46 protein-coding genes and 1 rRNA gene (1 of these 47 running past the window's edge) are annotated in these 57671 nt (G+C 70.9%); 17 read left to right on the plus strand and 30 right to left on the minus strand.

All coding sequences use genetic code 11. The features are described 5' to 3' along the window. The 3 genes from ITI46_RS01530 to ahcY form a co-directional block, all read right to left on the minus strand. Nucleotides 1–122 (minus strand): 16S ribosomal RNA (locus ITI46_RS01530); the annotation flags it as partial. 527 nt (nucleotides 123–649) lie between these two features. Continuing rightward, entirely contained in the window at nucleotides 650–1264 is a 615-nt protein-coding gene (locus tag ITI46_RS01535; protein ID WP_209237381.1) for a hypothetical protein, read from the minus strand. Between the two features lie 136 nt (nucleotides 1265–1400). Then, a complete protein-coding gene (gene ahcY / locus ITI46_RS01540) occupies nucleotides 1401–2861 on the minus strand; it encodes an adenosylhomocysteinase (protein ID WP_209237382.1) in 1461 nt (486 codons plus the stop codon). A 396-nt stretch (nucleotides 2862–3257) separates the two neighbouring features. On the opposite strand from ahcY, the gene ITI46_RS01545 reads away from it, so the two are divergent. Continuing rightward, entirely contained in the window at nucleotides 3258–5402 is a 2145-nt protein-coding gene (locus ITI46_RS01545; RefSeq protein ID WP_307808018.1) for a fructose-specific PTS transporter subunit EIIC, read from the plus strand. Nucleotides 5403–5489: 87 nt separating this feature from the next. Here the strand turns inward: ITI46_RS01545 and ITI46_RS01550 are convergent, their stop codons facing one another. The 6 genes from ITI46_RS01550 to ITI46_RS01575 all read right to left on the minus strand — a co-directional run bounded on the left by ITI46_RS01550 (nucleotide 5490) and on the right by ITI46_RS01575 (nucleotide 11442). Beyond that, nucleotides 5490–6452: a cation diffusion facilitator family transporter gene (locus tag ITI46_RS01550; RefSeq protein ID WP_209237384.1), complete on the minus strand. Its 963-nt coding sequence runs from the start codon at nucleotides 6450–6452 to the stop codon at nucleotides 5490–5492. A 38-nt stretch (nucleotides 6453–6490) separates the two neighbouring features. Further along, nucleotides 6491–7687, minus strand: a complete 1197-nt coding sequence (manA, locus tag ITI46_RS01555; protein WP_209237386.1) for a mannose-6-phosphate isomerase, class I — start codon at nucleotides 7685–7687, stop codon at nucleotides 6491–6493. Between the two features lie 94 nt (nucleotides 7688–7781). After that, entirely contained in the window at nucleotides 7782–9116 is a 1335-nt protein-coding gene (locus ITI46_RS01560) for an SIS domain-containing protein (protein WP_209237388.1), read from the minus strand. Between the two features lie 174 nt (nucleotides 9117–9290). After that, complete coding sequence (locus ITI46_RS01565) at nucleotides 9291–9464, minus strand: Trm112 family protein (protein ID WP_209237390.1); 174 nt, start codon at nucleotides 9462–9464, stop codon at nucleotides 9291–9293. Between the two features lie 109 nt (nucleotides 9465–9573). After that, nucleotides 9574–10959 (minus strand): phosphomannomutase/phosphoglucomutase, encoded by a 1386-nt coding sequence (locus ITI46_RS01570; RefSeq protein ID WP_209237391.1) that lies wholly within the window; start codon nucleotides 10957–10959, stop codon nucleotides 9574–9576. An 84-nt stretch (nucleotides 10960–11043) separates the two neighbouring features. Beyond that, entirely contained in the window at nucleotides 11044–11442 is a 399-nt protein-coding gene (locus ITI46_RS01575; RefSeq protein WP_209237393.1) for a DUF3499 domain-containing protein, read from the minus strand. A gap of 337 nt (nucleotides 11443–11779) precedes the next feature. Here ITI46_RS01575 and ITI46_RS01580 point away from each other — a divergent pair, with 337 nt between their 5' ends. Beyond that, nucleotides 11780–12229 carry a metallopeptidase family protein gene (locus ITI46_RS01580; RefSeq protein ID WP_209237395.1) on the plus strand — a complete coding sequence of 150 codons (450 nt, stop codon included), beginning with the start codon at nucleotides 11780–11782 and terminating at the stop codon, nucleotides 12227–12229. 152 nt (nucleotides 12230–12381) lie between these two features. Here the strand turns inward: ITI46_RS01580 and ITI46_RS01585 are convergent, their stop codons facing one another. The 3 genes from ITI46_RS01585 to ITI46_RS01595 form a co-directional block, all read right to left on the minus strand. After that, the gene (locus tag ITI46_RS01585; RefSeq protein ID WP_209237396.1) at nucleotides 12382–14025 is read right to left on the minus strand and encodes a DUF5719 family protein; all 1644 of its coding nucleotides are present in this window, start codon (nucleotides 14023–14025) and stop codon (nucleotides 12382–12384) included. Beyond that, on the minus strand, nucleotides 14022–17810 hold the full coding sequence (locus ITI46_RS01590) for a glycosyltransferase family 2 protein (protein WP_209237398.1): 3789 nt from the start codon (nucleotides 17808–17810) through the stop codon (nucleotides 14022–14024). Before ITI46_RS01590 ends, ITI46_RS01585 begins: the two co-directional genes overlap by 4 nt. A 283-nt stretch (nucleotides 17811–18093) precedes the next feature. Next, nucleotides 18094–18357, minus strand: coding sequence for a WhiB family transcriptional regulator (locus ITI46_RS01595; protein ID WP_004952403.1), 264 nt, complete (start codon nucleotides 18355–18357; stop codon nucleotides 18094–18096). An 834-nt stretch (nucleotides 18358–19191) separates the two neighbouring features. On the opposite strand from ITI46_RS01595, the gene ITI46_RS01600 reads away from it, so the two are divergent. The 3 genes from ITI46_RS01600 to ITI46_RS01610 are packed head-to-tail and all read left to right on the plus strand — an operon-like array spanning nucleotide 19192 to nucleotide 22209. Continuing rightward, the gene (locus ITI46_RS01600) at nucleotides 19192–19713 is read left to right on the plus strand and encodes a cysteine dioxygenase (protein WP_209237400.1); all 522 of its coding nucleotides are present in this window, start codon (nucleotides 19192–19194) and stop codon (nucleotides 19711–19713) included. 37 nt (nucleotides 19714–19750) lie between these two features. Then, the gene (cofD, locus tag ITI46_RS01605) at nucleotides 19751–20755 is read left to right on the plus strand and encodes a 2-phospho-L-lactate transferase (RefSeq protein WP_209237402.1); all 1005 of its coding nucleotides are present in this window, start codon (nucleotides 19751–19753) and stop codon (nucleotides 20753–20755) included. After that, complete coding sequence (locus ITI46_RS01610) at nucleotides 20755–22209, plus strand: coenzyme F420-0:L-glutamate ligase (protein WP_247745307.1); 1455 nt, start codon at nucleotides 20755–20757, stop codon at nucleotides 22207–22209. The genes cofD and ITI46_RS01610 overlap by 1 nt, the downstream gene beginning before the upstream one ends. 48 nt (nucleotides 22210–22257) lie before the next feature. Here the strand turns inward: ITI46_RS01610 and ITI46_RS01615 are convergent, their stop codons facing one another. From ITI46_RS01615 to ITI46_RS01625, 3 genes are all read right to left on the minus strand, one after another. Continuing rightward, nucleotides 22258–23175: a DNA-3-methyladenine glycosylase family protein gene (locus tag ITI46_RS01615; protein WP_372451825.1), complete on the minus strand. Its 918-nt coding sequence runs from the start codon at nucleotides 23173–23175 to the stop codon at nucleotides 22258–22260. A gap of 74 nt (nucleotides 23176–23249) precedes the next feature. Next, a complete protein-coding gene (gene manB / locus ITI46_RS01620; protein WP_209237405.1) occupies nucleotides 23250–24332 on the minus strand; it encodes a mannose-1-phosphate guanylyltransferase in 1083 nt (360 codons plus the stop codon). Nucleotides 24333–24528: 196 nt separating this feature from the next. Then, entirely contained in the window at nucleotides 24529–25986 is a 1458-nt protein-coding gene (locus ITI46_RS01625; RefSeq protein ID WP_209237407.1) for a peptidoglycan recognition protein family protein, read from the minus strand. A 78-nt stretch (nucleotides 25987–26064) separates the two neighbouring features. Here ITI46_RS01625 and ITI46_RS01630 point away from each other — a divergent pair, with 78 nt between their 5' ends. The 4 genes from ITI46_RS01630 to ITI46_RS01645 all read left to right on the plus strand — a co-directional run bounded on the left by ITI46_RS01630 (nucleotide 26065) and on the right by ITI46_RS01645 (nucleotide 31939). Further along, nucleotides 26065–26820 carry a TIGR03089 family protein gene (locus tag ITI46_RS01630; protein ID WP_209237409.1) on the plus strand — a complete coding sequence of 252 codons (756 nt, stop codon included), beginning with the start codon at nucleotides 26065–26067 and terminating at the stop codon, nucleotides 26818–26820. A 165-nt stretch (nucleotides 26821–26985) separates the two neighbouring features. Next, a complete protein-coding gene (locus tag ITI46_RS01635) occupies nucleotides 26986–28137 on the plus strand; it encodes an LCP family protein (RefSeq protein WP_209237411.1) in 1152 nt (383 codons plus the stop codon). A 147-nt stretch (nucleotides 28138–28284) separates the two neighbouring features. Beyond that, complete coding sequence (locus tag ITI46_RS01640) at nucleotides 28285–30102, plus strand: LCP family protein (protein ID WP_209237413.1); 1818 nt, start codon at nucleotides 28285–28287, stop codon at nucleotides 30100–30102. Between the two features lie 70 nt (nucleotides 30103–30172). Then, nucleotides 30173–31939: an LCP family protein gene (locus ITI46_RS01645; protein WP_209237414.1), complete on the plus strand. Its 1767-nt coding sequence runs from the start codon at nucleotides 30173–30175 to the stop codon at nucleotides 31937–31939. 118 nt (nucleotides 31940–32057) lie between these two features. Here ITI46_RS01645 and ITI46_RS01650 read toward each other — a convergent pair whose 3' ends face one another. Next, nucleotides 32058–33101: a glycosyltransferase family 2 protein gene (locus ITI46_RS01650; protein ID WP_209237416.1), complete on the minus strand. Its 1044-nt coding sequence runs from the start codon at nucleotides 33099–33101 to the stop codon at nucleotides 32058–32060. Nucleotides 33102–33290: 189 nt separating this feature from the next. On the opposite strand from ITI46_RS01650, the gene ITI46_RS01655 reads away from it, so the two are divergent. After that, on the plus strand, nucleotides 33291–34715 hold the full coding sequence (locus tag ITI46_RS01655; RefSeq protein ID WP_209237418.1) for an LCP family protein: 1425 nt from the start codon (nucleotides 33291–33293) through the stop codon (nucleotides 34713–34715). Nucleotides 34716–35021: 306 nt separating this feature from the next. Here the strand turns inward: ITI46_RS01655 and ITI46_RS01660 are convergent, their stop codons facing one another. Further along, nucleotides 35022–35558 carry an acyl-CoA thioesterase gene (locus ITI46_RS01660; protein WP_209237420.1) on the minus strand — a complete coding sequence of 179 codons (537 nt, stop codon included), beginning with the start codon at nucleotides 35556–35558 and terminating at the stop codon, nucleotides 35022–35024. A gap of 129 nt (nucleotides 35559–35687) precedes the next feature. On the opposite strand from ITI46_RS01660, the gene ITI46_RS01665 reads away from it, so the two are divergent. Beyond that, nucleotides 35688–36971, plus strand: coding sequence for an LCP family protein (locus ITI46_RS01665; protein ID WP_209237422.1), 1284 nt, complete (start codon nucleotides 35688–35690; stop codon nucleotides 36969–36971). Nucleotides 36972–37050: 79 nt separating this feature from the next. Here ITI46_RS01665 and ITI46_RS01670 read toward each other — a convergent pair whose 3' ends face one another. Continuing rightward, nucleotides 37051–37446, minus strand: a complete 396-nt coding sequence (locus tag ITI46_RS01670) for a VOC family protein (protein ID WP_209237423.1) — start codon at nucleotides 37444–37446, stop codon at nucleotides 37051–37053. Between the two features lie 64 nt (nucleotides 37447–37510). Between ITI46_RS01670 and ITI46_RS01675 the strand changes: the two genes are divergently transcribed. Continuing rightward, nucleotides 37511–38056: a CGNR zinc finger domain-containing protein gene (locus ITI46_RS01675; protein ID WP_209237425.1), complete on the plus strand. Its 546-nt coding sequence runs from the start codon at nucleotides 37511–37513 to the stop codon at nucleotides 38054–38056. A 132-nt stretch (nucleotides 38057–38188) separates the two neighbouring features. Here ITI46_RS01675 and ITI46_RS01680 read toward each other — a convergent pair whose 3' ends face one another. Continuing rightward, entirely contained in the window at nucleotides 38189–39532 is a 1344-nt protein-coding gene (locus ITI46_RS01680; RefSeq protein ID WP_209237427.1) for a UDP-glucose dehydrogenase family protein, read from the minus strand. A gap of 195 nt (nucleotides 39533–39727) precedes the next feature. Between ITI46_RS01680 and ITI46_RS01685 the strand changes: the two genes are divergently transcribed. Further along, nucleotides 39728–40894 (plus strand): acyl-CoA dehydrogenase, encoded by a 1167-nt coding sequence (locus tag ITI46_RS01685; protein ID WP_280634693.1) that lies wholly within the window; start codon nucleotides 39728–39730, stop codon nucleotides 40892–40894. Between the two features lie 70 nt (nucleotides 40895–40964). On the opposite strand, the gene ITI46_RS01690 is transcribed toward ITI46_RS01685, so the two are convergent. The 4 genes from ITI46_RS01690 to ITI46_RS01705 form a co-directional block, all read right to left on the minus strand. Beyond that, complete coding sequence (locus ITI46_RS01690; protein ID WP_209237429.1) at nucleotides 40965–44264, minus strand: amidohydrolase family protein; 3300 nt, start codon at nucleotides 44262–44264, stop codon at nucleotides 40965–40967. Between the two features lie 157 nt (nucleotides 44265–44421). Further along, nucleotides 44422–45642, minus strand: coding sequence for a dipeptidase (locus ITI46_RS01695; RefSeq protein WP_307808019.1), 1221 nt, complete (start codon nucleotides 45640–45642; stop codon nucleotides 44422–44424). Next, a complete protein-coding gene (gene purE / locus ITI46_RS01700) occupies nucleotides 45639–46193 on the minus strand; it encodes a 5-(carboxyamino)imidazole ribonucleotide mutase (protein ID WP_209237431.1) in 555 nt (184 codons plus the stop codon). Before purE ends, ITI46_RS01695 begins: the two co-directional genes overlap by 4 nt. Before the next feature lie 53 nt (nucleotides 46194–46246). Continuing rightward, nucleotides 46247–47434, minus strand: coding sequence for a 5-(carboxyamino)imidazole ribonucleotide synthase (locus tag ITI46_RS01705; RefSeq protein ID WP_209237432.1), 1188 nt, complete (start codon nucleotides 47432–47434; stop codon nucleotides 46247–46249). Between the two features lie 126 nt (nucleotides 47435–47560). Between ITI46_RS01705 and ITI46_RS01710 the strand changes: the two genes are divergently transcribed. Continuing rightward, the gene (locus tag ITI46_RS01710) at nucleotides 47561–48040 is read left to right on the plus strand and encodes a protease inhibitor I42 family protein (protein WP_209237433.1); all 480 of its coding nucleotides are present in this window, start codon (nucleotides 47561–47563) and stop codon (nucleotides 48038–48040) included. Between the two features lie 110 nt (nucleotides 48041–48150). Continuing rightward, entirely contained in the window at nucleotides 48151–48750 is a 600-nt protein-coding gene (locus ITI46_RS01715; RefSeq protein ID WP_247745308.1) for a GtrA family protein, read from the plus strand. On the opposite strand, the gene ITI46_RS01720 is transcribed toward ITI46_RS01715, so the two are convergent. Beyond that, the gene (locus tag ITI46_RS01720; RefSeq protein ID WP_209237435.1) at nucleotides 48670–49956 is read right to left on the minus strand and encodes a sensor histidine kinase; all 1287 of its coding nucleotides are present in this window, start codon (nucleotides 49954–49956) and stop codon (nucleotides 48670–48672) included. The genes ITI46_RS01715 and ITI46_RS01720 overlap by 81 nt on opposite strands. A gap of 42 nt (nucleotides 49957–49998) precedes the next feature. After that, complete coding sequence (locus ITI46_RS01725) at nucleotides 49999–50679, minus strand: response regulator transcription factor (RefSeq protein ID WP_209237437.1); 681 nt, start codon at nucleotides 50677–50679, stop codon at nucleotides 49999–50001. Nucleotides 50680–51000: 321 nt separating this feature from the next. Here ITI46_RS01725 and ITI46_RS01730 point away from each other — a divergent pair, with 321 nt between their 5' ends. Continuing rightward, the gene (locus ITI46_RS01730) at nucleotides 51001–52524 is read left to right on the plus strand and encodes a peptide MFS transporter (RefSeq protein ID WP_209237439.1); all 1524 of its coding nucleotides are present in this window, start codon (nucleotides 51001–51003) and stop codon (nucleotides 52522–52524) included. Here the strand turns inward: ITI46_RS01730 and ITI46_RS01735 are convergent. The 5 genes from ITI46_RS01735 to ITI46_RS01755 form a co-directional block, all read right to left on the minus strand. After that, on the minus strand, nucleotides 52496–53428 hold the full coding sequence (locus ITI46_RS01735; protein ID WP_209237441.1) for a neocarzinostatin apoprotein domain-containing protein: 933 nt from the start codon (nucleotides 53426–53428) through the stop codon (nucleotides 52496–52498). The two genes, ITI46_RS01730 and ITI46_RS01735, sit on opposite strands and share 29 nt — an antisense overlap. Continuing rightward, nucleotides 53425–54429, minus strand: a complete 1005-nt coding sequence (locus ITI46_RS01740; RefSeq protein ID WP_209237443.1) for a COG1470 family protein — start codon at nucleotides 54427–54429, stop codon at nucleotides 53425–53427. The genes ITI46_RS01735 and ITI46_RS01740 overlap by 4 nt, the downstream gene beginning before the upstream one ends. Nucleotides 54430–54519: 90 nt before the next feature. Further along, nucleotides 54520–55299 (minus strand): LPXTG cell wall anchor domain-containing protein, encoded by a 780-nt coding sequence (locus ITI46_RS01745; RefSeq protein ID WP_209237445.1) that lies wholly within the window; start codon nucleotides 55297–55299, stop codon nucleotides 54520–54522. A 262-nt stretch (nucleotides 55300–55561) separates the two neighbouring features. Continuing rightward, nucleotides 55562–56176, minus strand: coding sequence for an ATP-binding protein (locus tag ITI46_RS01750; RefSeq protein ID WP_209237447.1), 615 nt, complete (start codon nucleotides 56174–56176; stop codon nucleotides 55562–55564). 178 nt (nucleotides 56177–56354) lie between these two features. Then, a complete protein-coding gene (locus tag ITI46_RS01755) occupies nucleotides 56355–56753 on the minus strand; it encodes an STAS domain-containing protein (RefSeq protein ID WP_209237449.1) in 399 nt (132 codons plus the stop codon). Nucleotides 56754–57013: 260 nt separating this feature from the next. Between ITI46_RS01755 and ITI46_RS01760 the strand changes: the two genes are divergently transcribed. Then, nucleotides 57014–57671: the 5' portion of an RNA polymerase sigma factor SigF gene (locus tag ITI46_RS01760; RefSeq protein ID WP_209237451.1), read on the plus strand. 353 nt of this gene lie beyond the right edge of the window; only the first 658 of its 1011 coding nucleotides appear in the window; the start codon lies at nucleotides 57014–57016; its stop codon lies off the right edge, out of view.

The raw sequence follows: 57671 nt of genomic DNA on the forward strand, positions 1-57671 counted from the left end.
TGCCCACGTGTTACTCACCCGTTCGCCACTAATCCACCACCGAAGCGGCTTCATCGTTCGACTTGCATGTGTTAAGCACGCCGCCAGCGTTCGTCCTGAGCCAGGATCAAACTCTCCGTGAATGCTTCAAACAGCTTCACAAAAAGAGCGGAACCAGGAAGAGGAATAGTCCCCCCGGTTCACAGCATCCTCGCTGTTGTGTTTCAAAGGAACCTCGTCTCTCAGAGAGACGGGGTATCAACATATCTGGCGTTGACTTTTGGCACGCTGTTGAGTTCTCAAGGAACGGACGCTTCCTTCGAAACCGTCTCACCGGCTTCTCCGGACGTTTGCCCTTTCGGTGTTCCCGACTCTATCAGATCGAATCTGTTCGGAGTTCGGGGGCTTCTCGCGCAAGAATTCCGTCACCGGATTTCTTGGTTCGAAGCGGAGAAGAAACTAACTGCTGCTGCCGAGTTTGTCCAACTCTAGGCAACTGTTCGAATCTACTGCCCACGGTTCACCGCGTCAACGGATTTCCGGGGCGGAGAGGACAGTAGCAGGTTCCCTGCTGTCCGCGCACATCATGCGGCAGTCGGCGGCGTCGGTATGCGTCCGACACGGCGATGTCACCGGTTTCGCCCAGTCAGGCGGGGCACAGCGGTTTCCGTCAGGGGAAGGTCGAGGGTGGGGACTCGAGGTCTTCCAACTCGACGCCCGGGGCGGCGAGGACGACGTCGCCGGCAATGTGCACGGCGTGCTGCTCTCCCGTCTCCAGGTCGTTGACCTGGTAGTTCTGCACGACGAGGGGGCCGTTGTCAGTGGCGTGTGTTTCGCTGCTGAGCAGGGCCCAGGACTGGTCGAGAGTGCGGGGGGCGAGGACGGGGGGTGTGAACGCGACGAGGCGGACGCGTGTGGCGCGGTCACCGGGGGCCGGGCGCAGCAGCCGAGAGGTCGCGATGAGGAATGCGGGGGAGGCTCCGGTGAAGGAGTGGGCGGCGACGTTGCCCTCTTGGGCCTGCTCGCCTGCGGGGTCGGAGCGCACCCAGGTGACGCCGTCGAGTGCGGCTCCGCGAATCTGCCAGTTCGCGGCGTGCAGTTCGAGTCTGATCGGGCGGCCGAGTTCGTCGAGGGTGAGGTCCACGGAGCCTGTGTGGGCTCCTGAAGGGGCGGTGAGCTGGGAGACGTAGCGCCAGCCGGAGGGGCCGGTGGCGCAGTGGAAGTGCTCTTCACCGAGGAAGGTGTGGTCGTGCGGATCGTGAAGCGAATATCGGCCGCGGGGCATGGTCGGTGTCCGGGGTTGGTGCGGCGACGCCCAGGCCCCCGCCGGGGCGGGGGCCTGGGGCCGGGTTGGCCGTCCGCGGTCGGCCCGGCTGTTGTGGCCGGGCCGGCGCAGGGTCAGATGCGGATCGTCACCGGGATCAGTAGCGGTAGTGGTCCGGCTTGTAGGGGCCCTCGACCGGGACGCCGATGTAGGCGGCCTGCTCCGGGCGGAGCGTGGTCAGCTTGGCGCCGAGTGCCTCGAGGTGGAGGCGGGCGACCTTCTCGTCGAGGTGCTTGGGCAGGACGTAGACGTCGGTCGGGTACGACTCGGGCTTGGTGAACAGCTCGATCTGGGCGATCGTCTGGTTCGCGAAGCTGTTGGACATCACGAACGAGGGGTGGCCCGTGGCGTTGCCCAGGTTCAGCAGGCGGCCCTCGGACAGGACGATGATGGTCTTGCCCTCCGGGAAGGTCCAGGTGTGGACCTGCGGCTTGACCTCGTCCTTGACGATGCCGTCGATGGCGGCGAGGCCGGCCATGTCGATCTCGTTGTCGAAGTGGCCGATGTTGCCGACGATGGCCTGGTGCTTCATCTTGGCCATGTCCGAGGCCATGATGATGTCCTTGTTGCCCGTGGTGGTGATGAAGATGTCGGCGGTCTCGACCACGTCGTCCAGGGTCACCACCTGGTAGCCGTCCATCGCCGCCTGCAGGGCGCAGATCGGGTCGATCTCGGTGATCAGGACGCGGGCGCCCTGGCCTCGCAGGGACTCGGCGCAGCCCTTGCCGACGTCGCCGTAGCCGCAGACGACGGCGGTCTTGCCGCCGATGAGGACATCGGTGGCACGGTTGATGCCGTCGATGAGGGAGTGGCGGCAGCCGTACTTGTTGTCGAACTTCGACTTGGTGACGGCGTCGTTGACGTTGATCGCCGGGAAGAGCAGCGTGCCTGCCTGCTGCATCTCGTAGAGGCGGTGGACGCCGGTGGTGGTCTCCTCGGTGACGCCGCGGATCTCGGAGGAGAGCTGCGTCCACTTCTGCGGGTTCTCGCCGAGAGTGCGGTTGAGGAGCTGGAGGATGACGCGGTGCTCGTCGTTCTCGGCGGTGTCCACCGAGGGTGCGGCGCCGGCCTTCTCGTACTCGACGCCCTTGTGGACGAGGAGGGTGGCGTCACCGCCGTCGTCCAGGATCATGTTGGGGCCGCCGGTGGTGGCGTTCGGCCAGGTGAGGGCCTGCTCCGTGCACCACCAGTACTCCTCCAGGGTCTCGCCCTTCCAGGCGAAGACCGGGATGCCCTGCGGGTTGTCCGGGGTGCCGTTGGGGCCGACGGCGACGGCAGCCGCGGCGTGGTCCTGGGTGGAGAAGATGTTGCAGGAGGCCCAGCGGACCTCGGCTCCCAGAGCGACCAGGGTTTCGATGAGCACGGCCGTCTGCACGGTCATGTGCAGGGAGCCGGTGACGCGGGCGCCTGCCAGGGGCTGGTCCGCGGCGTATTCCTTGCGGATCGCCATCAGGCCGGGCATCTCATGCTCGGCCAGCGTGATCTCCTTGCGGCCGAAGGCCGCCAGCGAGAGGTCCGCGACCTTGAAGTCCTGGCCGGTCGTGGAGGTCGTCGTCATTGCGAGCTGCTCCTCGGTGTCGAGATATGAGGCTGGCTGGTCCGTGCTGCGGCGCGGAGCGGTGTGGTGCCGGTCGTGCGGAGGCGCACATGGTGACCGGGCACACTCGTCCCCTGCTCGCAGCTCAGTCCGTCGGAGGCCCTCTCTCCCTCGGTGGCCCGCCGTGCGGGCCTCCCGACCGCCATCAGCAGCGACGTCTGGCTCTACGAATCTACACCGCCCGTCCAGGGGACAAGAGGGGCACCGCTGACAGCAAGGGCGCCTCGGGGTCGGTTTTCAGCCGCTTGCTTTTTTGGCCGTCCGGCTGGTTCGGTGCACCCTGCGGCCTCTGCGACTGCGACTGCGATGGCGCGAGATCGCATCCCTCCACCCACTGGCCGAGCTAGGAGTTTCCACGTGACCAGTCCTGCCGACCCCCGAGACGGAGCGGCTCCCCCCGCCGGTCCTGGGCTGAAACTGCTCGCCGTGACGGCGTGCCCCACCGGTATCGCTCATACGTACATGGCTGCGGAAAAACTGACCCAGGCTGCCGAGGCCCGTGGTATCGCCATGAAGGTGGAGACTCAGGGCTCCATCGGGGCCGAGAACGTCTTGACCGACAACGATGTCAACGCCGCTGACGGTGTGATCGTCGCCGCCGACAAGGACGTGGATCTCAGCCGGTTCGGGGGCAAGCCCGTGCTGGTCGTCGGGGTGGCGGAAGGCATCAGCGACCCCGACGGCCTCATCGACCGCGTACGTCAGGCGCCCGTCCACCGGGGCGGGTCGTCCTCGGCCGGGAACGCGGGCGGTCGGGGCGGCAGCGCGAGCGGCAGCGGGTCGGGAGGCGGTGCGGGCGGCGCCGGAGCGCCGGGTGCCGCCGGGGCCAGGGGCGGGGAGCGCAGCGTCGGCTACAAGGCGCTGATGAACGGCGTCTCGTACATGATCCCGTTCGTGGTCGTCGGCGGGCTGCTGATAGCCGTCTCGCTCGCCCTCGGCGGGCACCCGCAGGCCGACGGCGGTCTGGTGATACCCGACGGCAGTTTCTGGAAGCACGTGAACGATATCGGCACCATCGGGTTCACGCTGATGGTGCCGGTCCTCTCCGGCTACATCGCCTATGCGATCGGCGACCGGCCCGCCCTGGTGCCGGGGATGATCGGCGGCTGGATCGCCAACACCGGTGAGCTGTACGACTCCAAGTCCGGTGCGGGCTTCATCGGTGCGATCGTGACCGGGTTCCTGGCCGGGTATCTGGTCCGCTGGATCAAGCTGGTGCCGGTGTCCCGGTTCGTGCGGCCGATCATGCCGATCATCGTGATTCCGGTTGTGGCGACGTCCGCGCTCGGGCTGTTCTTCATCTACGTCATCGGCAAGCCGATCTCCTGGGTCTTCGAGAATCTGACCGACTTCCTGGGCGGCATGACGGGCACCAGTGCGGCGCTGCTGGGCGTGGTGCTGGGGCTGATGATCGCCTTTGATATGGGCGGCCCCGTCAACAAGACCGCGTTCCTGTTCGGTGCCGGGCTGGTCTCCAAGAGCCCCGAGGTGATGGGGATGTGTGCGGCGGCGATTCCGGTTCCGCCGCTGGGGCAGGGGCTGGCGACGCTGCTGCGCCGCAGGTTCTACTCCGACCAGGAGCGGGAGACCGGTCTGGCCGCGCTGTTCATGGGCTTCTTCGGTATCACGGAGGGCGCCATTCCGTTCGCCGCCGCCCGGCCGGCCACGGTGATCCCGGCGAACATGCTCGGCGGCGCCGTCGCGGGCTGTATCGCGGGGCTGGCCTCGGTCGGGGACAACGTGCCGCACGGCGGGCCGATCGTGGCGGTGCTGGGCGCGGTCGACGGGGTGGTGATGTTCTTCGTGGCGCTGCTGATCGGTTCGGCCGTCACAGCCCTGACCACGGTCGGCCTGGTGACGCTCGGGGAGCGTCGTTCCGGGGCCGGTTCAGCCGGGACGGAGAGCGCGGAGGAAAAGCTCACTGTTGCGACGGCGCAGCAGTCCGTCGTACCGCCTCAAGGCGGTGCAGCAGTAGCCCCTCAGGACGCCCAGGGCGAGACGGCGAGCAGTGCAGCAGTGGGCACGGAAGCGGCCGAGGGGGCGTCCGACGTGCTCTCCGGATACCTCACAGCGGAGACCGTCGGCGAACAGCTCTCCGCTGCCCACAAGGAGGCCGCTGTCCGGGAGATGGCCGCACTGCTGGAGCGCAGCGGCAAGGTTGCCGACAGTGCGGGGCTTGTACGGGCGGCGCTGGCCCGGGAGGAGCAGGGCACCACGGGGCTCGGCGAGGAGATCGCCATTCCGCACGCCAAGACGGACGCGGTCACCGCACCTGTTGTCGGTTTCGCACGGTCGGCCGAGGGCATCGAGTGGGGCGCGCTGGACGGGACGAAGGCGCGGCTGGTGTTCATGATCGCAGTGCCCGAGGCGGCAGCCGGTGACGAGCATCTGCGCATCCTGTCCCTGCTGTCGCGCACGCTGATGGATCCCGCGTTCCGCACCCGTCTGCTGGGGGCGCCGGACAAGGAGACGGTGCTGACCACCCTCGCTGAGATCCGGTGAGGCAGCCGCACAGTTGAGTTGGCGCACCAGGAGGGCCCGCCCGGAGCCCCAGAGCGGGCCCTCCTCATGGTGTCGCAGCGACCGCGGTCAGGCGCCTGTCACGCCCGAGGGTTCGGCAGCGGACTCCGCCTCGGCGTCCTGGGCACGGTAGATGTCCGGCTCCAGGTAGATGACGCGGGCGATCGGTACGGCTTCGCGGATGCGGTGCTCGGCGGCGTCGATGGCGCGGGCGATCTGCGCCGCCGTGTCGTCGTGCTGGACGGCCACCTTGGCGGCCACCAGAAGCTCCTCGGGGCCGAGGTGCAGGGTGCGCATGTGGATGACGCGGGTGACGGTCTCACCGTCCACGAGCGCGGCGCGGATCTTGTCCCGTTCGGCCGGGTCGGCGGACTCGCCCAGCAGCAGCGACTTGGTCTCGACCGCCAGCACCAGCGCGATGACGACGAGGAGCGCGCCGATGCACATGGTGCCCACGCCGTCCCAGACGCCGTTGCCCGTCAGCAGCGCCAGGCCCACGCCGCCGAGGGCCAGAACGAGACCGACGAGCGCGCCGAGGTCCTCCAGCAGGACGACGGGCAGTTCGGGAGCCTTGGCGCGGCGGACGAACTGCCCCCAGCTGAGCTTGCCGCGGATTTCGTTGGACTCCTGGATGGCGGTCCTGAAGGAGAACCCTTCGGCGATTATCGCGAAGATGAGCACACCGACCGGCCAGTACCAGTGCTCGACTTCGTGTGGGTGAGCGATCTTTTCGTAGCCCTCGTAGAGGGCGAAGACGCCACCGACGGTGAACAGGACGATGGAGACCAGGAAGCCGTAGATGTAGCGCTCGCGGCCGTAGCCGAAGGGGTGCTCCTCGCTCGCTTCCTTCTTGGCCTTTTTCCCGCCCAGTAGGAGGAGCGCCTGGTTCCCGGAGTCGGCGACGGAGTGGACGCCTTCCGCAAGCATCGAGGCCGAGCCGCTGAAGCCCGCCGCGACGAACTTGGCGGCGGCGATTGCCAGGTTGGCGCCCAGCGCGGCGACGATCGCCTTTGTTCCGCCTGATGCACTCACGAGTCCGGGGTCCTTCCTGCTGCTGTGCGGCCGTCCGGTCAGACGGCCACGGTGGCGCGGAAGAGCGTACCGTCACCCGAGATCTGCACCGCCTCCCCAGCCGGAACGAATACGGACCGCCCTGGGGCGAGGCTGAGCTCCCCCGCCCCGTCTTCCCCGCCGTCCTCTCCCGCGCGCACCACGACGGCTCCCGCGGTGCACAGGAGGATCTGTGCGGCAGTCGAGCGCAGCGGGTGCGGACGGGCGCCGGGGACGAGGACGAAGCGGGAGAGCCGGAATTCGCCGACGGGTGTCTCGTAGACCTCCTCGCCGCCGGCGTCGTCCGCCTCGGGACGCAGGATTCCGGGCTCCGTCGGCTCGAAGCGGACGATGCGCAGCAGTTCGGGAACGTCCACATGCTTGGGCGTCAGACCACAGCGCAGCACATTGTCGGAGTTGGCCATGATCTCGACGCCGAGACCGCTGAGGTAGGCGTGCGGAACACCGGCGGCGAGGAACAGCGCCTCACCGGGGCGCAGCACGACATGGTTGAGGAGCATCGCGGCGAGGACGCCGGGGTCGCCCGGGTAGTGGTGCGCGATCTCGGCGTGCACGGCGTACTCGGGGCGTTCGGAGGCCGCCTCGGCGGCTTCGGCGACCGTGGCGGCCATCGCATCCTGGTCGGCCGTCAGAAGGGCTGTGAGGACCTCGCGCAGCGCCTCGCTCTCGGGGCGGGCGCGCAGGATGTCGGCGTACGGCTTCAGACCGTTCACGCCGAGGCCCTCCAGGAGCGCTGCGGCTTCCAGGGGGTGCCGGAAGCCGCACAGTCCCTCGAACGGGGTGAGGGCGCAGATGAGTTCGGGCTTGTGGCTGTCGTCCTTGTAGTTGCGCTCCGGTGCGTCCAGCGGGATGCCGCGTGCCTCTTCGTCGGCGTATCCCTGGGCTGCCTGTGTGTTGTCGGGGTGCACCTGGAGGGAGAGCGGTGCGGCGGCTGCGAGCAGCTTCAGCAGGAACGGCAGCCGGGGCCCGTAGGTGCGTACTGCCGCGACGCCCAGTTCGCGCTCCGGGTCGGTGGCGATCACCTCGGACAGCGGGAGCGGTCCTGTCCCCCTGTCGATGCGCGAGGGTGCGCCCGGGTGGGCGCCCATCCACAGCTCGGCCTGGGGCCGGCCGGTGGGGTTCTCGCCGAGCAGTTCCGGGATGGCGGTGGTCGAACCCCAGGCGTACGGCCTGACGGTGTTCTCCAGACGGTCCATGAGGTGTGTTCCTGTCGTGCTCGGAGGGGTTCGTGCGGGCGCTGAAGTACGTGCCGACTGCGGAATGCCGGTCAGAGGGCGGCAGCTGCCGCCCTCACGCCCAAGGGGAGTCGCTGTCGGCGAGCGTGAGGTAAACGGCGGAGAAATCGGCGGTGGCGATCAGCTCGGCCGCCGCTTCCAGTGGGCCGCTGCCTTCGGCCGGTTCCAGCTCACTGAGTGCCGCCTCGTGCGCGTAGGCCAGATCGCGGGCGGCCACGGTGGCGGACTCGCTTCCGGGTGCGGCCTCGCGCAGCAGGACGACGCGGGCGCGGGTCGTCTCCGGCTCCTCGACCCGGTCGCGGAAGAAGTCGTCCGGGTCGGAGCCCGGCGCGAAGGGACCCGCCAGCAGTGCGCCGTGTGCGCTCATCGCCTCGGGCAGTTCGGCCGCGAGGGCGGGTCGCCCGCAGAGTCCGGCCAGTACGGCGGACCAGTGGCGCGCTGCGGCGCCCGCGATACCGCCCTCGCTCCACAGCAGCGGCACGGCACCGGCCAGTTCGACAGCGAGGGTCTTGCCGGGGTTGCTGTAGGGCGCGATGGCGGGGCCGCAGCGTTCGGCGATCTCGTCCAGCCGGTCGGCGAGCGCCGTGAGGGCCGACGGTCCGGTCTGGGTGAGCCCGAGACGGTCGGTCAGGAGCAGCAGCGGGGTGAGGAGCGCCCAGAATGTGCCGGGGGCGCCGACGGGCTGTCCGGCGAGCGTCGCGGGCGCCCGCCGCGACTGGCGGTCGCCGTTTCCGCCGTCCTGGCCGCCCTCACCGGGAAGCTCTGCGGTGCCGTTCCGGCTGCCGTTCAGGCCGAAGCCCTCACCGCCGTTCCGCCCGCTCCCGCCGAGCGGCCCCGCGGCCGTGTCCGCGTCCATCGGGTGCTCCGGTACGTCCGGTGAGGGAAAGACCTCGTACGGGCCGGGCGCCAGCGGCACCGCCAGCCCCCTGGTCTCACCGAGCGCGTCGGCCAGCGGTGCCCCCTCCGGGGTGACGGCGACGACGGTGCAGCCGCGGCGGTACGCCTGGTCGACCAGGGAGACCAGGCCGGGCTCCGTGCCGTCCGGAGTGACCAGCAGCAGGAGGTCCACCGGCCCCGCCCAGCCGGGCAGCGGCCAGCGCAGCGCACCAGTGGCCGCGTGGGCGCCCGAGGGGCGCAGCCTGGTGACGGGTACGGCGCCGTTGGTGAGGGCGCCGAGCAGGTCGGTGACACAGGAGGTGGCAGGTCCGGGTCCGGCCACCAGGAGCGCGCGGGGACGGCCCTCCGGCTGGAGCTTGTCCAGACCCGCCTCGGTGGCGTGGCGCAGCCCCGTACGGACGCGTGCTCCGGCCTGTGCGGCGCCGCGCAGCAGTCCGCGTACGTCGGCGCGGGCCAGAGCCTCGGGGGCGTCGAGGAGCGTCTCGTCGAGCATCTTCCGTGGCCTCCGATCGGCTTCCGGTGCTGCGCGTATCGGCTTCCGGTGCGACGCTTGCGTGCACCTGCTGCGCGAAACGTGCACCTGATGTGCGTGCGTGCACCTGCTGCGCGTAACCAGCGCCTGCTGCGCGTTCCCCGGCGACGGCGCCGGGCGCAGCTGTGCGCCGGTTCAGGCGGGGCGGCGGGCCTCGTCCACCAGGAGCACCGGAATGCCGTCCCGCACCGGATACACCAGGCCGCACTCCGCATCACCGGTGCACAGCAGTTCGTCGCCCTCCTCGCGCAGCGGCGCGTGGCACGCCGGACAGGCGAGGATCTCAAGGAGTCCGGCTTCGAGCGGCATGTGTTCCTCCAGGTGCGGTGCGCGGCAGCTGAGTGCTGACGGTGCAGCTGTGTGCTGGCTTGTGCGGTCAGGGTACCGCCGGGGGCGGCCGACAGTACCGGGGCGGCTGTCAGACTGCGGTGGTGGTCTCGCCTTCCGCGCGCACGATGGCCAGTACCTCATCGCGGAGGCGCTCGACAGCCGCCGCGTCACGGGCCTCCACGTTCAGCCGCAGCAGCGGTTCGGTGTTGGAGGGGCGGAGGTTGAACCACCAGTTGACGCCGGTGACGGTGAGGCCGTCCAGCTCGTCGATCGAGACGCCTTCACGGCCTGCGAAGGACGCCTTGACGGCTGCTGTGCGGTTGAACTGGTCCTCGACGGTGCTGTTGATCTCGCCGGAGGAGGCGTAGCGGTCGTAGCGGGACACGAGCTGGGAGAGCGGGCCCTCCTGCCTGCCGAGCGCTGCCAGCACGTGCAGGGCCGCGAGCATGCCGGTGTCGGCGTTCCAGAAGTCGCGGAAGTAGTAGTGCGCCGAGTGCTCCCCGCCGAAGATCGCTCCCGTCCTGGCCATCTCCTGCTTGATGAAGGAGTGGCCGACCCGGGTGCGGACGGGCAGACCGCCGCTCTCCCTGATGACCTCGGGGACGGACCAGGAGGTGATGAGGTTGTGGATCACGGTGGCGCCGGGCTCCTTGGCCAGCTCCCGGGAGGCGACCAGGGCTGTGATCGCCGACGGGGAGACCAGGTCGCCGTTCTCGTCCACCACGAAGCAGCGGTCGGCGTCGCCGTCGAAGGCCAGCCCGATGTCGGCGCCGACCTCCCGCACCCGCTGCTGGAGATCGACCAGGTTCTTCGGATCGAGCGGGTTGGCCTCGTGGTTGGGGAACGTGCCGTCCAGCTCGAAGTACATCTCGTGCAGTTCGACCGGCAGCCCGGCGAGCACGAAGGGGACGGTGAGCCCGCCCATCCCGTTGCCCGCGTCGACCACGACCTTCAGGGTGCGGATGTCCGACAGGTCGACCAGGGAATGCAGATGTGCCGCGTACTCCTCCAGCATGTTCCGCTCGGTGACGGTCCCTTGGGGCTTGTCGGAGGCGGGGGCGCCGCCCGCATCGGACCACTGCTGCACCAGGGAGCGGATCTCGGCAAGTCCGGTCTCCTCGCCCACTGGTGTGGCGCCCGCACGGCACATCTTGATGCCGTTGTACTGCGCGGGATTGTGGCTCGCGGTGAACATCGCACCAGGGAGGCCGAGTTTGCCGCTGGCGAAGTAGAGCTCGTCGGTGGAGCACAGGCCGATCTCGGTGACGTCGGCGCCCTGGCCGGCAGCGCCGCGGCCGAATGCCCGGACGAGGCCGGGCGAAGAGGGCCGCATGTCGTGTCCGACGACGATGGCCGAGGCCCGGGTGACGCGGACGAAAGCGGCACCGAAGAGCTCCGCTGTCGTCTCGTCCCACTGGTCCGGCACCACACCGCGCACGTCGTACGCCTTAACGATCTGAGACAGATCAGCCACGGCCAGCCTCTCCTGGGTCGTCGGTCGGCAACGGCCCCAAATCTACCCGCGCGGGTGAGGGGTGCCGCCAGGCAGCACGGTGTGCTACGGCTCCGGGGAGCGCAGGACCCTCAGATGGCCGCGCCGGGCCACCTCCATCGGATCGGCGTCGCGCCCGTCCGGGCCGCTGAGCCGGTCCTTGGGGTCGGGGTCCTGCGGCTCGGCGCGTGGCGTACGGGCGGCCTCCCGCACGGCGTTGGCGAGGGCTTCCAGGTCGTCGCTGCTGGGGCGGGCAGCAGCCGTGTCGACGGCGAGCCTGACCACTTCCCAGCCGCGGGGCGCCGTGAGCCGCTCGGAGTGCTCGGCGCACAGGTCGTAGCAGTGCGGCTCGGCGTAGGTGGCGAGGGGGCCCAGCACGGCGGTGGAGTCCGCGTAGACGTACGTCAGCGTCGCGACGGCGGGACGACCGCAAGCGGTGCGCGAACAGCGACGTACAGGGCTCACGACGTTGGACCGTACCGCACTCTTGAGCGGGCTGCGACGACTCTCCCGGACGTCACCCTGCCGTGTCGTCCGCGTTCGCCGGAAACGCCTGATCTGCTGAAAGGCGCGCACGGCGACCGGCGGAGCGCCCCCCGGCGGAGGGCCCGCGATCACGGTCCTCTCACAAAGCGTTCACCATTCACCTGATTACGGTCATTTCCCATGCCCCGTTCTACCTAAAAGGGCAACCAAGGCGGCAGAAAGGGCGAAGAGTCTTCATCCGCTGATATGCGGGAGATGCTCCGCACGCGCCCGTCATGCCTCGCGTGCGAGCTGCGGCGGGCTAGGCTCGGAGGTGATGGACAGCCCCGTACCGCCGCGCCGGGCCGACTCCCGGCCGCGCCGCCGAGACCGCCACGGCCGTGGCATGCGCGGCCCCATCGCCCCTCCCCAGGTGCCGCTCGCCATCAGCAGGGCCGAGGCGTTCGACGATCTGGTGCGCGACTCGGTGACCAGGCTGGAGCGGCACTGGCCGCAGTTGGCCGGAGTCGAGTTCGCCGTACAGGAAGTGCCGCGGTCGGACAACGGTGAGGTGCGCGAGGGCGACGACGCCGTGCCGCTCGGGCGGGTCACCGAGGGCGTCGGGGAGCGCCCTGACCGGGTGATCGTCTTCCGGCGCCCGGTCGAGATCCGCAGCCGCACCAGAGACGAACGCGCCCTCCTGGTGCACGAGGTCGTGGTGGAACAGGTGGCCGAACTGCTGGGGCTCGCCCCGGAGTCGGTCGACCCCCGGTACGGGCAGGACTGAGGGCCCGGTCCCGCCTGCGCCGTCCGCGCGCCGCCCTGCGCCGTCCGCCCCGCCCGCGCCGTCGGCGCCCGGCAGACGGTCCACAGGGCACACGGGCCAGGGACTCACCTGCCGGGCTCACATCCGGGCTCACCTGCCGGGGCTGTCACGGCTCACTTGTCGTCGTTCAGCACCGACAGGTCCTGCGCCGACTCCGGGACCGCCACCGTGCTCCTGTCGTCCGGGAGCGTCTGCACAGTGAAGGCCGGAAGGCCCGACTGTTCGCGCTCCAGAGTGCGCGAGCCGTACACCGGACCGCCGGAGACGCGCTCCACCGTCAGGGCGTAGGTGCCCTTGGCGCCCGTGGGGCGGGGCGGGGTGATCGCCTTGGTGGTGTGGCCCTTGATGGTGACGGTGGTGCTCTTGGGGCTGCCGCCCCCGCTGCCGGGCGACGCGGTCACCCGCACCTTCGCTCCGGCCTCCGGCGCGGTCAGCGCGAGAGTGGCACCGGTCGCGCTGGTGCCCGCGGCAGTGGCCCGCTTGTGCACCGGCGCCGTGGCGGGGATGAACGCCGTCTCCTGCTTGCCGCCCTTGCCGCGGAGGACCCGCGCCGCCGCCACCACACCGGGTGCGTCCTCGCCGCCCTCAGCGGGAGAGAGCACCAGCGAACCGGCCTCGCCCTTGGTGAGGTCCTTGAGATCGACGGTGGTGGCCATGCCCGCCTTCACGTGCAGCGTCTCGTACCCGGCGGGGCTGATCAGCCCGGAGCGGCCGGCGAGCTTCACCTTCAGGTCGGCGTCTTCGTCCCCCGGCACGAAGACGGCCAGCCGCACGGAGGCAGCGTCCTTGGGGATACCGGGCAGCACCACGCCGGGGCTGGGGTCGGTGGCGGGCGGCAGCCAGTCGCCGCCCAACTTGCGGTCCGAGGACTGCACTTGCGCCCCCACCCGGCCGGTCCGTGCGGTCACGTGCAGCGTCACATTGGTGACCGGTTCCGCGGTGAGGGTGGACAGCAGCACGGGGACGGTCGAGTGCGGCGGGACGGTCACGCCCTCGCCTGCGCCCTGGCCGGCCTTCTCCTTGCCCTTCTTGCCGTACAGCTCCAGATCGACGACCGCGCTGGTGCTGTCCGGATTGGTGAGGTGGACATAGTCCTGCCGGTCCTCGGCGGTACTGGCGCCGGGGAACCAGAACGAGGTGTCGGGGGCTGTGCAGGAGGTGCCCTGGAGACCGCGTCCGGAGCCGGCACCGATGGTCGTCGTCTGCTGCACCGTCCAGCCGGGTGCGTAGGGGCCGTCGGCTGTGCCGGTCAGTGCGGGCGCTTTCGGGTCCTCCGTATCGGCGGTCACGGGCGTCCCTGGGCTGCTGAGGGGGAGGAAGGGTTTTCCGCTTCCCTGGTCGGCGGTCTCGCCGTCCTGACCCTTCTGCTTCTCCTTGCTCCCCTGGTCGCCCTTTTCACCCTTGTCTTCCTTGCGCTCCTTGCCCCCCTTGTCCTTCTTCCCGTCCTTGGTGTCGCCCTTGTCGTCGTCCGGGCTCTGCGGGGTGTCCGTCTCGGCGCGTTCGGCGGGATACAGGGCCGCGCTGCCCTTCTTGCCGGGGCCGCCCTTGGGCGTGAACGCCTCGTAGGAGGTCTCCGCGACGTCGGACGAGCTCGGCTGCGGGCAGACCAGCGTGGAGCGCTCCACGGGCTTGTGAGCGGCCGCCTTGACGCTCTCGCCGCCCTGCGCCGCCTCGTCGGGTACCGACAGCGCGGCAACCCCGGTCACCGCGGCGAGCGCGACGGCGACGGCTCCGAAGCTGAGGACTGTGCGGTTCACTGCTGCTCGCTCCCGTTGCCGTTGCCGTACGTGTCGTAGCCCTGCTGGTAGCCGTAGGGGTCGGCGGGCTGCTGGGCCTGCCAGTCCTGGTAGGGACCGGGCTGCTGCTGATACGGGTCGTACGCGGACTGCTGGTCGTAGGAGGGCTGCCCGTAGGGCTGCTGTTGCTCGTACGACGGCTGCTCGTACGACGGCTGCTCGTACGACGGCTGCTCGTACGACGGCTGCTCGTACGGCTGCTCAAACGACTGCTGCTGCGGAACCTGGCCGTAGGAGGGTCCCCCATAGGCGTCGTAGGAGGGCTGCTCATAAGGGGCCGGCTGGCCGTAGTCGGCTTGTTCTCCGTACGGCGGCTGCTGCGGCACATAGGGCTGCTGCCGGCCGTACGGGTCGTAGCCGGGCTGCTCCGGCACAGGTGGCGGGCCCTGCGGTGCGGGTGGCTCCTCGGGTGCGGGCGGCGCCTGGGCCGCTTCGGCGGCGGCGCGGAGCCTGCGGGCCCTGCGGCCGTCCCCGGCGGCGGACGGCTCAGGGGACGGCGGGGCGTCGGGGAGGTCGTCGTCGACATCGCGACGGCGGCCCGGCAGCGCGAGGACGAGAACGACGAGCAGCAGGAAGCCCTGCGTCCACACCCAGGCCGTGTGCGTGAGCGGGGTCTCGTGGCCGAGCTCCAGCCTGCCGCCCTCGGCGGGCAGTTCGAAACCCTGTGCCCAGCCGTCGACGGTGACGCTCTTGAGGGGCTTCCCGCCGAGCGTGGCCTGCCAGCCCCCGTCGGCGCGGTCCGCGAGCCGCAGAACCCTCCCCGAGGGGCCGGACGGCAGCGTCGCGTGCGAGGTGACGGGCCCGGCCGGCACGGCCACGGGGGCGGTCACAGCGCCGCCCGCGCCGTTCTCCTGCTCGCCGGGCACGATCGAGAGGCGGGAGACCTGCCGGTCGACGCGCCACAGCGCGCTGCCGTCCGCCTGGCTGAGCCGGGTCAGCCCCGGCGTGGCGTCCAGCGTGCGGCTCATCTCGCGCGAGGCGCCGTCGCGCAGCAGTACGTACCGGACGGCGTAACCGCCCAGCTGGCTGGACTGGTCGGCACCGGAGCCCGCGACGAGGTTGGAGACCACACCGTCCAGGCGCGTGTCGTCACCGTCGGCTGCCACGAGCTCGGCGTCGCCCAGCCGGGCGCCGGAGCCGCGCGCCAGGGTGTACGTGACACCAGAGGCGCCCTCGGGCTGGTCGAGCACCAGAGTGCGGGCCTGGTCACTGGTGGTGCTCTCCTCCGCGACGAAGGCGGGCACCTGCACCGGGTCGCGCCGCGAGAGCGGGCCGTCGGCGCCGCGCACCATCCAGCCGAACGCGGCGCCCAGCGGTGCCAGCACACAGGCCGCGGCGATCAGTGCGGCCACCGGCTGGCGCCACCCGAAGCTCTGCGCCGCCACCCGTTCCTTGGCCCCCTCGGCACCGACCGCGGCGGCGCACAGCAGCGCGAGCCCGTAGACGAGAGTGGCGGGCCCGGCCCAGGCCGAACTGTTGGACAGTGCGGCAGCGAGAAGCGCGGCCAGCGCGGCGACCCAGGCAGCCCGTACGGCGAGCTGCCGTTCGGTGCGCAGCAGTGCCGCGAGTCCGGCCGGCACCAGGCCGACGAGGAACAGCCCGTCAGTGGTGCCAGGACCGCCGGGCGAGAGCATCAGCAGATCGAGGGCCGAGGCCGCACCCGTGCCGTACTCCAGGCCCGCCTCGCCGAGGAACCGCCCTGGGTCGGTGAACAGCGACAGCGACCAGGGAGCGAGCAGCACCAACGGCGTCACCAGGACGGTGCCAAGCCGGGCGGCGAGCGCACCAAGAGAGGCACCGTCCGCCCTGCGCACTCCGAGCGCAGCGAGGGCCAGCACGGCGGCGAGCAGCCACACCACAGGAGTGAACGCCATGGTGAGGGTCAGCAGCAGCGCGTACGCCCACGCCGCCCGCCAGCCGCTCCTGCCGCGCAGCCCGCTGACCGCCACGGCGGCCCGGGCCAGCAGGGGCAGCAGCACGGCGAGCACCGCTGTGCCGATACGGCCCTGGGCGAGCGCACCGGTGGCGGCGGGCAGGAACGCGTAGGCGACGCTCCCCCAGGCGCGCACCAGCCGGGAGCCGACCAGTGGGCGGGAGGCGAAGTAGGCGGTGACACCGGCGAGCGGCACGGAGCACACCAGTAGCAGCGTCAGCGCGAGGCTCGTACTGCCGAACAGCAGTGTTGCGAAGGTGGCGAGGACGGCAAGATAGGGCGGCGCCGACTGGGTGCCGCCCGTGCCGACGGGATGCCAGCCCTCCGCGTAGCGCGCCCACAGATCCGACACTCCGTCGGGCACCGGCAGCAGCGCCCCGCCCGCCAGTGCGCCACCGCCGAGCAGTCCGCGGCAGGCCACCAGGGAGACGATGAGCAGTACGGCGAACAGCACGGGGCCCGGCTTCTGTGCGAGCCGCCTGAGGCGCGCGAACTGTTCGACCTCCAGGAAGTCCGCGTCCTCGCCCCCCGGGCCCGACTCGACAGCGCCGTGCCGGCCCCCGGCGGACGATTCCGGCTCCGAGCGTCCGGTGAAGTTGCTGGTGACCTGTTCCACCGTCGCCCGAAGGGTGGCTCCGGGCGGCGGGAAGAGCGGGCGCAACTCCTTGTGCGTGACTGCCGGCCTGCCCCGCCTCCGGCGCGCCGTCAGGATGCGCCCGCCGAGCAGCAGCGTGCCGGACAGTCCGGCGATCTCGTCCAGTGCCTGTCTGGGCACCTTGCCCACCAGATAGGCGAGAGTGCGCAGCAGCGTGCCGACAACGAGGCGCAGCAGTACCCACGGAAGCAGCGCGCCCGGCATGTTGGCGAGCAGGGTGTAGACGGCGCCCGCCTTGTCGACGCGGTGCGGGCTGGCGCCGCCCCGGCTGGCGCGCCCGACGCAGTCGACCGGGCGGCGTTCCCGCGAGGCCGCCTCGGCATGCCGCATCACCGCGTCCGGCGCCGTCAGCACCCGGTGTCCGGCGGCCTGGGCCCGCCAGCACAGATCGACGTCGTCCCGCATCAGGGGCAGCCGGCGGTCGAACCCGCCGAGCTGGTCGAAGACATCGCGGCGGATGAGCATGCCGGCCGAGGAGACGGCCAGTACGGGGCGCACCTGGTCGTGCTGGCCCTGGTCCTGCTCGCGCCGCTCGATACCCGTCCAGCGGCGGCCGCTGTTGGCGATGGTGACGCCCGCCTCCAGCAGCTGTCTGCTGTCGTACCAGCTGCGCAGCTTGGGCCCGGTGACGGCGACCGACGGATCGGCGTCCACGACGCGCAGCAGCTGCGCCAGGGTGTCCGGCTCGGGCGCGCAGTCGTCGTGCAGCAGCCACAGCCACTGCACGGGCTCGCCGTAGGGCAGTTCGGGCATGTCGTAGGCGTCGTCGCGCCAGGTGCGGTTGACGGGGTCCCAGCCGCTGGGCCGCTTGAGGTAGGGCAGGTCGTCGGGGGTGAGCCAGCGCGCTGTGCGGGCGGCCTCCTCGACGGCGGTGCCGAAGCCGGTGCGGCGCGCCATGTGCAGCACGCGCTCGGCGCCGAGTGCTTCGGTGAGCAACTGGGCGGAGTTGTCCGCACTGCCGGTGTCGGCGGCGATGATGTTCTGCACCGGGCGGCTCTGCTCCTGCAGCCCGCGCAGCGCGTCGGGAAGCCAGCGGTCGCCGTCGTGGGCGACGATGACGGCGGTGACGACGTGCCGGGGGAACTCGGGCGGCTCCACGGAGGCCAACCCTGCTGCGGCCGCCTCGTAGTGGGCCGCCATGTGGCTGTGCACGGACATCGAGGTAGGGGCCCTCCCCGGGGTGCCGGGGCCTCGCGGCAGTGCCGCGGTCGGCTGCAAGCCCCCGGAAGACGCGTATCGGAGCGGTGAACGCACTCCCTTGGCAGGGCGGTGCGTCGCGGACGGCCCCACACTAACGGCTCGTCCTCACGCGTCCGGCGGTCCGTCGCAAGTGCCCCGGGCGGGCTCCTGGTTGCCGGGCGGGCGGTGCACGGGGCACGGCCCGGATCGCTGGGGTGTTGCCGGGCCATGACCGGGTCGGTCGGTTCCGTGCGGAACCGGGTCAGACAGCAGCTTTCTTCAGGCGGCGGCGTTCACGTTCGGACAGGCCGCCCCAAATACCGAAACGCTCGTCATTGGCGAGCGCGTATTCGAGGCATTCGGAACGGACCTCACACGCAAGACAGACTTTTTTCGCCTCACGGGTAGATCCGCCCTTCTCGGGGAAGAACGACTCCGGGTCGGTCTGAGCGCACAAGGCGCGCTCCTGCCAGCCCAGCTCCTCGTCCGCCTCTTCGACCAGCAGTTGTTGGAACAGCTCGGTCATGTGCGCCCCTCGATCCGTCTCTTCGACCCCGTGATGCTGTCGTTATCGAACCCTCTTGAACGACACGAGTGAAATTACAAGTGTGCCGATCCGGGGCAGTCAAGCCGAGATCTGCTATTGAGCCCGTTATTCACCCGGCGGAACCAAGCCTTCGCAGTAAGTGTTCAAATCACTACGAACTATGACACTCGCGCTCGGAGCCGGGGGGTTTTGCCCGACTCCTGATTTCAGAACGCGATGACCTGCGGTCGCGTTCCGCACCACCCCTCGGATGGCCCTGATCACACTCTGATCACGGAAGTGCAACGGCCTACAGGCGTGGCTGGGGCGCCACCTCTCCGGCGCCGGACGGCACAAACCTTTCGCCGCCGACAGCAGCCGGAAGGGATGAAAGATTCGCCACAAACGCGACAACAGGTTGACACCTGGGGCACGGGGGCGCTGTTCTGGAGCGCATGGCAGTGACCTCTGAGACCCGTACGGCCCGTGGCGCCCTCGCCGCGCGGCCTGCCGGGGGCGCGTCCGCGCTCCCCCGCGCCGCTTCTCACGTCCTGGAGCCCCACCGCTGTCGCTGTCCGCGCGGCTGTCACGGAGGCTGTTGCTGAGGTCGGGCGCCGCCTGAGCCTGGCGTCGAGCCCGCCGCCGTCGAGCATCCGCTCCGGCTGAGCGTGCCGCGTCCCTCCGCACCCCCGCAGCGCCCTTCGCGCACTCTCCGCAGCGCCCCTCGCGCACTGCACAGCCGTGTCCGGCCCCCCGCCGGAGTCGGCATCCGCTTCCTTCCGGCTTCCGGCCGGCTCCCGTACAGCCGGCCCTCGTACAAAGGCACTCCCGCACGTGAACAGCGACCTGGAAATCGCGGGCGACCTGCTCGCCATTCCGCACCTGCTCCCCCCTGCCCCCGCGCATCCCGCCACCGTGGCGGACTTCGCCGGGCTGATCCGTGAACTCGCCGCCGACCGCGCCGCCTGGGCGCCGCTGGTGCGCTACGACCCGACCCTGCGCTGGTACCACCGGCTGCGCACCGGCCCCGGGTACGAGGTGTGGCTGCTCAGCTGGCTGCCCGGGCAGGGCAGTGGACGGCACGATCACGGACGCTCGTTCGGCGTGTTCGGCGTACTCGAGGGCGAGTTGACCGAACACGCAGAAGGCAAACGTGTGCACAGGCGGGACAAGCGGGTGCTGAGTGCCGGAACAGTGCGGGTGTTCGCGCCCGGATATGTGCACGAAGTGGTCAACGACGGGCTGGACCCGGTCGTGAGCGTTCATGTCTACGCACCCGGACTGACCGAGATGCCGCAGCACTGCTCCGTGGGCGGCGGCGCGGCGCGGGATGCCGCGCTCGATGCGCTGACCTGATGTCGGGCCCGGCCACCGGGCTGCGAGACTGGGGCCCATGCAGCGCATTGTGGTTCTGGCCGGGGGCATCGGCGGTGCCCGCTTTCTGCGCGGGCTCAGGTCCGCGGTGCCCGACGCGGAGATCACCGTCGTCGGCAACACCGGTGACGACATCCATCTGTTCGGCCTGAAGGTCTGCCCCGACCTCGACACCGTGATGTACACCCTGGGCGGGGGCATCCACGAGGAACAGGGCTGGGGGCGGGCGGACGAGAGCTTCACGGTGAAGGAGGAGCTGGCCGCCTACGGAGTGGGCCCCGAGTGGTTCGGGCTGGGCGACCGGGACTTCGCCACGCACATCGTCCGCACCCAGATGATCTCCGCGGGGTATCCGCTCAGCGCCGTCACCGAGGCACTGTGCGCACGCTGGCAGCCCGGGGTGCGGCTGCTGCCCATGACGGACGACCGGGTCGAGACGCATGTGCTGATCGACGACCCGGAAGCGGAGAGCGGCGCGGGCGGCCGAGGCGGCGAGGACGGCAGGGCGGGCCGCAAGGCGGTGCACTTCCAGGAGTACTGGGTGCGGCTGCGCGCTTCGGTGGACGCACACGCCGTGGTGCCCGTCGGTGCCGACGCCGCCAAGCCGGCACCCGGTGTGCTGGAGGCGATCGCCGGGGCCGACACCATCCTCTTCCCGCCGTCCAACCCCGTCGTCAGCATCGGCACGATCCTGGCCGTGCCGGGCATCCGGGAGGCCATCGCCGACGCGGGCGTGCCCGTCGTCGGGCTCTCGCCCATCGTGGGCGACGCACCGGTGCGCGGCATGGCGGACAAGGTGCTGGCGGCCGTCGGGGTGGAGACCTCGGCGGCGGCCGTCGCCGCGCACTACGGTTCGGGCCTGCTGGACGGCTGGCTCGTCGACACCGTGGACGCGGGTGCCGTACAGGCGGTCGAGGACGCGGGCATCCGCTGCCGCGCCGTACCGCTGCTGATGCGTGACGAGCAGGCCACCTCCGAGATGGCGCGGCGGGCGCTGGAGCTGGCCGAGGAGGTACGGGCGTAATGGCCGCGGTGACAACAACGGAGGCGGCGGACCCCGCGGACCACGCGGAGCCGACGGGCGCCGGCCTCGCCCCGGCTGCGGAGACGGTGCACGGGGACGGGCGCGGGGACAGCAGCGTCCCCGGCACCTCCTACGAGGTCTGGGCGCTGCCCGGCATCCCGGAAGTGCAGCCCGGCGACGATCTGGTCGGGCTCATCGTGGACGCCAACGCCGCTCCCGGCGCGCGTGGGCTGATGGACGGCGACGTGCTGGTCGTCACCTCGAAGATCGTCAGCAAGGCCGAGGGCCGAATCATGCAGGCCGACGACCGCGAGGCGGCCATCGACGCCGAGACCGTACGCGTCGTCGCGCGGCGCGGTCCGGCGCGGATCGTGGAGTCCCGGCACGGCTTCGTGATGGCGGCTGCCGGGGTCGACGCCTCCAACACGCCCAAGGGCACCGTGCTGTTGCTGCCCGAGGACCCGGACGCCACGGCCCGGCAGGTGCGGGACGGCGTGCGGGACGCGCTCGGCGTCACCGTCGGCGTCGTCGTCACCGACACCTTCGGGCGGCCCTGGCGCGAGGGGCAGACCGACGTGGCGATCGGGGCCGCCGGGGTCCGCGTCCTGGACGATCTGCGCGGCAGTGTCGACATGTACGGCAACCCGCTGGGGGTGACCGTCACGGCCGTTGGCGACGAACTGGCGGCGGCGGGCGAGCTGGTGAAGGGCAAGGCCGGCGGGCTGCCGGTGGCGGTGGTGCGCGGGCTGTCGCGGCATGTGCTGCCCGCGGACGGGCAGCACGGCGACGGCCACGGGGCGACGGCGCGGGCGCTGGTGCGCGACGCCGCCAACGACATGTTCCGGCTGGGCACTTCCGAGGCCGTCCGCGAGGCCGTGCAACTGCGCCGCACTGTACGGGAGTTCACCGCCGACCCGGTGGACGGGCAGGCGGTGCGGCGCGCGGTGGCCGCCGCCGTGACCGCGCCGGCGCCGCACCACACCACGCCGTGGCGGTTCGTGCTCCTGGAGAGCGCCGAGTCCAGGACCCGGCTGCTGGACGCCATGCGGGACGCCTGGATCGCCGATCTGCGCGGCGACGGCAAGAGCGAGCAGAGCATCGCCAAGCGCGTCCGGCGCGGCGACGTGCTGCTCAACGCCCCCTGTCTGGCGGTTCCCTGCCTGGTGATGGACGGCTCGCACACCTATCCGGACGACCGCAGGAACGCCGCCGAGCGGGAGATGTTCGTGGTGGCGACGGGCGCCGGCATCCAGAACTTCCTCGTCGCGCTGGCCGGCGAGCGGCTGGGCTCGGCCTGGATCTCCTCCACGATGTTCTGCCGCGACGTGGTGCGCGAGGTGCTGGACCTGCCCGGGGACTGGGACCCGATGGGCGCCGTCGCCATCGGCCACCCGGCGGCCCCGCCACGGCAGCGCCCGGCGCGGTCCGCCGCCGACTTCGTCGTCGAGCGCTGAGCCGACGCCGTCCCTGAGGCCCTGCAGGGGGCTGCCGTTCCTGCGGCCCTACAGCGGGGCTATGTTCCCCACCGGGAAGCGGGGCTGACGGCGCGGCATGCGCGGGCCGCCCAGCAGGACGAGGAGGCTGGCGCGGTGCCGCTGTCCCTCGTAGGGGGCCAGCAGTTCCAGCATGCCGTCGTCGTCGGTGCCCCGGGCGCCGGTGAGCGCGTAGCCGACCAGACGCGGCAGATGCAGATCCCCGACCGTGATCGCGTCGGGCTCCCCGTTCGAGCGCTGCAGCACCTCGGCCGCCGTCCAGGGGCCGATTCCGGGGATGGCCTGGAGGCGGGCCAGCGCGTTTTCGAGGTCCATATGGGCCGCCTCTTCCATCCGGCTCGCCCGCTGGAGGGCGCGCAGGATGGCGGCGGAGCGCTTCTGGTCCACCCCGGCGCTGTGCCACTCCCAGGAGGGGATGCGCAGCCAGTCACGAGGGTGCGGCATCACCCAGAGGTTGGGGTGCGGCCCCGGGGCACGCTCGCCGAATCTGCGGACGAGCAGCAGCCAGGCGCGGTACGCCTCCTCGGTGGTGATCTTCTGTTCCAGGACGGTGGGGATCAGCGCCTCCACCACCCGCCGCGAACGGATCAGCCGCAGGCCCGGGTTGCGGCGGTGCGCCTCGTGGGTGACGGCATGGTGCGGAACGAAGGCGTCCGGGTCGTCCTCGGCGCCGAGCAGCGCGGGCAGCCCGTCCAGCAGCCATCCGGCGCCCGGGCCCCACGCCTGGGCGCATACGACGCCGTACGTGCCGCCCCGCTGTACCTGCACGCGCAGCGTCGCCGGGCCGTCGGGCGTGCGGGTGCCGCGCCAGATCGTGCCGCCCTCGGTGCGGTACGTCGGGTCGTACGGCCCCCGGCGCAGCACGCGGAGGCTGCCGTGCAGGTCGTACGGGCCCGGCGGGGTCCAGGTGCGGGTGAGTGGCGACACGGGCAGCAAGCGTACGGGCCGGCACTGACAGCCCGGTCCTCCGGCCGCATAAGGCTGTGGGGGCTGCTGCGCGACTACTGGTCCGAGGAGAAGCGCACCGCGCCGGCCGGTATCCGGGCGTCGCACCACACGCGGATACCGCCGCGCAGTTCGTTGCCCTCGCCGATGACGGCCCCGTCGCCGATGACCGCACCGTCCAGCACGGTGTCGGCTCCGATACGCGCGCCGGCGCCGATCAGCGAGTCCCTGATGCGCGCTCCGGGTGCCACTACCGCACCGTCCAGCAGTGCACTGCCGTCGATCCGCGCACCGGCTCCTACCTCGGCTCCTGCCCCGGCGACGGTGCCACCGGTGAGCTTCGCGTCCCCGGCGACTGCTGCGCTCTCCAGGATCAGCCGCTCACCGCATCGGCCCGGTACGGCGGGCGAGGGCGCACGCCCCAGTACGAGGTCGGCGGAGCCGCGTACGAACGACTCCGGGGTGCCGAGGTCGAGCCAGTAGGTCGAGTCGACCATGCCGTGCAGCTTCGCCCCGGCCGCCAGCAGCCCGGGGAAGGTCTCCCGCTCCACCGAGACGGGCCGCCCGGCGGGGATGGTGTCGATCACCGAACGAGTGAAGACATAGGCACCGGCGTTGATCTGGTCGGTGACGATCTCCTCCGGCGTCTGCGGCTTCTCCAGGAACGCCGTCACGCGGCCCGTACCGTCCGTGGGGACGAGCCCGAAGGCGCGCGGGTCGGTCACCCGCGTCAGGTGCAGCGAGATGTCGGCACCGGCCCGGGTGTGCTGCTCGACCAGGGCGCCGATGTCCAGGCCGGAGAGGATGTCCCCGTTGAAGACGAGCACTGGTTCGTCGGGGCGCGAGTAGAGCCGGGAGGCGACATTGCGGATGGCGCCGCCGGTGCCCAGCGGCTCCTCCTCGGTGACGTACTCCAGGTGCAGCCCCAGTTGGGACCCGTCTCCGAAGTACGGCTCGAACACCTCGGCGAGGTAGGAGGTGGCCATCACCACGTGGTCGACACCCGCGGCGCGGGCCCGGGCCAGCTGGTGGCTGAGGAAGGGCACGCCCGCGGCCGGGACCATGGGCTTGGGGGTGTTCACCGTGAGCGGACGCAGCCGGGTGCCCTTGCCCCCGACCAGAAGGATCGCTTCTGTCACCTGTTGTCTCTGCTTCCTGCCGGGGTCCGCCGGCCGCCCTTCGGGTGGCCGGCGGACAGTGTATGCAGACACGTACGGACGCGTGGGCGGCCCCGTATGCCCGTCTCCGGCAGACGCCGACGGCGGCTCGGCGGTTCACCGGCGCGGCTGCTGAGCCGGTGGCGGTCCGGCGGTGGACCGGCGGTGGACCGGTGGCTCAGCGGCCTTGCAGACGGGCCGCCGCGGTGCGGATCGCGCCGAGCTTTCCGTAGAGGCGGGCACCGGGGCAGTCGGTGACATACCCGTCCTTGTGCCCGGACACCGTATGGAAGCTGACCTTCTGTCCCTTCCTGAACTTGTTGCCGCCACCGGACTTGAGCCAGGTCTTGCCGTCAGCACCGACCCCGAAGAGCCCGAGCTTCCAGGCGGTGAGCTTGGCAACGGCGTCGACGGCGCGCTTGGAGGGCCTGTGCTTGTCGAAGGAGCCGAGGACGGCGATGCCGGTGCTGTTGCTGTTGAACCCGTAAGTGTGGGCTCCCATCACGGGCTTGGCCACACCGCCGGCCCGGCCTTCGTAGATGGTGCCGCACTTGTCGACGAGGAAGTTGTAGCCGATGTCCCGCCACTTGCTGCTCTTGACGTGGTAGCGGTACATCGCGCGGATGATCGAGGGCGCCTGCTTGCACGCGTAGACGTTCGACATGGCTGTGTGGTGCACGAAGGCGGCCTTGACGGTCTTGGTGTAGGCGTGGCCGGCCTCGCGGAGCTTCTCGTTGGCGCCCCAGCCCTTCCGGGTGACGATGCGCGGGCGCGGGCCGACCAGCGACTGGCTGGTCGGGTACCGGGTCTGGGTCGCCTCCTTGGAGAGCTCCGGCAGCACGGTGGCGCCACTCTCGGTCTGGGCGGTCGGGGCCCCGGTCTCGGCACCGGTGCCGGGGTCGGCACCGGGGTCGGTCTTGGGCTCGGCGCCGGGGTCGGTGCCCGGTTCGGTGCCGGTCACGGGTTCGGTGCCGGTGTCGGCTCCTGAACTCTCGTCGGCGGAGCCATCCGAGCCCGGGGCCTTGTCGGGGACAGGGGCCTTGTCGGGCCCGGAAGCCTTGTCGGGGCCCGGGTCGACCAGTTCCAGGCGGAGCCCCCGCGGCAGCGGCTGCCGCAGGGCCTTCCGTTCCGGCAGCACGCGGGCCTCGACCCCGTCGGAGGGTCCGACCCACAGCGGGGCCGTCGCGCCCCGGGCACGGCTGCCCTCGTCGGCGCCCCGCGCGCCGCTGGGGTGGACGTCCAGCGCCTGCCACCCGGACCAGCGGCCGGTGTCCGCGTTGCGCGTACGGACCTGGATGCGGCCGGGCAGCGCTTCGTCCGCGCGGTCCCAGACGGCGCCCACGAGGGAGTACGGGTGCACCGTGCGGGCCGCGAGGCGTACCGCTGAACCGCTCTCGCCCGGCGCACGGGCGCCGGCCGACTCCCCGGCCGCCCCGGCGAAGCGGAGCGACTGGGTGTGGCCGGGCATTCCGGACGAGGTGGAGGAGGAGGGCGAGGACTTGGACGGGGAGGGGGCCGAGGACGCCGGCGAGGCCGGTGAGGGGGGCACCGCGGCTGCCGTCGTGAGGGGAGCGAGCGGCAGCAGGAGGGCCGCCGCGCCCGCGACACCGATCGATTGAGCGAGATTCGCACGCATACCCATGATCATGGACATATGTGACTATTTCTGTCTATTGACGCACCGCCAGCTGGGCGCCCGCGTACGCTTGCGCGAATGAACGACTCCGACCGCACCCCCGCCGACCTGCTGCGGACCGCGCTGTCCGACGACCCGTCACGCCCCCTGGTGACCTACTACGACGACGCCACGGGTGAGCGCGTCGAGCTCTCCGTCAAGACGTTCGACAACTGGGTGGCGAAGACCGCGAACCTCCTCCAGGACGAGCTGTCGGCCGAGCCGGGCGACCGGCTCGCGCTGCTGCTGCCCGCGCACTGGCAGACCGCCGTCTGGCTGCTGGCGTGCTCCTCGGTGGGCGTCGTCGCCGAGCTGGGCGGCGACGCCGCCCGCGCCGACCTGGCGGTGAGCGGGCCTGACACGCTGGAGGCGGCCCGCGCCTGCTCCGGCGAGCGGGTGGGGCTCAGCCTGCGGCCGATGGGCGGGCGCTTCCCGCAGCCGCCGGACGGGTTCGTCGACTACGCCGTGGAAGTACCGGGACAGGGCGACCAGTTCGCCCCGTATGCACCTGTTGATCCGGACGCGCCCGCGCTGGTGCTGCCGGAGGGCGGCGAGCTGACCGGCGCACAGGTGGTGGAGCGGGCGCGGGCGGACGCCATGGCGCGCGGGCTGGGCCCCGGCGCGCGGCTGCTGTCCGCACTGCCGTACGACGGCTGGGACGGCCTCAGCGCGGGACTGCTGGCGCCACTGGCGGCGGGCGGCTCCGTGGTGCTCGCGCCCCGACTGGAGCGGCTGGACGCGGCCTCTCTCGAGCAGCGCAAGGAGAACGAGCGGGTGACGCACACCGCCGGGTGAAGCCAGGACGGAGCCCGCACCTCCGCCTGCGGGGCCGGTGGTCCGTACAACCTTGCGAGTGGTTCAGGCGTCTGTCTTCGTGACCGGCGCGCCCGTACGTGCGTACGCCCCGTACTGCGCTACTGAGCGCTCCGGTGTCGCCGCCACCCCGAGGGATGTACAGCCGTGACAGAGCCGGGCACCACCGAAGCCGACCCCGACGCGTCCAGTCCGGCTTCCGCCCGCCCTCGCGGGCGCCGCTGGCTGCGCTGGGGCGCGCTGGGTGCCTCGGTGCTCGTACTGGCCACGGCCGCCACTGGCTGGTCCCTCTTCCGGAAGCTGGACGCGAACATCCGCACCGACTCGGGCACCGCGCAGGCGCTGGCGCCGTACGAGAAGGAGCGCCCCACGCCGGTACGGGCGGCGGGCGAGGCACGCAACATTCTCCTGCTCGGCTCGGACAACCGCGGCAACGGCAACGGCGCATACGGCAGGGACGAGGGCAGCCAGCGCTCGGACACCGCGATCCTGCTGCACATAGCCGCCGACGGCCGCAGCGCGACGGGGATGTCGATACCGCGCGATCTGATGGTGCAGATCCCGGACTGCCGACGGCCGGACGGTTCGACGGCGCCCACACGGTTCGCGCAGTTCAACTGGGCGTTCCAGACGGGCGGCGCCGCCTGCGCCATCCGCACGGTGGAGAAGATGACGGACATCCGCGTCGATCACCACCTGGTCGTGGACTTCCGCGGCTTCAAGAAGCTGGTGGACGCGGTGGGCGGGGTGGAGGTGTGCCTGGCCCGGCCGGTGCACGACCGGGAGGCCAAGCTCGACCTGCCGGCCGGGCGGCAGACGCTGGACGGCGAGGACGCGCTGGGATACGTCCGCGCGCGGCACGGTCTGGGCAACGGCAGCGACACCCAGCGCATCGACCGGCAGCAACGATTTCTGGGATCTCTGGTGAAGAAGGTGCGCAGCAAGGGAGTGCTGTTGAACCCGACCCGGGCCTATCCCGTACTTGATGCAGCGACCTCGTCATTGACCGCGGATTCCGGGCTTGATTCCCTCTCGGAACTGTACGAACTGGCGCGGAGCGTGCGGGATATCCCGGAAGACCACATCCGTTTTCTTACGGTGCCCCGACGGTCGTACGAACTGGACATCAACCGTGACGAGCTGGTGCAGCCGGACGCCGGGGAGCTCTTCACCAAGCTGCGCGAGGACCAGCCGGTGCGCGTCGCGGACGGGGGCACGGAGAGGAAGGACGGAAAGGAGAAGGGGGACGGGTCGTACCGGGGGACGACGGCGGACCTGGACATCTGCGCGAACGAATGAAGCTGGGAATGAGGTGAATTGACCGTTTCCGCTCGTACGGAATTTGTCACCGGCGTCGCTAGCCGCAGAACCTGCCGGATAGTGTGAGCGCTCCGGTGGGCCCCGGGGCGGCAACAGCAGCCGGTTCTATGGAGGACTTTCGCAATCGTGGACGCGCAAGGCCGTGGGCATGCGGGAGATGTCGATCCCGCGGATCAGTGGGTGTTCAACCCGAGCACCGGCAGCTATGAGCTGCGACTGAACCCCGTCGCCGACGACTCCCAGAGTCGGTTCGGCTCCCGCCGCACCTCCGCACCGCGCCAGAGAAGTTCTTCCCCCGAGGAGAGCACCGCCACACCTGCCGAGCCCGGCGCCGGGGAGCGCGCGGGAGGGCGGGCCGGTGAGCGGCCACGCGCCCGCGCGGGGGAGCGCTCCGCCGAGCGGGCCGGAGACCGCCCGGGTGCCCGTTCGGCGCGGCGCACCGAGGCCAGGCTCCCCGCCCAGCGGCGGGGCCGCGCCGCCGAGCGGACCGGCTCCCCCGAAGGCAGGGGCAGCGGCGGCCGGGGGCGCAGAAAGGCCAAACGGAAGCTCTCCGGCAAGCAGAAGGCGCTGCGCATCGGCGGCGGTGTCGTCGGCTTCGTCCTGGTGGCGGGCTGCGTGGCCGGCACCGTCTGGTACCAGAAGCTCAACGGCAACATCAACAAGGTCGACGTCGGCGAGAACAACCCCGCCGTCTCCAACGGCCCCGTCAACATCCTGGTCATCGGCACCGACGCCCGCTCGGGCAAGGGCAACACCGGCTACGGGGACAAGGGCAGTGTCGGCCACGCGGACACCACGTTCCTCTTCCACGTCTCCAAGGACCGCTCCAACGCCACCGCGCTGTCCATTCCGCGCGACATGATCACCGACATCCCTCAGTGCAAGACGAAGCTGAAGGACGGCACCGAGAAGACCATCCGCGCCCAGCAGCAGGTGCGCTTCAACACCAGCCTGGGCCAGGAGGAGCGGGATCCGGGCTGCACCTGGCGCACCGTCGAGAAGCTGACCGGGGTGGAGATCGACCACTTCATGATGGCGGACTTCAACGCCGTCAAGGAGCTGTCCACGGCGGTGGGCGGCGTCGAGGTCTGCACGCGGAAGCCGATAAAGGACCCCAAATCGCATCTGAACCTGAAGGCCGGCCGGCACACCGTCAAGGGCGAGCAGGCCCTCGCGTTCGTACGGACCCGGCACGCGGTGGGCTTCGGCAGCGACCTGGACCGGATCAAGCTCCAGCAGCAGTTCCTCAGCTCGATGATCCGCAAGATGAAGTCTGGTGACACGCTCACCAGCCCGTCCAAGCTGCTGGACCTGAGCGACGTGGCCACCAAGGCACTGACGGTGGACACCGGCATCGGCAGCGTCAAGAAGCTGATGGCCCTGGCCAATGACCTCAAGCGCGTGAACGTCAAGAACATCACCTTCGCCACGGTCCCGGTGCTGGACAACCCGGACGACCCGGCCACCGTCATCCTCAACAGGGAGAAGGCCGAGCCGCTGTTCAAGATGGTCCAGCAGGACAAGTCCATGACCGGCAAGGCCAAGAAGCAGGCGGCGGCCAAGCCGAAGGCGAAGAAGGCCCCCGCTTCCGAGGTGAACGTCTCCATCCTCAACGGCGGCGGCCCGCCCCGCGCGGCGGCACAGACCGCGGACTACCTGCTGAACAAGGGCGCGGGCGCCGCGGCGTCCGACGGCAACGCGCCGCAGGAGCTGGAGAAGACCCGGCTGGAGTTCGCCCCCGGGCAGGAGGAGCAGGCGGCCAGGCTGGCGGACATGCTGAAGCTTCCGGCCTCGGCGCTGAAGAAGTCCGACAGCCTCACGAAGATGACCCTGACCCTCGGCAGGGACTTCACCTCGCCGGGCAAGCCGCTCGGCGCACCCGACAAGGCGCCTTCAGGAGTCGAGAAGGTCAACGCCAACGACAAGAACGTGTGTGCAAAGTGACTCCGACCCCTCCGGCACGTCCCGCCAGGCGGCCGGGGGCAGCACAACCTGAACATCCCGGGGAGGTCCCGTGCGGCAGAACGACATCGACGGTGGCAGGGAGGCGCAGCTCAGCGCCTCCGCCGCCGCCGACCGCGGCTGGGACGAGAGCCTGTACGAGGGAGACCCGGCACACCCGGCGGGGCAGGGCCAGAACCCCGAGAACGCCGCAGCATCCGCTTCCGCTTCCCGGCACGGAGCCGGTGCCGGGCGCGGTCACCGTCGCGGACAGCGCGGCAGGGGCGGCGGGGCCGGCGGAAGGTCCGGCAAGGGCGGCGAGAGCGCTGCCGCGGTGAGCCGGGCCAAGCGGCCGAGCCGGGGCCGGCGCATTCTGCGCTGGTCGGCGGCCGTGCTCTCGGTGCTGATACTCGGCACCGCGGCAGCGGGCTATCTCTACTACCAGCACCTCAACGGCAACCTCAGCAAGGACGAGCTGAACCTCGGGGACAACAAGCTCCACCGGTCCGACCCCAACGCCGCGGGACAGACCCCGCTGAACATCCTGCTGCTGGGCTCCGACTCCCGTGCCTCCAAGGAGAACGTACGGCTCGGCGGCTCCCGCGCCGACCGCGACCGCCCGCCGCTGGCGGACGTACAGATGCTGCTGCACGTCTCCGCCGACCGCAGCAACATGTCGGTGATCTCCGTTCCGCGTGACACCAGGACCACGATTCCCAAGTGCACCGACCCGGACGACGGGAAGGTGTATCCGGAGACGACCGACAGGATCAACGCCAGCCTCCAGCACGGCGGCCCGGGATGCACCGTGGCCACCTGGGAGGAGATGACGGGCATCCCGATCGACCACTTCATGATGATCGACTTCTCGGGCGTGGTCTCCATGGCCGACGCGGTCGGCGGTGTGCCGGTCTGCGTCGACAAGAACGTCCACGACCCGAAGTCGCAGCTGAAGCTGAAGAAGGGCCGCTCCGTCGTCAAGGGCGAGCAGGCTCTGCACTGGCTGCGCACCCGGCACGGCTTCGGCGACGGTACGGACATCGGCCGCGCCAAGGCGCAGCACATGTACATGAACTCGATGGTGCGCCAGCTGAAGGCGGGCACCAAGCTGACCGACCCGGGCAAGCTGCGCGGCCTGGCGGAGGCCGCCACCAAGGCGCTCACCGTCGACAAGGGCATCGGCTCGGTCAAGAAGCTCTACGACCTGGGCAACGACCTCAAGCGCGTCCCCACAAAACGCATCACCATGGCCACCATGCCGTGGGAGTACGGGGGCGGCGGCAGCTATGTACTGCCCAAGAAGGGCGACTCGGACCAGATCTTCTCGCTGATCCGCAACGATGTGGCGCTGGACGGCAAGGACAAGAAGAAGGCCGAGGCCGGCAAGTCCGCGCAGCCCACCGAGCCGTCGCAGCCCAAGGACCAAATCCAGGTCAGCGTGATGAACGGCACCGGCACCGCGCTCCAGCAGCCGGTCACCGGGCGGGCGAGCGTCGTCGCCGGCGCCCTCGCGCGCAAGGGCTTCAGCCAGGCCACCGCGGACCAGACCCCGCAGTCCCGCGCCGACACCACCATCAGCTATCCGCGCCAGGAGCTGCGCGGCGACGCGCTGGCCGTCGCCAAGGCGCTGGGCGTCCCGGAACGGCTGGTCAAGCACTCGACAGGGGTACAGCGCGTCACCCTCATCGTCGGCGCCGACTGGCGGGACGGCACGGTCTATCCCAAGAGCGAGGGCGGGACGGACAAGAAGGACCAGGACAAGGCGCCGGACAGCGCGGACGCGCTGCGCGGGGACAACAAGAAGGCGTGTATGGAGGTCAATCCGAACTACACGTGGTGACGCGCCGCCTGAAATCGAGGCCCTGAGGACAGAGATTGGGGCCCTGAGGCCAGATGTAAGGGGCGCCCTCCCCAGGAGGGCGCCCCTTACATCTGTGCCGAGTACCTTCGGCTGTCCGCTACTGCGTCGCCGGCACCGGCCGGCGACGGCTCGCGATGACCTTGCGGGCCAGCTTCTTCGGGCTCGTCAGAAAGCCCCAGCCCCACGACATGTGCATGGTGGCGAGCGCGACGGGGATCTGCAGCCTGGCCTTCAGCGGCAGCCCCCGGCCGGCCGGCAGCGAACCGGCGACGATGGCCGCCAGATAGCCCCCGGGCACCAGCAGCCCCCACGGGGTGAGCGCGACGCCCACCACCAGGCCGGCCGCGATGGCGCACACGGCGACCGGCGGCGCCAGGTAGCGCAGATTGATGGACCCCGCGTGATAGCGGGCCACCACGTGCCGCCAGCGGCCGTAGTTGCGGTACTGCTTGGCCAGGGCGCGCACGGTGGGCCGCGGCCGGTAGGAGACCCGCAGCTCGGGCGAGAACCAGACCAGGCCGCCCGCCTCGCGGATACGGAAGTTCAGCTCCCAGTCCTGGGCGCGGATGAACTCCTCGTTGTAACCGCCCTGCTGCTCCAGCACCTCGCGGCGGAAGACGCCCAGATAGACCGTCTCGGCCTCGCCCGCGGTGCCGCCGGTGTGGAAGGCGGCGTTGCCCACGCCGATCTTGGAGGTCATCGCCGCCGCGACCGCGTGCTCCCAGGCGTTCTCGCCCTCGGCGTGCATGATGCCGCCGACGTTGGCCGCGCCGGTCTCCTCCAGGAGCCGTACGGCGGTGGCGATGTAGTTCGCGGAGAGCATGCCGTGCCCGTCGACGCGCACCACCACCGGGTGCCGGGACGCCTTGATCGCGGCGTTCAGCCCGGCCGGGGTGCGGCCCGTGGGGTTGGGCACCGTGTGCACGCGGGGGTCCTCGGCGGCCAGCTCGGCGGCGATCTCGTCCGTACGGTCCGTGGAGGGTCCCAGCGCGATGACCACTTCCAGCTCGCCGTCGTAGCGCTGCTCCAGGATGTGCCGCACAGAGCTGCGCAGGTGCCGTTCCTCGTTGAGGACCGGCATGATCACGGAGACGGGAGGCTGGGCTGCGTCCGGTGAAGGACGTCGGTTCTCGCGAGTCACGGCGCTCACGTTACCGCGATCGGGCGAACGGTCCGTAAGCGCGCGCCCCTCTGCAAGCCGGTCCCGGGACGCGACGGCGTGTACGCACGATCCGGAGATCGTACCGGCATACAGTGTGGGAACTCTAAGTCACTTTATTGTCACTCCAGGTACTCTTCCTGTTCGTCTCTCTGTGGAAGGTGGCCACTGTTGCCTCGTCGCGCCTCCTCCCCTCACCAGGGCCCGCGCTGGGGCCTGCGGATCGCCACCGGCACCTCCGTCCTGCTGCTGGCCGCCGGCGGCATCGGGCACGCGATGGTGACGGGGCTGAGCGCGGACGTGCGCAGGGTCGACCCGTTCCACGGAATCGACAACGACAGCCGCCCCAAGGACGACAACGGCGTCAACTTCCTCGTCGTCGGCACCGACCGGAGAGACGGGCTCTCACCGGCCCAGAAGGAGACGTACAAGCTCGGCGGCGCCGCCTGTGACTGCACGGACACCATGCTGCTGGTGCACCTCTCCGGCGACCGGGACCGCGCCAGCGTCGTCAGCCTTCCGCGCGACACCTATACCCGGCTGCCGGCGCACAAGGACCGGGCGACCGGCAAACAGGTGGCCGAGCGGCCCGCCAAGCTCAACGCCGCCTACACCGCCGGGGGCGCCCCGCTGACCGTACGGGCCGTGGAGAAGCTGACCGACGTACACGTCGACCACTATCTGGAGGTCGACTTCACCAGCTTCATGAGCACCGTCGATGTGCTGGGCGGCGTGCCCGTCTGTACGACAAAACCGCTCAAGGACCGCTTCTCGGGTCTCGATCTGCCCAAGGGCACCACAAAACTGAACGGCGGGCAGGCGCTGCAGTACGTACGGGCGCGGCATCTGGACGGCGGTTCGGATCTGAACCGGATGAAGCGCCAGCAGCACTTCCTGGCCTCGGTCATCTCACGGGCCACCGACACCGGGGTGCTGATGAACCCGGTGCGCTTCAACAAGGTCGCCTCCACCCTGCTGGAGTCCGTACGCGCCGACCAGGGCTTCGGCACCGAGCAGATGATGGCCCTGGGGCAGGCGATGCGCGGCTTCAGCCCGGCGTCCTCCGAGTTCGCCTCCGTGCCCCTGGCTGATACCGACCACCGGGTGCCAGGGCTGGGTTCGACCGTCAAGTGGGACCGGGCCAAGGCGACCAGGCTGTTCGACGCGCTGCGCGAGGACCGGCCGCTGTCCGCGCCGCCGGCCGGGCCGCGGAGCGACGGGCCGCCCCATGTCCCGGTCGCCCCGCGCAACATCGCCGTGGAGGTCGCCAATGCCACCGGACGGCAGGGGCTCGGGGCCCGGATCGACCGGGAACTGCGCGGCGCGGGCTTCGCCACCACCGGCGCGGCCACCAACGCCCCGCACACCGACCGCGCCCGTACGACCATCACCTACGACCCGCGCTGGAACCGGTCAGCGCGCTCGCTGGCCGCCGCACTGCCCGGAGCCGAACTGGTGAAGGCCGAGAACCGGGGCGCCCGGATGCGGGTCACGCTCGGCACCCCGGACCAGCAGGTGCGCCGGGTACGCGGCCCCGCCGCCGACACCAAGCCGGGAGAGGCCCCCATGCGAGGGGACGAGGTCGACTGCGATTGACGTCCTCTCCAGCCCGAGGGCGGGATTCCGGTCCGTACCGCTTCGCGGTACCACCGTGGGTTCCTGCTTCACGGGTCCGTGCCGGTCGGTGAGGACCGGTCTTACCAGACCTCCACAGGCCTGACTTCCCGCCCGTCCGGCGGTAGGTCCGACAACTACGTTGCCGGACAAAGCGATAATGGCATGGTTCTGCTGCCTTCCGGGCCGCCAGGGCGAGGATGCCCTACACCTCCACCCTGAGGGGTGGAGCACTGGGCAAATGTTCGGCAGACGCTGCCGCCGCGCTGCCTGCGCGGGCGGGCCGCGTCACCCCGCGGAGCGGCTGGCGCGGAGCTCCTTGATGGCGCGGCGGCGGGCCAGCCGGTGGGTCCGCCGGATCTGGGCCTCCTGATAGCGGCGCCGGTCCTCGTCGGTCTCGGGTATCACCGGGGGGACGGAGCGGGGCTTGCCGTTCTCGTCGATCGCCGCGAAGACCAGATAGGCGGAGCCGACCTGGGTCGCGGGCGTCGACTCGTTCCAGCGCTCGGCCAGCACCCGCACCCCGACCTCCATCGAGGTCCGCCCGGTCCAGTTCACCTGGGCCTTCACATGAACAAGATCGCCCACCCGGACCGGCTCCAGGAAGACCATCTCGTCCATGGAGGCGGTGACGGCCGGCCCCTCGGAGTGGCGCCCGGCCACGGCGCCGGCGGCGTCGTCGGCCAGCTTCATGATCACGCCGCCGTGCACGGTCCCGAGCAGGTTGGTGTCGCTCGCCGTCATGATGTGGGACAGGGTCGTGCGGGAGGCGGCCGTCGGCTTGCCCGGGAGCTCGCCGTGTGCCGTGTGCGCCTGGTGGGTCATGGCCACCACCTTATGCGCGCGGCAGAAGTCGCTCAGACCGAAGCATTTTGCATCAGAACTGCTACAGCCTGCCCCCGAAGCGGTACCCACCCTGTGTTCCGCCGTCCGGGTGCAGGCACACTGCCATGCATGAATGAGTGGCCCGATGGTTGGACCGACAGCTCGCGGGGACGGGAAGGTCGTGGCCGCGACGCGTCCCGTCCCGACCCCACACGTGTCATGCCCCACACATCGGCCCCCGGTGTCCCCCCGCAGACCCGTGGCCCTGGTCAGGGCTCCGGCTACGGTCAGGGAGGGCCCGGCTACCCCCCGGGGTCCGGTCAGCCGCAGGACGGCTACGACGGCTACGACTCCGGGTACAGCGACGGCCAGGTCTACGGCGGCGGCCGGGGCGGCGGTCGCGGTGACTACGGAGACCGTCCCCGGCCCGACTGGCGCCGCCGCACCAAGTGGACGATCCTCACCCTCGTCGTCGTCCTGCTCGCCTGGTCGATCGGCACCTACTTCTGGGCCGACTCCAAACTGCGCCGGGAGGTGGATCTCAGCATCGTCGAGGACCGCCCCGAGGCCGGCGACGGCACCAACTACCTCATCGTCGGCTCGGACAGCCGCGAGGGCATGAGCGACGAGGACAAGCAGAAGCTGCACACCGGCGGGCCCACCGACAAGGGCCGCACCGACTCGATCATGATCCTGCACGTCGGGGACAACGGGAACACCATGATCTCGCTGCCGCGCGACTCGGACGTCGAGATCCCTTCCTTCACCGGCTCCGAGTCCGGCAAGCACTACCCGGCGCAGGGCAAGCACACGAAGATCAACGCGACCTACGCGATGGACGGCCCCGAGCTGCTCGTCCGTACGGTCGAGCACAACACCGGGCTGAAGATCGACCACTACGCGGAGATCGGCTTCGGCGGCTTCGCGAAGATCGTGGACGCGGTCGGCGGCGTGGAGATGGACATTCCGCGCGACATCAAGGACGAGAAGTCCGGCGCCGACTTCAAGAAGGGCAAGCAGACGCTCAACGGCCAGCAGGCCCTCGCGTTCGTCCGCACCCGGTACGCGCTGCCCGGCAGCGACCTGGACCGCACCAAGAACCAGCAGAAGTTCCTCTCCGCGCTGGCGAACCAGACCGCGACGCCGGGCACCGTGCTCAACCCCTTCAAGCTCTACCCGACGATGGGCGCAGGGCTGGACACCCTCAAGGTGGACAAGGACATGAGCCTGTGGAACGTCGCCTCGATGTTCTGGGCCATGAAGGGCGTCTCGGGCGGCGAGGGCAAGTCGATGAACATGCCGATCTCCGGTCCGGCGCCGGGCGGCAACCTCCAGTGGGACAAGGCGAAGGTCAAGCAGCTCGTCAGTCAGCTCAACAACGACGAGAAGGTGACGGTGACGTCCGACCGCTGAGACGCGACCGCATACCGCGCGGCCAGGCCCTGCACACAGGGCCTGGCCGCGGTGTTTTCCGCCGCTGCTTCGCCAGAGCTCAGCGGTCGGTCAGACACAGGCAGAACGGGTGCCCCGCCGGGTCGAGGTAGACGCGCCAGCCGCGCGGGCCGTCCCCGTCGTCCTTGACGTCGTCCTGGATGAGCCGAGCGCCCAGCGCCAGCACCCGCTGCTCGGCTTCGTCGATCTTCGACCGCGGCACATCCAGGTCGAGGTGGAACTGCTGCGAGTGCTCGCCGCTGGGCCACTGCGGCGGGACGAAGCCCGGCGCCTGCTGGAACGCCAGCCGCCTGGTGCCGCTCTCGTCCAGCACCTCGGTCCACTCGCTGTCGCTTTCCGGGGCGACCTTCCAGCCCAGCATCTGCGCGTAGAACTCCGCCAGCCGCCCGGTGTCGGGGCAGTCCAGCACGACAACGCCCATTTTGGGGATGGCCATCGTGGATCCTCTCTCGGTCGTCTCGGTTACCCCATGATGGGGGTTAGCCGGTAACGTCACAAGAGTGGGAGACAGACAAGCGCCGGAACCACTCCTTTTGGTGCAGGAGTTGGCGAACACCCTGGACATCGAGACCCGTACGGACCGCCTCGCCACGCCGGAGGGCCTGGACCGGTTCGTCGACGACCATGGGCTGGAGCGGTTCCGGCTGGCCGAACCCGACCTGGCGGGGCTGCGGGAGCTCCGCGAGGCGTTGCGTGCTGCCTGTCTGGCCCATGCGGGGGCCGCGGTGCCGCGGGAGGCGGACGAGGTGCTGGAGCGGCGCCTCGGTGCGGCGCCGCTTGTGGTGCGGATCGGGGTGAGGGGTGAGGCCGCGGTCGAGGCTGCTCCGGGGCTGACCGGGCTGCCCGCGCTGACCGCCCATCTGGCCGCCCTTATAGCCCGCGCGGCGGGTGAGGGGTCCTGGCAGCGGTTGAAAGCCTGCGAAACGCATGACTGTCAGTGGGTGTTCTACGACCGGAGTCCGGCCGGCAGCAGGCGCTGGTGCACCATGGCGGTTTGTGGCAGCCGCGCCAAAATGCGGGCCTATCGGGCACGGCGTGCCCGATAGGTGAGTTTGCGGCCGGTGAGGGGGTGCCACTGTCCGATGTGTGCGGGCTGCGGGCCTCGTGTGGCTGGTCGCGCCCACGCGGCGGAGCCGCATATCAGATACAGACCCGCGCCCCTTCGGGGCGCGGTTGCTTTACAGCGTGGGGCGGCCCAGGGCGCGGAAGGTCCAGCCTTGCTTGCGCCAGAGGGAGGGGTCGAGGGTGTTGCGGCCGTCGAGGATGTGGCGGGCGGCCACGACGTCGCCGACCCGCGCCGGGTCGAGCTCCTTGAACTCGGACCACTCCGTCAGGTGCAGCACCACATCGGCCCCGCGGGCTGCGTCCAGGGCGCTGTCCGCGTAGCCCAGCGTGGGGAAGACGGCCCGCGCGTTGTCCATGCCCTTCGGGTCGTACACCGTCACCTGGGCGCCCTGGAGGTGGAGCTGGCCCGCGACGTTGAGGGCTGGCGAGTCCCGTACGTCGTCGGAGTCGGGCTTGAAGGTGGCGCCGAGGACGGCGATGCGCTTGCCCAGCAGTGCGCCGCCCAGCGCGTCCCGGGTCAGCTCGACCATCTGTGCGCGGCGCCGCATGTTGATGGAGTCGACCTCGCGCAGGAAGGTGAGCGCCTCGGAAGCGCCCAGCTCACCGGCGCGGGCCATGAAGGCTCGGATGTCCTTGGGCAGGCAGCCGCCGCCGAAGCCGATCCCGGCGCGGAGGAACTTGCGCCCGATGCGGTCGTCGTAGCCGATGGCCTCGGCGAGCTTCACCACGTCGCCGCCCGCGGCCTCGCAGACCTCGGCCATGGCGTTGATGAAGGAGATCTTCGTGGCCAGGAACGAGTTGGCGGAGGTCTTGACCAGCTCAGCCGTGGCGAAGTCGGTGACCAGGAACGGGGCGCCCTCGGCGATGGGCCGTGCGTACACCTGGCGCAGCAGTCCCTCGCCGCGCGGTCCGCCGATCCCGACGACGATGCGGTCGGGGTGCAGGGTGTCCTTGACGGCGAAGCTCTCCCGCAGGAACTCCGGGTTCCACGCCAGCTCGGCCTCCTTGCCGGCGGGGGCCAGCTCGGCGATCCGGAGCGCGAGCCGCTCCGCGCTGCCGACCGGCACGGTGGACTTGCCGACGACGAGCGCGGGCCCGTGCAGATGCGGTGCCAGCGAGTCGACGGCACGCTCGACGTAGCTCATGTCGGCGGCGAACTCGCCGTGCTTCTGCGGGGTGTTGACGCACAGGAAGTGCACGTCGCCGAAGGCGCCGATCTCCTCCCAGGAGTCGGTGAAGCGCAGCCGTCCCGTGGAGCCCTCGACCCCGGCGACGTGTGCCCGCAGCAGCTCCTCAAGGCCCGGCTCGAACATGGGCGCCTGCCCCTGCTCCAGCTTGCGCATCTTCTCCGGCACGACGTCGAGCCCCAGCACCTCGAAGCCCAGCTCGGCCATGGCGGCCGCGTGGGTGGCGCCGAGGTAGCCGAGGCCAATCACGGTGATCTTGGGCGAGGCCATGCGGGTAGCTCCTTGTGACGGCAGAACGCTGTCCGCGAGCATAACGGTGCGCCTCCTGTCGTGAACCTCACGTACCCCCAGGGAGGCATCCGCCACTAAAATCGGTGTTACTTAACGGTAATTAGCAGCGCAGACAACCGGCGATCCACCACAGCACCCCAGGCATTCCGCATGCTCTCAAAGGAGTGAGACACCTTGGCGTCTGATTTCGACCTCTACCGGCCGTCCGAGGAGCACGAGATGCTCCGCGACTCGGTGCGCGCGCTCGCCGAGGCGAAGATCGCGCCGTACGCCGCGGAGGTGGACGAGGAGGCTCGGTTCCCGCAGGAGGCGCTGGACGCGCTGGTCGCCAACGACCTGCACGCGGTGCACGTACCGGAGGCGTACGGGGGCGCCGGCGCCGACGCGCTGGCCACCGTCATCGTCATCGAGGAGGTCGCCCGGGTCTGCGGCTCCTCCTCGCTCATCCCGGCCGTCAACAAGCTCGGCTCGCTCCCGGTGATCCTCTCCGCCTCCGAGGAGCTGAAGAAGCGCTGTCTGACGCCGCTGGCCAAGGGCGACGCGATGTTCTCCTACTGTCTGAGCGAGCCGGACGCCGGTTCGGACGCGGGCGGCATGAAAACCAAGGCCGTACGGGACGGGGACAGCTGGGTCCTCAACGGCGTCAAGCGGTGGATCACCAACGCCGGGGTCTCCGACTACTACACGGTGATGGCCGTCACCGACCCAGACAAGCGCACCAAGGGCATCTCCGCCTTCGTCGTGGAGAAGGACGACGAGGGCGTCTCCTTCGGCGCTCCGGAGAAGAAGCTGGGCATCAAGGGCTCCCCCACGCGCGAGGTCTATCTGGACAACGTGCGCATCCCGGCCGACCGGATGATCGGCGCCGAGGGCACGGGTTTCGCCACCGCCATGAAGACCCTCGACCACACCCGCATCACCATCGCCGCACAGGCGCTCGGTCTGGCGCAGGGCGCCCTCGACTACGCCAAGGGGTATGTGCAGGAGCGCAAGCAGTTCGGCAAGCCGATCGGCGACTTCCAGGGCGTGCAGTTCATGCTCGCCGACATGGCCATGAAGATCGAGGCGGCCCGGCAGCTCACCTACGCGGCTGCCGCACGCTCCGAGCGGGTCTCCGAGGGCAGCGACAAGGAGGACCTGACCTTCTTCGGCGCCGCCGCCAAGTGCTACGCCTCGGACGCCGCCATGGAGATCACCACGGACGCCGTCCAGCTGCTCGGCGGCTACGGCTACACGCGTGACTACCCGGTCGAGCGGATGATGCGGGACGCGAAGATCACGCAGATCTACGAGGGCACCAACCAGGTGCAGCGCATCGTGATGGCGCGCAACCTGCCGTAAGAGGGCACCTGTAGTACGGCGATGAGGGGCCGGTGTCCTGGGACGCCGGCCCCTCATGTGTGCCGGTGACTCAGTGCCCCATGTCGCAGCAGCCGTCCCGGCGCAGCTGGCGGCTCACCTGCCGCCAGTGTGCTTCCTGGCCGCCCGTATGGGCGCGCTGTTGCGCGCTGCTGTAGGCGTCGATCAAGTCCTTCTGCTCGTACGGGACGCCTCCGCGGACCACCGTCACAGTGCGCACCAGTGAGTCGAAGTCGGTCAGCGGGTTGCCGTCCACCAGGGTGAGGTCGGCCAGCTTGCCCTCCTCCACGGTGCCCAGTTCGCGCTCGGCGCCGAACACCCTGGCGGGCAGCACGGTGGCGGTACGCAGCGCCTCGTGCGGCTTGAGCCCCGCGCGGTGCAGGGCGCGGAGCGCCAGGTGGAGGTGGAGGCCGATCGGCACCAGGGGCTGGTCGGTGCCGAGCGCCACGAGGCCGCCCGCGGCGAGCACGCGCCGGTAGACGGCGGTTTCCACATCCAGGGTGGCCAGCTGGTCCTCGGTGGGCGGAGTGGCCGCCGACTGGCGTACGGCCTGCACGTCCCACGGCGGCAGCAGCCGGGTCACCCGCTCGTCCTCGGCCAGCTCCGGGTGGGCGCCCAGCAGCGGCAGCGCGGTGAAGGGCGTGGCGACGAGGTGGAAGTCGCCCGGCGTCGAGTAGATGCCGACGAGGTCCTCGTAGGCGTGCCCGGTGCCGGTCGTGGCGTGGCCGAACTCCAGCCGCTGGGTGGCCTGGAGGTGCGTCGTCAGGTCCTGGCCGATCTGTACGCCCGGGGTGCACAGGTGGCTGCCGGAGCGGACGCCGAGCTCTTCGTGCGCGTACTGGGCCGCCTGGCGCATCGCCGTGGCGGGCGCGCGTACGTACGTCTTGACGAAGTCCCAGCCGAGTGCGCCGCCGCGCTCCAGGGAGCGGCGCAGTCCCTCTGCGGTGCGGTGGGCGCGGCCCATGCTGTAGGCGACGCGGGCGCCGTCCAGCAGTTCGCCGGTGGCCAGCAGCCGTGGTCCGGCCAGCTGTCCGGCGGCCACCGCCTCGCGCAGCCGGGCCTGTTCGTAGGAGAAGCCGCCCAGGGAGACCGCTGTGGTGATGCCGTAGGCGAGCTGGGTGACGGTCTGTCTGCCGCCGTAGGTGGTCTGCCAGGGGTGGGTGTGGGTGTCCCACAGTCCCGGCAGTACGGTCAGCCCAGAGGCGTCCAGGCGGCGCTCGGCGCGCCGTCCTGCGCGGTGCGGGGCGATCTCGGCGATTCGGCCGTCCCGCAGCACCAGATCGACGTCCTCGCGTACGCCCTCTCCGGTGCCGTCCCACAGCCGTCCGGCGTGCACGACGGTCTCCTTGGGAGCGGGCCGCCGCCAGGACAGCTCCAGCCGGACAGTGCGCGCTTTGCCGGGCTTGCCGTCGTGCACCTCGCGCAGCCGCAGCTTGCCCGCCGACAGGTACAGCAGTGAGCCCGAATCGCCGGACCAGGAAGGGTGGTCGGCGCTCTCGTCGGACAGCCGGCGGGCCTCGCCCGCCGGGCTGCCGTCGCTCCGTACGGGCAGCACCCACAGCGCCGACTCGGACACCGCCGCCATCCACTTCCCGTCCGGCGACCACACGGGCCCGGCGGCGTAGCGGTCGGCGAGGGAGGCGTGCGGGGCGAGCGCGTGCAGCGCCTCGGCGCCGCTGTCGGCGTCCAGGACGCGGATGAGGTTGTAGCCCTCGCGGAAGCGGTAGTTGAGCCGGTTGCGGTCGCACAGTGCGAGGTGGCGGCCGTCCGGCGACCAGGTGGGCGGGCCCGGGATGCCGCCGCCGCCCAGGGGTTCGGCCAGGGTGCGCTCCCGGCCGCCGGGCAGGTCCTTGACGATCAGGTTGCCCGCCATGTCCAGGCAGGCCAGCTTGGTGCCGTCCGGGGAGAGCGCGCCGAAGACGCGGCCGCCTGCGGCGAGTTCCTTCTCCTCGCCCGAGTCGAGCTCTCTGCGGCGTACGGCAAGCAGTCCGGCGCGGTCGTCGCTGTAGAGCAGCGCTTTGCCGTCGCGAGTGAAGGAGGGGGCGCAGATGTAGCGGGCCTCGGGCGCCTGGACGAGCTTGCGGGGGCGGCCCCGGCCGTCGGTGCGGGCCAGCCAGAGCGCGTTGAGGGCGACGAAGGCAAGGTGCTTGCCGTCCGGGGAGAGCACGGGCTGCTGTACGCCGCGCACCCTGTGGCTGCCGGGCGCCTCGAAACCGTAGTCCTTGACCCGGTAGCGGGGCCGGGAGGTGGGGAGTTCGGCGGTGAAGGGGATGCGCTCGGCCGACTCGGGCCGGGCCGGGCGCAGCAGCCGGAAGGTACCGGAGACGGTCAGCAGCAGCGTCTCGCGGTCGGCCCAGCGGGGCGGCACAGGCGCCAGGTCGCCCTCGATCCGTACCGCCTTCCCGTCGACGACCAGCGTGCAGGACGCCTTGGGCGCGGGGGTGGTGCGCAGATAGGCCACCTTGCCCGAGGGCGAGACGGCAGGCGTCATCAGCGAGACGCCCTCGGTCTCGTCCTCGTGTTCGGTACGCACGTCGCCGGAGCCGTCGGCGGCGACGGAGACCAGGGTGCGGGCCCGCAGCTGCGGCCCGGTCTCGCCGGTGACGACACTGCCGCGTACGCACAGCACGCGTTCGCCGTCCGGTGACCAGGCCGGGTCGAAGTCCTCCCAGGCGCCGTCCTGGAGCGGCCCCTGCTGTCCCTTCCGGCCGGTGAGGCGGGTCAGTTCGCCGCTGCGTACGTCCAGCACCCAGATGCGGTACGGGCTGCCCTTGACCGGGTCGCCCTCGCGCTCGGAGGCGAACGCGATCCGGGTGCCGTCCGGCGACCAGGCGGGGCCGCGGTCGTCCCAGGGACCGTCGGTGTGCTGCTCGAGGCCGGAGCCGTCCGCGCGCAGCGTCCAGATGTGGAAGCCGCCGTCGTGGTAGGCGCACACGGCCACTGTCTTGCCGTCGGGGGCCAGCACCGGGCGGGTGGGCTCCAGTCCCGGGACGCTGAGTGCCCGCGCCGTGCCGCCCGAGCGAGGGATGGACCAGAGGATGTTCTGCATCTCCGCGACCATCCGGTCGGCGCCGGGCACCAGCGTGGCGGCGCCGTTGGTGGCGGCGGAGAAGGAGACGGTACGGGCCTTGGTGGCGGCCTGCGCGAGGTCGGTGGCCTGAGCAGGTGCTGCGGCGGCCTGGGCCGCGGCGGCCGGTGCGGTGAGGGCGGTGCCTCCCATGGCAAGTGCGCCGCCTGCGGCGGCCGATGCCTGGAGGAGCCGGCGCCGGGCGAGGGTGCTGGGAGCGTCACCGGTTGAGGGGGTGACGTCTTCAGGAGTGGGGCGGGAGTCGGACGGTTCCGAGGTGGCCAATGGTCCTCCCTGGACACAAGGAGTGGGGCCCGCTGATGCTCGCGGGCCCCGGGGGCAAGGTCAAGACTGCTCGCCGCACCGGGGCCCGCTTCCGGAATCCCGCCCCCCAGGGGGAATTGACGCCAGGTCAGCCCCTGTCAGCCGTAACCCGCCCTGGTCAGCCGTCCAGCTGCCCGATGGTGGCGATCGAGGGCCCGCGCTGGGTCTGGAGCGTCCGGGCCACCTCCTCCGCCTCGCGCAGCACCCGCACGGCGTTGTACCAGGTGAGCTTGGCCAGGTCCGCCTCGGACCACTTGCGGTCCAGCAGCTCGGCCACCAGGTGCGGATAGCCGGCGACGTCCTCCAGCTGGGCCGGGGTGAAGGCGGTGCCGTCGTAGTCGCCGCCGATGCCGATGTGGTCGATGCCGGCGACCTCGCGCATGTGGTCGAGATGGTCGGCGACCGTCGCGGCGTCCGGGACAGGCCGCGGGTTGGCCTGCTCGAACTCGCGCTGCACCTTGCGGCCCTCGTCGCTCAGGTCCAGATGGTCCAGGCCGTGCGCCCGCATGTTCTCGTCGGCCGCCTGGGTCCAGGCCACCGCCTCGGGGAGGATGAACTTGGGCACGAAGGTGGCCATCGCCACGCCGCCGTTGGCGGGGAGCTGGGCGAGCACGTCGTCGGGGATGTTGCGCGGGTGATCGCAGACGGCACGCGCCGAGGAGTGCGAGAAGATCACCGGCGCCTCGGTCACCCGCAGCGCGTCCCGCATCGTCTCGGGCGCCACATGCGAGAGGTCCACCAGCATGCCGAGCCGGTTCATCTCGCGGACGACCTCTTCGCCGAACCGGCTCAGTCCGCCCGCACGCGGCTCGTCGGTGGCCGAGTCGGCCCAGTCCAGCGAGTTGTTGTGGGTGAGCGTCAGATAGCGCACCCCGAGCTGGTAGAGGGCGCGCAGTGCGGCCAGCGAATTGTTGATCGAGTGCCCGCCCTCGGCGCCCATCAGCGAGGCGATACGGCGCTGGGCGTGCGCGGCCTCCACGTCGTCGGCGGTGAAGGCCAGTTGGAGGTCGCCGGGGTAGCGCGCCGCCAGCAGCCGGACCGCGTCGATCTGCTCCAGGGTCGCACTCACCGCGTCGTCGCCGGTCAGCTCGCCGGGGACGTAGACGGACCAGAACTGCGCGCCGACGCCGCCGGCGCGCAGCCGAGCGAGGTCGGTGTGCAGCTTCTCGTGCTGGTCCTGGGAGATGTCCAGCTTGTCGAGGTCGTAGCGCGCCTGTTCGCGCAGCGCCCACGGCAGGTCGTTGTGCCCGTCGACCACGGGGTGCTCGGTCAGCAGCGCGCGGGCGCGCTCCAGGTTGGGGCTGTCGGGCCGCAGCGCGGGGCCGTCGGTGCGGGTCACCGGCTGCCTCCCGCCCGGCCGCTGCCGAACCCGAACCCGGTCTCCCCCGCGGCCTTGGCGCGCAGCCGCTTGCCCTTCTCGGTGGCCTGCTCGTTGAGCACCTGCTGGAAGTCGCGCATCCTCTCGCGCAGTTCCTCGTCGTGCACGGCCAGCATCCGTACGGCCAGCAGTCCGGCGTTGCGGGCTCCGCCCACCGAGACGGTGGCGACGGGGACGCCCGCGGGCATCTGCACGATGGACAGCAGCGAGTCCATGCCGTCCAGATACTTCAGCGGAACCGGCACGCCGATGACGGGCAGCGGGGTGACCGAGGCGAGCATGCCCGGCAGATGAGCCGCGCCGCCCGCGCCGGCGATGACCGCCTTCAGTCCGCGGTCGGCGGCGTCCTCGCCGTAGGCGATCATCTCGCGGGGCATCCGGTGCGCGGAGACCACGTCGACCTCGTACGGCACCTCGAACTCGTCCAGTGCCTTGGCCGCCTCCTCCATGACGGGCCAGTCCGAGTCGGACCCCATGACGATGCCCACGAGAGGGCTGGCAGCAGTACTCATACGGCTCCTAGGCTGCTAGGTGGGAGAAATCCGGCTCCACGACGGTGCCGCGGTCACTCGACGATGGTGCCCCTCAGATAACCCGCGGCGTGTGCGGCGCGTTCCCGCACATCGGCGAGGTCGTCACCGTAGACGTTGACGTGCCCCACCTTGCGGCCCGGTTTCACGTCCTTGCCGTACATGTGGATCTTGAGCTGGGGGTCGCGCGCCATGCAGTGCACATACGCGGAGTACATGTCGGGGTAGTCGCCGCCCAGCACGTTGGCCATCACGGTCCAGCGCTCACGGCAGCGCGGGTCGCCCAGCGGCAGGTCCAGCACTGCCCGCACATGGTTGGCGAACTGCGAGGTGACGGCGCCGTCCTGGGTCCAGTGACCGGAGTTGTGCGGGCGCATGGCCAGCTCGTTGACGAGCAGCCTGCCGTCCCTGGTCTCGAACAGCTCGACGGCCAGATGCCCGACGACGCCCAGCTCGTGCGCGACGCGCAGCGCCATCTCCTGGGCGCGCACCGCGGCGTCCTCGGCCAGCTCGGGCGCGGGGGCGATCACCGTGTCGCAGACCCCGTCGACCTGGATGGACTCCACCACCGGGTAGGCGACGGCCTGCCCGTGCGGGGAGCGGACGACGTTCGCGGCGAGCTCCCGCGCGAAGTCGACCTTCTCCTCGGCGAGCACGGGGACGCCCGCCTTGAACGGCTCGGCCGCGGTCGGGTCGTCGGCGCCGCGTACCACCCATACGCCCTTGCCGTCGTAGCCGCCGCGCACGGTCTTGAGGACGACGGGGAAGCCGTTGCCGTCGCTGTTGCCGGTGGCACTCCCGTCGCCGCTCCCGGCGCCCTCCGCCGCGAACGCCGCCACGTCCTTGGGCCCGCTCACGATGCGGTTGCGCGGCGCGGGCACCCCGAGCTCGGCGAGGCGGGCGCGCATCACGCCCTTGTCCTGCGCGTGCACGAGGGCATCGGGGCCCGGGCGGACCGGGATGCCGTCGGCCTCCAGCGCGCGGAGGTGCTCGGTGGGCACATGTTCGTGATCGAAAGTGATCACATCGCAGCCCTCGGCAAACCGCCGCAGCGTGTCCAGATCTCGGTAGTCACCAACGACAACGTCGTTGACGACTTGTGCCGCCGAGTCCTGCGCCGTATCGGACAGAAGCTTGAATCTGATGCCGAGCGGGATGCCAGCCTCGTGGGTCATACGAGCGAGCTGGCCGCCGCCGACCATGCCGACTACCGGGAAAGTCACGGCTCCAGGGTACGGGGCCCGCAGGGGCGCCAGGCCCGCCCCTGCGGGCTTGCCGGGCCTCTCCTATGCTCGGCGGCGGTCGATCGGCAGCGGGATCTGCGGACTTCGGGGGACGATGTGCGGCGTATGAAACCAGCCACACTGGCGGTCGCAGTGCTGCTGGCCGTCTCGGCGTGCGGCGGCGGGGACGGAAACGCAAACGGCGCAGGCGGGAACGGGGGCGGCAACGGGAACGGGAGCGACGACGGCGGCACCGGTGTGCCCCGCCCGCGCGAGTTCGGCCCCCACGAGACCCGGGTCCGGGTACGCCCGCACGAACAGTTCGTACTGAAGGTCCCTTACCGGCCCGGCGAGGGCTACCGCTGGATCGTCCGCGGGCAGCGGCCCGACCCGGAGACCGTCACGCTCATCGACACCAGGAACCAGGACCTCGACCCGGACCGCCCGGGTGATACCGGCGAGCGCTGGTACTCCTATCGGGCGGAGCAGCCCGGCAGCACCGAGCTCCGGCTGCGCGAGTGCTTCCAGTGCGGGACCGAGCGCCAGGTGGTGGACGAGGACCACCGGGTCACGGACGTCACCTTCCGCGTCACCGTCACCCGCTGAAGAGCAACCGTTCGTGCTCCGGCTGCGTCAATCGCCCTACAGAGCGAATGCGGGGCTGGTTAGCATGGGTCAGCCTTCGACGACCGACCGAAACGGGGCTCAGTATCGCTATGGGGAACTGGCGCGTGATGCGCCCGGGACTGGAACGACTCGTGCGCGAACTGGCCAAGTTCGGCGCCGTCGGTGCGCTGGGCTTCCTGGTGAACGTCGCGATCTTCAACCTGTGCATCCACACGTTCCAGCTCGCCCCCATCCGCTCCGGAGTCATCTCGCAGGTCGTCGCGATCGGCACCAACTACCTGGGCAACCGCTACTGGACCTACCGGCACATCGACAAGAACCGGATCCACCGCGAGACGGTCCTCTTCTTCCTCTTCAGCGGCGTCGGGCTGGTCCTGGAGAACGGCATTCTCGCCCTGTCGCACTACGGCTTCGGCTACACCTCGCCGCTCGCCGACAACATCGCCAAGAACGTCATCGGACTCGCCATCGGCACCGCCTTCCGCTTCTGGGCGTACCGGACCTGGGTGTTCAAGGTGGGCACCAAGGAGGCCGCGCCCGCCGATGTCCGCCTCCCCGTCGAGCCTGCCGATCCGGTCGACCCTGTGCATCCCGTCGAACCGGCGGCCTCAGTCAGAGGCGGGCGTGTCGAGATCGGCGGCCTCACGGCTGAGGAACAGCGCGAAGACCGGCGGCAGCTGCTGAAGTAGCTCCAGCCGCCCGCCGTCCGCCTCCGCGAGATCGCGTGCGACGGCGAGGCCGAGCCCTGTGGAGTTGTGGCCGCTGACGGTCCGCTCGAAGACCCGCGAGCCCAGCGCCTCGTCCACCCCGGGACCCTCGTCCGTGACCTCGACCACCACCTGGTTCCCGGTGACCCGGGTACGCAGCGCGACCGTGCCGTCGCCGTGCATCAGCGAGTTCTCGATCAGCGTCGCCAGCACCTGGGCCACCGCGCCGGGCGTGCCCACGGCGCGCAGTCCCGTCTTGCCGGAGCGCACGATGGCGCGACCCGCACTGCGGTAGGCCGGCTTCCACTCCTCTATCTGCTGCTTGACGACCTCGTCCAGGTCGAAGCTGACGGCCGAGCCGGTACGCGGGTCGCGGGAGTTGGTCAGCAGCCGCTGCACCACGTCCGTGAGCCGCTCGACCTGGGCGAGCGCGATGGTCGCCTCCTCCTTGACGACGGCGCGGTCCTCCGCTCCGTCCCCGTCGGCCATCGCGATGATCTCCTCCAGCCGCATGGACAGCGCCGTGAGCGGGGTGCGCAGCTGGTGCGAGGCGTCGGCGGCCAGCCGCCGCTCGGCGGTGAGCATCCGGCCGATCCGGTCCGCGCTGGCGTCGAGCACATCGGCGACCCGGTCCAGCTCCGGCACCCCGTAGCGGCGGTGCCGCGGCCGCGGGTCGCCGGAGCCGAGCCGCTCGGCGGTCTCGGCCAGGTCGGTGAGCGGCGCCGCGACCCGGTGTGCCTGGCGTACGGCCAGCACGGCGGCGGCGATCACGGCGAGCAGGGCGACCGCGAGGATGATCAGCAGGGTGCGGCCGACCTCGGCCCGTACCGCGGAGCGGGACGCCTGCACGGTGACGCGCTCGCCGTGCGCGCCGGTCTCCTTGGCCTCGACCACAGCGCCCGAGGGCCGGTCACCGACCTCGATGGGCGGCCGGCCGGGCAACTCGACGCGGATGTAGCGGACGTAGCGGTCCTTGGAGGTGGTGACGCCGATGGACTCCTTCGTCACCCGCTCCCGGGCCACCAGCCGGCTCTCGACGGTGGAGACCAGGCGGACCGCCTCGGAGCGGACGTTCTCCTTGGTGCTGTTCTCGATCGTGCGGGACTCGACGATGACGAGGGAGATGCCGAAGACCGCGACGACGACGAGGACGACGGCGAGGATGGACAGGATCAGCCGACGGCGCACGGTGCTTCTTTCCTCGGTCTTGCAGGGCGCACGGGGTGCGTATCAGCTCTTCTCGAAGCGGAAGCCCACGCCGCGCACGGTGGCGATGTAGCGGGGGTTGGCCGCGTCGTCGCCGAGCTTCTTGCGGAGCCAGGAGATGTGCATGTCCAGCGTCTTGGTCGAGGACCACCACGTGGTGTCCCACACCTCGCGCATCAGCTGGTCCCGGGTGACGACCCGGCCCGCGTCCCGCACCAGCACCCGCAGCAGGTCGAACTCCTTGGCGGTCAGCTGCAGCTCCTCGTCGCCCATCCAGGCGCGGTGCGACTCGACGTCGATCCGTACGCCGTGGGTGGCCGGGGGCTGGGCCGGCTCGGCGGGGGTCCCGCGGCGCAGCAGGGCGCGGACCCGCGCCAGGAGCTCGGCGAGCCGGAAGGGCTTGGTGACGTAGTCGTCAGCCCCCGCGTCGAGCCCGACGACGGTGTCCACCTCGTCGGCGCGCGCGGTCAGGACCAGGACGGGGAACGAGTGGCCCTCGTTGCGCAGCCTGCGGCACACCTCGAGACCGTCCATCCCGGGCAGTCCCAGATCGAGCACGACCAGGTCGATGCCCTCGCGCAGCCCGGCATCGAGCGCGGTGGGGCCGTCCTCGCGCACCTCGACCTCGTATCCCTCCCGGCGCAGGGCGCGGGCCAGCGGCTCCGAGATCGACGCGTCATCCTCGGCGAGCAGTACACGGGTCATGCACCGATGGTAGTCCGCGTGGCCGAGCGTAAGTGGGCACACGGTTCGCTCCCCGGCGAGACCGACGATCTCCAGGTGAGATGGACACGTCACCGACGAAACAGCGGGCAGGTTCCGTGATCCACCTGTGATGTATCTCGCAAGCTCTTCCCTGGAGCCGCGCACGGTGACTTATGGTGAATGCACTTATGTAGTGAACGTCGAGGACTCCTGGCGCCACAGCACCACCGGCCGGGGGTCCTTTTCCGTGCACGGGTCCCGCCTGCGGACAGCGCCGCTGAGCAGCGCGGCCCCGGCAGTGCAATGGCAAGGAACACCGATATGGCGCCCAGCATGACGAAGGCCGCCCCCGGCACAACCGGCAAGACCTTCTTCGGCCACCCACGAGGTCTGGCCACGCTCTTCATGACGGAGATGTGGGAGCGCTTCAGCTTCTACGGGCTCCGCGCACTGCTCGTCGTCTACCTCGTGGCCGGCGGGCCCGACGCGGGCCAGGGCGGCGCGGGCCACCAGGGTGGCGGCCTGGCCATGACCCTGGCCACGGCCACGGCCATCTACTCCGTCTACAACGCCATGGTCTATCTGCTGACCATGCCGGGCGGCTGGTTCGGCGACCGGCTCTGGGGCCCCCGCAAGACGGTCACCGTCGGCGCGGGCATCATCATGATCGGCCACCTCACCCTGGCGCTGCCGGGGCAGGCGTCGTTCTTCATCGGGCTCGCCTGCGTGGCCACCGGCTCCGGGCTGCTGAAGGCCAACATCTCCAAGATGGTCGGCGACCTGTACAACGGCCCCGACGACCCGCGCAGGGACGGCGGCTTCACGGTCTTCTACATGGGCATCAACACGGGTTCGTTCCTCGCCCCGTTCGTCATCGGCACCGTCGGCCAGACCGTCAGCTGGCACCTGGGCTTCGGCATGGCGGCCGTCGGTATGGGCCTCGGCCTGGTGCAGTTCCTGATCGGCTCGCGCCACCTGGACCCCAGGAGCAGCCGGATCCCCGCGCCGCTGACGGCGCAGGAGAAGACCGCCGTGCTGCGCAAGTCGCTGCTGTGGCTGGTCGTCGCCATCCTCTTCTACGGCGTCGTGGTCGCCACCGGCACCTTCACGCTGAACTGGGCGATGGTCCCGCTCACCGTACTGGGGCTGCTCATTCCGCTCGGGATGCTGGTGCGGATCAAGCGCGACACGGAGCTCACCCGGGCCGAGCAGGGCCGGATGACCGGGTACATCTGGTTCTTCGCCGCCGCTGCGATCTTCTGGATGATCTACGACCAGGGCGCCTCGACGGTGCAGGCGTTCGGCGACGCGAAGACCTCCACGCAGCTCTTCGGCTGGGACTTCCCCTCGACCTGGTTCCAGTCGATCAACCCGCTCTTCATCATCCTGCTCGCGCCGGTCTTCGCGGCCCTGTGGCTGGCCCTCAACCGGCGCGGCAGGGAGCCGACGACCACCGCGAAGTTCGCCTTCTCGCTGGCCGTGATGGGTCTGTCGTTCTTCCTCTTCGTCATCCCGATGGCGATGGCCTCCGACGGTACGAAGGTGAGCCCGCTGTGGCTGGTACTGATCTTCCTGCTGCACACCGTCGCCGAGCTGTGCCTGTCGCCGGTCGGCCTGTCGGTGACCACCAAGCTGGCCCCGGCGAAGTACGCGAGCCAGCTGATGGGCGTCTGGTTCCTCGCCGTGACCGCGGGTGACAGCATCACGGGGCTGCTGTCCATCGGCGGTGTCGACCTCAGCACCACCGGAGTCGTCGCCATGGAAGCCACCCTCTCGGCGCTGGCGGGCTTCGCGGTCTACATGTACCGGCGGCAGATCACCGCGACGATGACGGAAGTGAAGTAGCCGTCTCCTCCGGCCGGGAGCCCTCCCGGCTGCGCGGCGAGCGGGACCACCTCTCGACGAGCCGCATCCCGAGCCGGAAGACCAGCAGCGGGACGACCACGCACAGCAGTGCCCAGAAGAGGGTCACGCCCCAGGGGCGGCCCACGTCCCAGGGCTGCTCGGTCAGCACCCGCCGGTCGAGCTTGGCCGCGACCGTGTACGCACCGTGCGCGCCCGAGGCCAGCTCGACCGGCAGCTCGACCCGCGCCTTCCTGCCCGGATCGATGGTGCCCCGCCACTGCTGGCGCTCCCAGTCGGGGGCGAGGACGCCATGCGAGGTGCCGACCTCGAAGACCGGGTCCCGGGCACGGTCGGCGCCCAGATTGCCGACCGTCAGCACCAGCTTCCGCTGCTCGGGAGCGCCGAACCAGTTGAGCAGCCCGCTGTCCCCCTCCAGCCGCGCCGCCAGCACCGTGAGCCGCCCGCCCGTGCGCTTCTCCGGCAGCGGCTTCACCGGGTGCCCGGCGACCTCGAGCTTCGCGTTCGCGGCCGCGTAGGCGCCGGTCACCGTGGCGGCCCGTACGACGCACGGGCACGGCTTCGGCGGCTCGGCGACGGGGATCTGCTTGCGGAAGCGGCCGTTCCCGTCCGTGGTGACGGCCCGGCCTTCGGCGTTGGCGCAGGCGTTGGTGCCGCCGATCGCGTTCTGACCGCACAGCAGCAGCGTGAGCAGGGTGTCGGGGCGCCACCCTGTGCCCCGCACCGTGATGTTCGCCCCCGCGCCCGCCTCGCTCCGGGAGAGGGTGATCTTCGGCTGCCGGTTGTGAACGGCATCCGCCGGTGCTTCGTTGGGAACGGCGAGCGAGATGACGCAGCCCGCCAACGCGCCCAGCAGGACTGCGGTGTGCCGGATGGTGGTCCTCACTTCGCCGCTCCTGTGGTTGGCGCCGGACGTCGGGATCGAGGCCGTCGTACAGACCGCCGGACCCGCGCCGTTGTGCTTGCTCGCCGCGTCGGCGGGGTGGAGAGTGCGGGGGCTCCGCCCCCTCGCCGCCGGACGCGTCTGCGACGGGCGTACCAGGCAACGCCCCCGCCCGCGAGGACGAGCAGCAGGCCGACGGCCCGGCCCCACGGCACGGCTGTGTACGAGGCAGCGGCGGAATCGCGGGCTCCGTCTGCGGCCGTCACCGTGAGGCGGACGTCGGCCATGTCCGCCGCGGGCGGGTGCGGCCAGCGTTCCTGGCGGGTGACGCGCTGGCCGGGGAGCAGTTCGACGGGCAGCTCGCGCGCCGGCTGCCGTACCAGCTGGCCGAACAGTCCGTCCGCGCGCACGGCGAGCCGGGGCCGCAGCGCCGTATTGCCCCGGTTGACCAGCGTGTAGCCGATCACCGCTGCGCCGTCGTCCGCCTCCTCGACGTGGACGTTCTCCACGCTCAGCGCCGCCAGGGCCGGACCGCTGACCCGCAGATACATCCGTACCCCCAGCGTCCGTCTGCCGTCGCTGACGACGACCGCGGCGGGGTGGTCGCCGGGGACGGCACCGTCGGGGACCGTCACGCTCAGCGGCACCTCGGCACGGGTGTGCGGGGGCACCTCGACGGTGTCCTCGGCGAGGGCGATCCACGTACCGGAGCCGCGGCTGCGGCCCTCCTCCCGTACGGCGAGCCCACCGCTGCGGGCGTTGTACGCGTCGGCCCCGCGCAGCCGGAACCTGCGGGGCGCGTCGCTCTCGTTGGTGAGCGCGAGGGAGTCCCGGAGCACGGTGCCGGGCGGGCCTTCCAGATGGAAGTAGGAGCGTGCGTCGGGCGTCGCGCGGCCCGCGGGCGGAGAGGGAGCCGCCGACCACGGGGGCTTTCCGGCCGACGCGGCGAGCGCGGGATTGCCCGCTCCCAGCAGGCAGAGCACCGCGAGTGCACAGACCAGCACCCCCCGGGTGCGGCCCGGTGAACGTTCCCGGGTGCGGGGGGCCGGTGCGCCGACGGCACCACGGTGGGGCGGGGTGCGGCCCACCACGGGCTAGTGCCGTACCGCGGCCCTGCGCCGCGTCACCCACAGTGCTCCGCCGACTCCGGCCAGCAGCACGGTGCCGCCGAGGGTGCCGAGGGCGACCGCGGAATCGGCCGGGCCGGTCTTGGGCAGCCCACCGCCGCTGGGCGCTGCCTGGCTGCCGCCGGACGCCGCCGCGCCGCCGGACGCGTCACCGCCGCCGCTCGCAGCACCGCCGGTGCCGCCGGTGTCGCCGCCCGAACCGCCGCTGCCGCCCGCCGCCGTCACATCGAGGGTGAGGGAGGGCTTGGGGTTGTTCTTCGGGTTGCAGGTGGTGGTCGTGCCCAGCGCCTTGATGGTGAGGGTGCTGGCGGTGAAGGTGACCTTGCCGCTCTTCTTCGGTGTGTAGGTCCCGGTCAGGTCCGGGATCTTGATCGGGGTGTTGGCCGGGATGGCCTTGTCGTTGCCCGGCCCGCTCACGGACACATCGCCGGTCTCGGCGCCGCCCAGCTTGATCTTGGCGCTGGGCTTCATCGCACCCTTGCCGAGCTCCACGGGGCTGGAGGAGACGCCCTTCTCGAACGACATGGTGAGCTTGTAACCGCTGCCGTCCTTGGTGGACTTGATGTCGATGGGCGAGACCGCGCTCTTGTCCCCGATGGGGGTCTTGCACTGGTAGTCGACGTCGACCGTCGTGGCGCTCGCCGCGGGGGCCGACAGCAGAACTGCCGAGCCGGCGAGGGCTGTTGCCGCCGCTGTGGCGGCGGCCGTGCGACGTTTCTTGCTGTGGCGTTTCTTGCTGTGGGACACGGGGGTTCCCCCTTCATCCGGACTCGCAAGTTACTGACGACACATCAGATTTGCGCCGACAGTAGCCCCAGCCCCTTGGAGAGGGAAGAGCATCTGCGCGGTGAAGTGGCTGCGCCCCGCAGGGGCGCGGGGAACTGCTCCCCCAAGCTCTTCGAGCAGGGGGTGCCCCCACCGGCCACGAACTTCCCGCAGCCTGCGACGGGCAAAAAGGGGCAACCCCTGCCCAGTGAGAGCCGCCGCTCAGCAAGACCGCCGAGCAGGGTCAGTGCGGAGCCGCAAGTTCGGCCCACACCGTCTTCCCGGGACCCTCCGGGTTGCGTACGACACCCCAGTCCAGGCACAGCCGCTGGACGATGAACATCCCGTGCCCGCCGGGCCGCCCTGCGCGGTGCGGGGTGCGCGGGGAGGGGGAGCCGCTGCCCAGGTCGACGATCTCCAGGCGCAGCACCTTCGAGGTGGCGCCGACCCGCAGCTCCTCGGGGCCGTTGGCGTGCAGGCACGCGTTGGTGACCAGCTCCGAGACGACGAGCAGCACATCCTCCGCCGCAGCGCGCTGATCGGCGGTGGCGGCGGGCAGCCAGCCCCAGTCCTGGAGGGCCCGGCGGGTGAAGTCCCTGGCACGCGGCACGGCACCGCTGGCACCGACCAGCCGCAGCCTGCGGACCTGCCGCATCGGCCGGCCCGGCTGGCGTGCGGCCCCCACGGCGGCCGAGGCCGCACTCTCCGCAGCGGTCCCCATGGCGCCGCTCCCCCCTTCGGGCTCGGGTTCGGGAGTGGAGGCGCCCCCGGCCGCAGCACACCCCGGGCCCGCGGTCGCCGGAGTGCCCTCGGGCTCCGGACCGCGGTCGCCCGCCGGTTGCGGCCGGGTGGTGCTCATCAGTGGTTCACCTCACCGATCACCGGTTACGTTTCGCCGTCCCGCGCGGCCCCGCGTTCGACGAGACCTTGACGCGCTGTACACGAATGCCTGACAGATTCGAAGGACTCCTGCCCGGACCCACCGTGAGAACACTTACGGATTCAGCCGGACCTGTGTGATGCGCGTAACGCCCTGGTTACGCCTCTGGTCGCTCTTCCGCGCCCGGGGCCGTGCCGAGCGCCGAGTCGAGATCGTCGTGCACGGTGAAGACCGCGCTGGCGCCGGTGATCTCGAAGACGCGCGCGACCACGGGGAGCATCCCCGCCAGATGGACGCCGCCGCCGGCCTCCTCCGCCTTCAGGCGGGCGCCGAGCAGCACGTTCAACCCCGTCGAGTCGCAGAACTCGAGCCGCGAGCAGTCCACGACGAGGCGGCTGTAGCCCTCCTCGACACTGCGCTCCAGCGGCTCGCGCAACAGCTCCGCGGTGTGGTGATCGAGCTCACCCTCGGGGGTCACCACGGCACTGATTCCCTCGTGCCGTACCTCGACCGTCAGCCGGCCCTGGCTCGTGCTGCCGGGCATCCCGCGGTCCATGCACACCCCTTCTGTTTCGCGTGAGGGCCTTCACTGCTTCCCCCGTCGAGCGGTTCGAACCCTACGCCTTCACGGCCCTCACCGGTAGCCGAACATTGGACAGATGGGTCACATATGGACAAATGGAGCTTGCCCTTGCTGTGCAGGAGCAGGTAGGTCTAGTAGGGATACCGAACCACGTCGGCTCTGGAGGCGCCGCACCCCGTAGTGCACGTCACGGCTTCGGCAGCCATATGCCGAGAAAACCATGGAGGACAGCCATGTCACCCCGGCTCGACAACGGGATATCCGACCCCGCGGACACGCAGGTCGCGACCGTTCCCGCCGTTCCGGAGCAGCACAGCACGGACCGGCTGCCGGATTCCCAGTCCCTGACCCCCGAAGCGCTCACCGATCGGACCGAAGCGCTCACCGAGCAGGCGAGCGCCGACCAGATCGCGGAAGCGGTGGAAGCCGACCTCTTCGACCAGCTTCAGCTTCCTGAGATCCCACCCTACGAAGAGGTCGGGCCGCTGGATGCGCGGGCCCTGTCCAAGACGCTGTTCGAGCGGCTGGAGAACCTCGAAGAGGGCACCCACGAGTACGCGTACGTACGCAACACCCTGGTCGAACTCAACCTCGCGCTGGTGAAGTTCGCGGCCTCCCGGTTCCGCTCGCGCAGCGAGCCCATGGAGGACATCGTCCAGGTCGGCACCATCGGCCTCATCAAGGCGATCGACCGCTTCGAGCTGAACCGCGGCGTGGAGTTCCCCACCTTCGCGATGCCGACCATCGTCGGCGAGATCAAGCGTTTCTTCCGCGACACGTCCTGGTCGGTGCGGGTACCCCGGCGCCTCCAGGAGCTGCGGCTCGACCTGGCCAAGGCGGGCGACGAACTCGCCCAGAAGCTGGACCGGGCGCCGACGGCCGAAGAGCTGG

The sequence above is a fragment of the Streptomyces oryzae genome, assembly GCF_017676365.1.
Classification (GTDB): Bacteria; Actinomycetota; Actinomycetes; order Streptomycetales; family Streptomycetaceae; genus Streptomyces; species Streptomyces oryzae.

Bases quoted from the DNA above. Each gene is read 5' to 3' on its own strand.
- ITI46_RS01670 (WP_209237423.1), bottom strand. From the start codon at position 37,446: ATGGCCATCCCCAAAATGGGCGTTGTCGTGCTGGACTGCCCCGACACC.
- ITI46_RS01565 (WP_209237390.1), bottom strand. From the start codon at position 9,464: ATGCCGCTCGAAGCCGGACTCCTTGAGATCCTCGCCTGTCCGGCGTGC.
- ITI46_RS01610 (WP_247745307.1), top strand. From the start codon at position 20,755: ATGGCCGCGGTGACAACAACGGAGGCGGCGGACCCCGCGGACCACGCG.
- manA (WP_209237386.1), bottom strand. From the start codon at position 7,687: ATGGACCGTCTGGAGAACACCGTCAGGCCGTACGCCTGGGGTTCGACC.
- purE (WP_209237431.1), bottom strand. From the start codon at position 46,193: ATGAGTACTGCTGCCAGCCCTCTCGTGGGCATCGTCATGGGGTCCGAC.
- ITI46_RS01755 (WP_209237449.1), bottom strand. From the start codon at position 56,753: ATGGACCGCGGGATGCCCGGCAGCACGAGCCAGGGCCGGCTGACGGTC.
- ITI46_RS01665 (WP_209237422.1), top strand. From the start codon at position 35,688: ATGAATGAGTGGCCCGATGGTTGGACCGACAGCTCGCGGGGACGGGAA.
- ITI46_RS01715 (WP_247745308.1), top strand. From the start codon at position 48,151: ATGGGGAACTGGCGCGTGATGCGCCCGGGACTGGAACGACTCGTGCGC.
- ITI46_RS01630 (WP_209237409.1), top strand. From the start codon at position 26,065: ATGAACGACTCCGACCGCACCCCCGCCGACCTGCTGCGGACCGCGCTG.
- ITI46_RS01730 (WP_209237439.1), top strand. From the start codon at position 51,001: ATGGCGCCCAGCATGACGAAGGCCGCCCCCGGCACAACCGGCAAGACC.
- ITI46_RS01595 (WP_004952403.1), bottom strand. From the start codon at position 18,357: ATGACCGAGCTGTTCCAACAACTGCTGGTCGAAGAGGCGGACGAGGAG.
- ITI46_RS01725 (WP_209237437.1), bottom strand. From the start codon at position 50,679: ATGACCCGTGTACTGCTCGCCGAGGATGACGCGTCGATCTCGGAGCCG.
- ITI46_RS01710 (WP_209237433.1), top strand. From the start codon at position 47,561: ATGAAACCAGCCACACTGGCGGTCGCAGTGCTGCTGGCCGTCTCGGCG.
- ITI46_RS01660 (WP_209237420.1), bottom strand. From the start codon at position 35,558: ATGACCCACCAGGCGCACACGGCACACGGCGAGCTCCCGGGCAAGCCG.
- ahcY (WP_209237382.1), bottom strand. From the start codon at position 2,861: ATGACGACGACCTCCACGACCGGCCAGGACTTCAAGGTCGCGGACCTC.
- ITI46_RS01625 (WP_209237407.1), bottom strand. From the start codon at position 25,986: ATGCGTGCGAATCTCGCTCAATCGATCGGTGTCGCGGGCGCGGCGGCC.
- ITI46_RS01680 (WP_209237427.1), bottom strand. From the start codon at position 39,532: ATGGCCTCGCCCAAGATCACCGTGATTGGCCTCGGCTACCTCGGCGCC.
- ITI46_RS01590 (WP_209237398.1), bottom strand. From the start codon at position 17,810: ATGTCCGTGCACAGCCACATGGCGGCCCACTACGAGGCGGCCGCAGCA.
- ITI46_RS01580 (WP_209237395.1), top strand. From the start codon at position 11,780: ATGGACAGCCCCGTACCGCCGCGCCGGGCCGACTCCCGGCCGCGCCGC.
- ITI46_RS01560 (WP_209237388.1), bottom strand. From the start codon at position 9,116: ATGCTCGACGAGACGCTCCTCGACGCCCCCGAGGCTCTGGCCCGCGCC.
- cofD (WP_209237402.1), top strand. From the start codon at position 19,751: ATGCAGCGCATTGTGGTTCTGGCCGGGGGCATCGGCGGTGCCCGCTTT.
- ITI46_RS01750 (WP_209237447.1), bottom strand. From the start codon at position 56,176: ATGAGCACCACCCGGCCGCAACCGGCGGGCGACCGCGGTCCGGAGCCC.
- ITI46_RS01535 (WP_209237381.1), bottom strand. From the start codon at position 1,264: ATGCCCCGCGGCCGATATTCGCTTCACGATCCGCACGACCACACCTTC.